This window comes from Deltaproteobacteria bacterium, from assembly GCA_035063765.1.
Taxonomy (GTDB): domain Bacteria; phylum Myxococcota_A; class UBA9160; order UBA9160; family PR03; genus CAADGG01.
This window is the reverse complement of the sequence record JAPSFT010000010.1, coordinates 115,344-158,646: the sequence shown is the minus strand read 5'-3', so window position 1 is coordinate 158,646 and position 43,303 is coordinate 115,344. Positions and strand designations below refer to the sequence as shown.

The window sequence follows — 43,303 nt, the reverse complement described above, 5'->3', positions numbered from 1 at the left end:
TGCGCGAGCACATCGCGAAGCTCGCCACCGAGGGCCAGCTCGAGGCCGAGATCGGCGCCGCCGGCCCGGCCGGCGACGGGCTCGGGGCGCGCCTGCGGGCGATCCGCGACGAGGCCCGCGAGGAGGCGGCCCGCCAGGAGCTGGACGAGATCCGCCAGCGCCTCCAGCCCACGCTCGCGGCCGACGTGCCGCTGACCGGTGAGGCGCTGCGCCGCGAGCCCGCCGCGCGCGAGGCCTGATCGCGCGGGCGGGCGCCGCGGCTACGATCCCTCCCCATGCCCTACGTCGAAGTCACGCGCCCCCGCCCGCACGTCGCGCTGATCACCCTGAACCGGCCCGAGCGGCTCAACGCCCTCTCCTTCGACACCGTCGTGCCGCTGCACGACGCGCTCGAGCAGGTGGCCGCCGACAACGACGTCTGGGTGGTGGTGCTGACCGGCGCCGGGCGCGGCTTCTGCTCGGGGCTCGACCTCGAGGACCACGGCGTGCCGCCCGGCATCGCGGGGCTGCCGATGTCGCGGATCGCGGTGCGCGCGATGGCGCTCTTCGCCGACCTCGTTCCGCGCCTGCGCTCGCTCCCCCAGCCCGTGATCGCGGCGGTGAACGGCGCCGCCTTCGGCGGTGGCCTGTGCCTCGCGGTGGGCACCGACATCCGGATCGCCGGCGCCTCGGCGCGCTTCTGCGGCGCCGGCGTGCGCAACGGCCTGACCAACACGGAGCTCGGCATCTCGTGGCTGCTGCCGCGCCTCGTCGGCGCCTCGCGCGCCTTCGAGCTGCTGCTCACGGGCCGCGAGATCGACGCCGCCGAGGCCGACCGCATCGGCCTGGTCTCGCGGGTGGTGCCCGACGGCGCGCTCCTCGACGAGGCGCTCGACACGGCGGCGCGCATCTGCGAGCTCTCGCCGCACGGCATCGCCATGACCAAGCGCGTGCTGTGGTCGAACCTCGAGACCGGGAGCCTCCACGCCGGCATGGACCTCGAGAACCGCAACCAGCTCCTGGTGCGGATGACCACCCAGAACCTCGACGAAGCGATCCGCGCCCGCCGCGAAGGCCGCAAGCCCAGCTTCGGCGACTGACCCCGCATCCGCGCTCCGTGGCGCAGGACCGGGGCGATCCCGGTGGTTCGGTATGACCACGGTCATACCGACGATCGGAGGTGCAGTGATAGAGGCCCGCGCATGAAGAGCCGACACCGGACGACCGTGAACCGCACGAGACACCTCGCCGCCGCGCTCGCCTTCGCGAGCGCCCTGCTCCCGGCCCTGGCCGCCCGCGCCGCCCTGGAGTGGGTGAGCTGCGACCCCATCGACGTTGCGACCTTCGAGAACCGCATCCACGTGCGCTGCTCCGCCTCGGTGGGCGGCGGGATCTTCTACTTCGCGCGGCCGGTCACGGATGGCGCCGAGACGCAGCGCTACCTGAGCACGCTGCTCGCCGCCCAGGTCGCCGGCCGCACGCTCTCGATCCTGACCGATCTCGCCGACACCAGCGGCGCGGCGTTCGGCTGCGGGGCCAGCGACTGCCGGCGCTTCGAGGCCGTGAGCTTCGGGAACTGATCCGTGCGCCGCGCCCTCGCCGCGGCAGGACTCGCGTCCGTGCTGGCGCTCGCCGCGGCACCCGCCGGCGCCGGCACCTACTGGGGGCACGGCACCCTGTCGAGCACTCCGAGCCTGTGCTTCGTCGGCCCGGCGCTCGCGAACGAGCCCGCCTGGGCGGCGCAGATCCTCGACGCGATCCGCGAGTTCGAGCGCGCCGCCAACATCCGCTTCGAGATCCTCGGCACCTGCCCGGCCCCGGTCCCGGTCCTCGGCCAGGACGTCTACGCGGGCGACGTCCGGATCGCCCTCTTCCCCGGCTCCGACATCCCCTGGTCGAGCCCGGTCCCCGGCGACGGCTGCCCGATCGGCTTCGTCGACAGCAGCTTCGCCCGCGAGCCGGACTTCCTCGCCGGCGATCGCGGCTGCGTCTACAACCTGAAGCTCGGCAAGGACGCGGACGCCCAGGGCGTGCCCTGGCGCAACCACGTGCTCCACGAGGTCGGCCACGCGCTCGGCCTCTCGCACGAGCACCAGCGCCCGGATGCGCTCGACCCGAGCACCTGCCAGCCGCTCGCACCCTCCTGCCCGACGCCCCCCCAGCCGGGCCCCACCGATCTCCTGTGCGTCACCCCCTACGACCGCGACTCGGTGATGAACTACGAGAACGAGACCTGCGGGATCGCCGGCAACTACGGGCACTCGGGGCTCTCGGCCTGGGACCGGCTCACGCTCCACGTGCTCTACCCCGAGCCGGTGCGCGTGGCGGAGGTGGTGGGGACGCGGGTCGTCCCGACGAGCGGGACGCTCTCGCTCGTCTCGGGCTGGCAGGCGCGCGGCGCCAACCTGGCGGCGGTGGCGCGCGCCTTCTCGTGGACGATCGGGGGGGCTCCCGTCGGCACGGGGCCTGTGCTCTCCTGGTCGCTCGGCGCCGGCTCCTACGCGCTCGGCTTCTCGTACGAGGACTTCCTCGGCCGCAGCTACAGCTATGCCACGACCGTCCGGGGCCTGCCGCCCCAGCAGTTCGCGAACGAGGTGGGCGCCCTGCCGGCCCTGCTGGTCCCCGAGCCGGGCGGCACCGCCGGCGCGCTGGCGGCGCTCGGCGCGCTCGCGGCGCTGGCGCCCGGGCGCCGGCGCGGGTGCGGGGAGGCCGCAGCCACCGGCGGCGCCGGCCGAGCGGCCCGCTGAGAAATTCCGGCTAGCCTGCCCGGCGGATGCGCGAGCCCGCCCCCGATCTCGCGACGCGCCTCGGCGCGCTCCTCGCGCTCGATCCCGCCCGGATCGAGGACGTCGTGCTCCGCCACGCGGGTCCCGGGCCGCGCTACACGAGCTACCCGACCGCCCCGGTCTGGACCGACGCCTACGGACCCGACGAGCTCCGCCGCGACCTCGCCGGCATCGCCGCCGGCAGCGAGATCTCGCTCTACGCGCACGTCCCCTTCTGCCGCAGCCTCTGCCACTTCTGCGCCTGCAACCGGGTGATCACCCGCTCGCCCGAGCTGCCGGCGCGCTTCCTCGACACCGTCGAGCGGGAGATCGCGCAGGTGCGCGAGGCGCTGCCGGGGCCGCCACGCGTCGTGCAGCACCACTGGGGCGGCGGTACGCCCACGCACCTCGAGCCGGCCCAGATCGCGCGCCTGCACCGTGCCCTCGAGGACGCCTTCCCGAGCGCCCCCGGCGCCGAGGTCTCGATCGAGGTCGACCCGCGGGTGACCGGCGCGGCGCACCTCGAGGTCCTGCGCGAGCGCGGCTTCAACCGCCTCTCGATGGGCGTCCAGGACTTCGACCCGCGCGTGCAGGAGGCGATCCACCGCGTGCAGGGCGTCGCGGACACGGCGGCGCTCGTGGAGCGCGCGCGCGCGATGGGCTTCGCGAGCGTCGGCTTCGACCTGATCTACGGCCTGCCCTTCCAGAGCGTCGCGTCGATCGAGCGCACCCTCGACCACGTGGTCGCGATCGGGCCCGATCGCATCGCTCTCTACGGCTACGCGCACGTGACCTGGGTGGCGAAGCAGCAGCGCGGCTTCGAGCGCCACGACCTGCCGGCGCCGCCCGAGCGGCTGCGCATCCAGCTCGCGGCGATCCGCAAGCTGCTGGCGGCCGGCTACGAGCCGGTCGGCATGGACCACTACGCGCGCCCGGGCGACGAGCTCGCGCGGGCCGCGCGCGAGCGCACCCTGCGGCGCAACTTCATGGGCTACACGACCCGCCCGGGTCTCGACCTGCTGGCGATCGGGCCGAGCGCGATCAGCGAGCTCGCGAACGCCTTCGCGCAGTCCCATCGCGAGCTCGGGGCCTGGCAGGACGCGGTGCAGGCCGGCCGGCTCGCCACCGTCCGGGGGCACGTGCTCAGCGACGACGATCGCACGCGGAAATGGGTGATCGCCGAGATCATGTGCCACCAGGAGGTGTCGGCAGAGGCCTTCCGTACGCGCTTCGGAGCCGAGCTCGCGACCCGCTTCGCGGCCGAGCGGGAGGCGCTCGAGCCGCTGGCCGAGGCGGGGCTCGTCGAGCTCGACGGCGACGGCAGCCTGCGCCTCACGGCGCTCGGCCACCTGGCCGCCCGCCCGGTGGCGATGGCCTTCGACGCCTACCTGGCGCGCCAGCTCGAGGCCGAGCGGCCGCTCTTCAGCCAGACGGTCTGAGGCGGCGCGCCGCCGGGCCCGGCGCCCTCAGGCCCCGGCCAGCTCCAACTCGCCGGCCCGGATGCGGCGCTCGATCTCCGCGTCGTGGTCGACGTCCGAGGTGCTGTTCGACTCGTACGCGAGGATGCCGAGCGCCTCGAAGCGGGCGCGCTGGCGGTCCGAGAGCAGCCCCAGGCTCTTCACGTTCGGGACGATCTTCGAGAACAGCCGGTAGCGGAACTGGCGGGCCAGCTCCGAGCCGTCGGCGAGCGCGATGCACTCGTCCGGGTCGAGGCCCATCGCCTCCCACACCTCGCGGTTCGTGATGCGGTCGCGCATCAGGACGCAGGCCTCGTAGACGAAGTCCTCGCGCTCGAAGCGGTCCTTCTCGGGAAGCTCCCGGCAGTACTCGCGCAGCGAGAGCACGCCGAAGGCCACGTGACGCGACTCGTCCTCCATCACCGCGGCGGTGAGATCGCGCAGCAGCGGGTTCGTCGCCGTGTCGCGGATCGTGCCGAAGGCGGCCAGCGCGAGGCCCTCGACCACGATCTGCATGCCCAGGAACTTGATGTCCCAGCGCGAGTCGCTGAGCACCTGGTCGAGCAGCGACTTGAGCGCCGGGTTCACCGGGTACTCGTGCTGGAGCTTCTCCTGCACGAAGCGCCGGTACACCTCGACGTGACGGGCCTCGTCCATCACCTGGGTGGCAGCGTACTGCTTGGCCTCGTACCAGGGCACCGCGTCCACGATCTGGGCGGTCACCAGGAGGGCGCCCTGCTCGCCGTGCAGGAACTGGCAGAGCTGCCAGGTGATCGCCTCGTGGCGGAGCTTCGCCTTCTCCTTCTCGGTGAGCTTGTCCCACAGCGGCGTGCCCCAGATCGCGATGCCGGGATCGGGCACCAGGCCCTTCTCCGGGTCGACGTCGAGGCTCCAGTCGAGGCGCGTCGAGGAGTTCCACTGGTCGCGCTTGGCGTTCTCGTACAGGCGCATGAGCCGGGTGCGGGTGGCGTCGTACTCCCAGTTGTAGGCGAGCGTCTGGGGGACGCGGAGGTGCTCGATCGGGGTGGCGGCGTGCAGGTGCTCGAGGGCGGGCATCGGGTCGGTGTCTCCTAGGGCTCGGTGGGTTCGGGGGTGCGGGCGCTCCGGGCGGTCACGCCCAGGTACGCGAGGAAGGCGCGGCTCAGCTCCGCGGCCAGCTCGTCGTCGGACAGGGTCAGGACCCGCGAGCGCAGCTCGCCGAAGAGCACCACGTTCTCGATGCTGCTCACCACCATCGCGAGGCCGAAGGCGGCGGCACGCGCCGGATCCGGATGGCGGATCTCGCCGGCGCGCGCGAGGAGCAGGCGCGAGAGGCTCGCGTTCACGTGGTGCGAGAGGCGCTCCTGGCGGGCGCGGAACTCCGGGTCGACGTGGTTGCGCAGCACGAACGCGCGGATCAGGCCCTGGCGCTCGCGGTGCACCGCCACCAGGAAGGGCACGACCGCGCGCAGGATCTCGGGGATCGGCGCGCCCTCCCAGCGCCCGGGATCGAGCGCGGCGTCGGCGGTCGCGACGGCCTGCTCGAGGTAGCGCTCGTAGAGCGCGTAGAGCAGGCCGTCCTTGTCGCGAAAGCGCGCGTAGAAGGCGCCGACCGAGGACCCCGCCCGCCGGACGAGCTCCGCGATCGTTGCGTCCGCGAAGCCCTTCTCGGCGACGAGCTGCTCGGCCGCGTCGAGGAGCCGCTCGAGGGTCTCCTGGCTGCGCGCCTGGCGCGGCGGGCGGACCCAGCGAAGCACGGGGCGTGAGGGGCTGGCCAGCAGATGCAGACCTCATCTAGATCAGAATCAGTGTTCTGGTTCTCTTTTATCCTGATCTGGTCCAGCCGTCAACGGATCGAAACGGAAGTCCTGGTTTTATTTGATCGTCCGGGCCATCCCGCGGGGTGCAGGGGGCTCCCTGCTGAAGAGGCGCTCCTCCCGGGTCTCGTGATCCCGGAGCGCGACCCCGAGGTCGGCGAAGCCGCGGGCGACGCCTTCGCGCGGCTCGCGACCCATCTGGCCCTCGAGCTCCCCCAGCCGGGCCTGGAGCGCGCGGTGCTCGAGCCGGAGCTCCTCGAGCTCCGGGCCACGCGCCGGCTCGAGCCCTTGCAGGGCCGGGAAGTGGACCTGCTCCTCGAGCGCGAAGTGCGCGCCGATGGCGCCGCGGAAGGCGTAGAGCGCCTCGCGCGCCTCGGCCGGCGTGTGGCGCGCGATCGCGCGCTGCGTCGTCGCCAGCAGTGCATCGAGGTACCCGTGCTGCGCGGCGAGGCGCCGGGTCGCGTGGGCGAGGCGCGGGCGCAGTCCCGGCTGCTCGTCGGCCATGCACGCACTGGATAGCATGGGCCCGCGTGCAGCTCCCCCTCGGAGGAACGATGGATCTCGCCGTCTGCGACCGGCTGCTCACCACCACCCGCTCGGTGCGCAAGCGCCTCGACTTCTCGCGCCCGGTGCCGCGCGAGGTCGTCGAGCGCTGCCTCGAGATCGCCCTCCAGGCGCCCACCGGCTCGAACGCGCAGGGCTGGCACTTCTACGTGGTCACGGACCCTGCGCAGAAGGAGGGCCTCGCAGCGCTCTACCGCCGGGCGTTCGAGCTGTACGCGAACAACCCGGCGCTCCAGCGGCCGTACGCCGCGGGCGACCCCCGCGCGCGCCAGCACCCGAAGGTGTACGCCTCGGCGAGCCATCTGGCCGAGCACCTGCACGAGGCGCCGCTCCTCGTGATCCCCTGCATCGAGGGCCGCGTCGAGAACGCCGGCGTGCTCGCGCAGGCCTCCGTCTACGGCTCGATCCTGCCCGCGGCCTGGTCCTTCATGCTGGCGCTGCGCGCGCGCGGGCTCGGGGCGGCCTGGACCACGCTCCACCTGATGTACGAGCAGGAGGCCGCGAAGCTCCTCGGCATCCCGGCGGCGCTCACCCAGTGCGCCCTGCTGCCGGTCGCCTACACGACGGGCTCCGACTTCCGGCCCGCCGAGCGCCTGCCCCTCGCGCGCGTGCTGCACTGGGATCGCTGGTAGCGGCCCGGCCGTGCGAGCGCCGCGAGCGCGAGCGCCGCAGCCGCGCCGAGCGCTCCCGGCCCGGGCTCCGGCACGAAGCTGCCGCGCCGGTACACCACGCTGTAGTCGGCGTCGGCGATCCACGGCACCGGCGCGCCCTGCGGGAGCGTGCGCCCGGAGACCGGCTGCGCCACCAGGGAGAAGGCGGTCTCGGTGCCGGCCGGGGCGGAGTAGACCACGCGCGTGTCGTCGCCGTTGTACCCCGGCACCGAGAAGCCGTCGAGGCCGGTCGCAATCGACGTCAGCGCTCCGGTCGAGAGGTCGCCGGCGAGGACGTTTCCGACCCCGCTCGCGACGTCCACCGCGTCGAAGACCAGGAAGCCGTCGCTGCGCTGCGCCAGCGCCGGATACCCGACGTCGATCCCCGCCTGCGGCGGCACGATCGCGAAGACGCCGCCGGTCGCGCGGTCGAGCGCATAGATGCTCCAGACCTCGACCGTGCCGCCCGAGGCGAGCTGGAGGATGTTGAGGGCGTCGTAGATCACGAGCTCCTCGCTGGCCGTGATCTCGAGCGCGTCGGCTAACTCGATCGTCGCCACCGAGAAGCTGCCGCCCGGACCCGGCACCGTGACGGGCGCGCCCAGCGTATAGGTACGCAGGTCGTCCGGCGGGCTCCGCCGGCGGTCGATGATCGTGATCTCGTTCAGCCGCTGCCCGGTGTCGGGATCACGAAGCACGAAGCCATGGACGTCACCGCCCGGCGACACCGCCACCGAAGCGATCTGGCCCTGGAGCGAGGCCTCCGGGTCGATGTCGTAGCTGCAGGTCTCCTGGGCCTCGCTGCCGTCGGTGGCGACGACGCACAGGTCGTCCAGGCTGTCGACGAACCAGGCCAGGCTCCCGTCGCCACGGACGGCCGGGCGCTTGCTCCCGACGTCGAAGGCGCTGAGCGGGGCGGGCGTGCCGCCATCGAGATCGGGCTCCAGGCGGTACAGGAAGTAGGTGCCCTGCGCGGCGCGCAGGAAGAGCGTCGCGTCGTCCCCCTCGGTGCCTGGGAAAGGGGGTGGCGGAGGGGTTTCGCTGCCGTCCAGGATCCCGACCCGGTCGAAGGCCTCGCGCACGCGCTGCTCCTGGTTCGAGCCCGCACCGAAGAGGTCCGCCGCCGCCTGCAAGCACGCCAGGCGCGCGTCCACGAAGCGGGCGTTGGCGGTCAGATAGACCGTGAGCGCGCGGTAGAAGATGCGCCCGGCGTCCGCGAGGCCGATGCCGTTGCCCGAGAGGCCCGCGGCGAGCTGGTAGAAGGCGTGGTTCACGATGCTGCTGTTCACGTGCACGCCGCCGCCGTCGAGCGCACCGAGATCCCGGTACTGCGAGTAGTGGGCGGGATAGGGGGCGCCGAACACCGTGAGCGAGCCGGGCGCCGCCATGTCGCGCAGGGGCGCCGCGAGCGCGGATCCGACGAGCCAGTCCGGAGCGCCCTCGACGCTCGCCTCGACCAGCTCCCCGAAGATGTCGGAGATCGCCTCGTTGAGCGCACCGGACTCGTCGCGGTAGATCAGGTTGGCGGTGTGGAAGGTGACACCGTGGGTCAGCTCGTGGCCCACGACGTCGAGCGCCGCGGCGTAGGGCTCGGCGTCGCCGAAGGCCATCAGGTTCTGCTCGGAGAGGAAGAAGGCGTTCTGGAAGCCCTGGCCGAGCCGGACGATGGCGAGGATCGAGCCGCCCTGCCCGTCCAGCGAGTCGCGCCCGTGCGTGGTCAGGTAGTAGTCGTAGACCGCCGAGAAGTGGAAGAGCGCGGAGACGCCGTCGCGGAGCCAGGAACCGTTCGCCGTCGCCGAGGTGACGTGGAAGAGCGTCGGGAGGAACTGCGGGTCGCTGGTCGGCGGCTGGTTCTGCGCGTCGAGGATCGAGATGACGCCGCGGGCCGTATCGGGGTCCGGCGGGTCGGAGGCCGGGTCGAACATCGGCTTGCTGGCGTCCACCAGGAAGTGGGTGCCGCCCTCGGCCCAGACGTGCAGCGGGCGCAGGATGTCGAGCAGGTCGACCCCGCTGCCGGTGACGTCGCCGTCCTGCGCGGTGTTCCACGAGTCGAGCAGCGCACCGCTCCCGGCGTCCAGCACCACGCGCCACTGCGCGGACACCGAGACGGGGACGAGGACCGACCAGGCGAGCCGCGCGGAACGATCGCCGGGCGCCCAGACGACGAGCTCCGGCGCCTGGATCGCCGCGTCGAGCGCACCCGCGACCTCGGCGCGCGCCTGCGCCACGGCGGCCTCGGCCGGGAGCCGGGGAGCCACCGCGAGCGCCGGCGTCGCCACCCACGAGCCGTTCACGACCTCGATGTCGCCGCGCGGGTCGAGGTGCACGAGCAGCTCGCCCGGGAGCACCGGCACGCCGCGGTGTCGCTGGCGGAAGCGTAGGTGGGTGCGGCCCTGGCCGTCGCGCTGCACGCGGGCGAGCTCGAGCTCGCGCTCCGGGTCGGCGAGCCCGAAGAGCGCGCGCCGCTCGCGGAGGAAGGCGCGGGCGGTGCGCTCCGCCCGGGTGCGGCCCGGGCCCGCATCCGTCGCGGGAGCGAGCCGGCCGCGCAGCATGCGCGGCAGGCCGCGCCGGGGATCCATCTGCACCTCGACCTCGCCGCGCGCGCGGCGCAGCCGCTCGAGGGCGGCCGCGAGCGCGCGCTGCCCGCGCGCGCCGCCGCGGGGTCCCGCGCCGCGGGCCGCGGCCGCGCGCTCGTGCATCCGGTCGAGCACCGCGCGCAGGCGCGCGCCGCGCGGATCCGCATGCGGCCCCGTGGCGGAGGGCGCGGCCAGCCGGGGCGCCCGGGGCAGGGGGAGCAGGGCCACGCGCGGCGGCTCGGTGGCGGGGGCGCTCGCGGCGACGAGCAGGCCGGCAGCCACGAGGAGCCCGGCGACCGCTCGTGCGCAGGCGGCAGCCCCGAGGAGCCCTGCGGCCGCTCGCACGCAGGCGGCGGCCGCGACGAGCGGGCGGCGCCGGGGAGCCGGCGGGGTGGGGGTCATCGCGGTGCCTGCGGGTCGACGGGCCGCGCGCCCGGGAGCGCCACCGGCACGCGCGCCAGGACGGCGCCGCTGCGCGCGTCGAGCCACAGCTCGTCGTGCAGCGCGCCGCGCGCCGGGCGCACGCGCCAGGCGAGGCGCGGCCCGCCCTCCACGGGCGCGATCACGAGCGTGGCCGGGCACGCGCCGCAGGAGCCGGGCGGGCGGCCGAGCGCGCGGGCCGCCCGCTCGCGCGCGGTCCCGGCGTCGAGTGCGGGCTCCACACCAAGATCGGTCGGGGTCGGGATCGTGGAACCGGTCACGACGACCACGCGGCCCGCCGCGTCGAGCTGCACCCGGAGCTCGGCACCCAGCACCGGGAGGCCGCGCCAGCGCTGCTCGAACACCACGATCCGCCGGCCCTCGCGGTCCGGGCGCAGCTCGCGCACGGCGAGCTCGTCGGCCGGCCGCTCGAGGCGGAAGGCCTCCGCGTGCGCCGCGACGAAGGCCCGCGCCATGCCGGCCGCGTCGCCGCGCGCGCGCGCCGCGCGGAAGTCCGGGTCGCTCGCGAGGCCCTGCGAGAGATCGGAGCCGGCGACGAAGCGGATCGCGCCCGTGGCGGGATCGCGCCGCAGCGTGGCGCCGGGGGGAAACCCGCGCTCGTGGCGCGAAGGCTTCGCCGGAGGGGCGCCGCCGCTGCCCGCCGCGGAGCAGGCCAGCGCGGCGATCGCCAGCGGCATCGCCCAGCGGCGTCCGCGGCCGGTTCCGCCCTGCCCCGCGCCCGAACGCACCGGTGCCCCCCGCATCCCCCTTTGCGCGTGCCACGATACGCGATTCAGTCCGGGCTTGCCTCCTGGCGCAGGCGCTCGGCCGCCACCGCCGCCATCGCCGCCTGCAGGTTGTAGGACGGCACGAAGCCGGCCATGGGCACGCGCAGCACCGCGTCGCAGCGCGCGAGCAGCCGGGGGTCGAGCCCCTCGCGCTCGCCGCCGATCACGAGCAGCACGCGCCCGCGCAGGTCCTGCTCCCACGGCGCGTGCAGGCCGACGTCCTCGACGGCGACGAGCCGCCGGCCCGCCGCGCGAGCGGCGTCGAGCACCTCACCGGCCGGCCGCCAGTGGACCGGGAAGAAGCGCTCGGCGTGCATCGACGCGCGCAGCGCGCGGCGCCGGCCCTCCGGGTCGAGCGCCGCGTCGAGGAAGATCGCGTCGGCGCCCGACACCTCGGCGGTTCGGATCGCGTAGCCCGCGTTGCCGGCGTAGGCGACACCGGCGAGCAGCCAGGCGGCGCCGCCCCCGGCGAGCGCGGCCGCGGGATCGGCGCTGGGGTCGGGGCCGACCAGAGCGAGCAGCCCTCCGGCCCCGGGTGAGCCGGGGCGCGCCATCCGGCGCAGGTCGTTCGCGCTCGCCGGGAGCACGCGCGCCCCGGCCGCGCGTGCGCGCTCGGCCAGCGCGCGCGCCGCGGCCGGTGCGTCCCGGGCGAGCAGGAGGACCCGCAGCGGAGCGCCCGTGGCCAGCGCCGCCTCCACCTCGTCGATCCCGGCGAGCTGGCGCCGCTTCAGGAGACGAGCCGCAGCGTGAGGGGATAGCGGTACCGCTCGCCGTGGCTCGCCGCGACCGACGCGAGCACCATGAACACGAGCTGCACGCCCACCACCACCACGATCAGCAGGAAGCCGATCAGCACCCACATCAGCGCCGTCGCCACGATCGCGTACAGGGTGATGCTGATCTGGAAGTTCAGCGCCTCGCGTCCGTGGTCATCGACGAAGGCCGACCGGTCGCGGCGCAGCAGCCAGAGCACGAGCGGGACCAGGACATGGCCGAGGCCCGGCAGCACCAGGCCGGCGAAGCCGCCGAGATGGCAGAACACGGCCCAGTTGCGCTCCCAGGTCTCGGGAAACCCGGGCGGGAGCTCGTCGTCGTCGTAGGAGGGCGGGATCGGCATCGTCATGGCTGCAAGGTACCGCCGCTCGCACCGGCCGCGATCCGGTTCGTGGCGCTCACCACGGCCTCGAGGCTCGCCGTCACGATGCTGCGATGGCGGGCCGCGCCCCAGGTCGTCGTGCCGCCGGGCCGGCGCAGCTCGACGTAGGCGGCGGCGAGCGCGTCCTCGCCCTCGCCGAGCGCGTGCTCGGCGTAGTCGGCCACGTGGACCTCCAGGCCGAGCTCCTTGCGCAGGGCCGTCACGAAGGCGTCGATCGGGCCGGCGCCCTCGCCGGCGATGCGGCGCAGGGCGCCCTGGAAGCGTACGGTCGCCTCCACGCGCACGCGCCCGTCTCCGTCCTCCGGGACGACACGGTGTTCGAGGAGCGCGAGCACCCCCTCGTCCAGGTACTCGCGCTCGAAGAGCGCCCACAGCCGCGCCGAGTCGATCTCCTCCTCGCTCGCGTCGGCGGCAGCCTGCACGGCGCGGCTGAACTCGACCTGGAGCCGGCGCGGCAGCCGCAGCCCGTGATCCGCCTCCAGAACCCAGGCGACGCCGCCCTTGCCCGACTGGCTGTTGATCCGGATCACGGCCTCGTAGCTGCGCCCGAGGTCGGCCGGGTCGATCGGGAGATAGGGGATCTCCCAGACCTCGGGCCCGAGCGCCGCGAAGCCCTTCTTGATCGCATCCTGGTGCGATCCGGAGAAGGCCGTGAAGACCAGCTCGCCGGCGTAGGGGTGGCGGGGGTGCACCGGCAGCCGGTTGCAGTGCTCGGCCACGGCGCGGATCGCGTCGATGTCCTCCAGCGCGAGCCCCGGGTCGATCCCCTGCGTGTAGAGATTGAGCGCGAGCGTCACCAGGTCGACGTTGCCGGTGCGCTCGCCGTTGCCGAAGAGGGTGCCCTCGACCCGGTCGGCGCCGGCCATGACGGCCAGCTCCGCAGCCGCGACGGCCGTGCCGCGGTCGTTGTGGGGGTGCACGGAGAGCACGACCGACGCGCGGTCGCGCACCTCGCGCCCGAACCACTCGATCTGGTCCGCGTACACGTTGGGCGTCGCCATCTCCACGGTCGAGGGCAGGTTCAGGATGATCTTCCGTTCGGGCGTCGGCTCCCAGACCGCCATCACGGCCTCGCAGATCTCGACCGCGAAGTCGAGCTCGGTGGCGGTGAAGCTCTCGGGCGAGTACTCGAGGATCACGTCGGTGTCGGGCACCGTGCGGCACAGCTCGCGGACGAGCGCGGCGCCGCGCACGGCGATCTCGACGATCCCGGCCCGGTCGAGCCCGAACACGACGCGGCGCTGGAGCGTGCTCGTCGAGTTGTAGAGGTGGACGATCGCCCGGCGCGTACCCCGGATCGACTCGAAGGTGCGCCGGATCAGGTCCTCGCGGGCCTGGGTGAGCACCTGGATCGTGACGTCCCGCGGGATGCGCCGCTCGGCGACGAGCTGGCGCACGAAGTCGAAGTCGGTGCCGGACGCGCTCGGGAAGCCCACCTCGATCTCGCGGAAGCCGATCGCGAGGAGCTGCTCCCACAGGCGCAGCTTGCGCTCCGGGCCCATCGGCTCGACGAGCGCCTGGTTGCCGTCGCGCAGGTCCACGCTGCACCAGACGGGCGGCGCCACGAGCGCGCGCCCGGGCCAGGTGCGGTCGGGCAGGTCGATGGTCGGGAACGGCCGGTACTTCGCGGCTCGCATCGGGGACATCGGACAGCTCCTTTCGTCGGTGCCGGGCGGCGCCGGAAGGGGCTGCGATTCGGGCCGATCGAGTGCGGGAAGCGTGAGCGGGGCCTGGAAGCGCGAAACCCTCTCCGACGGGCTCGGCGGGAGAGGGTTTCGGCGTCGTCGGTCGGGTCGATCGTGCGCGCGCTAGGCCTCTCCCGCCTCGCTAAGGAGGAGCAGGTCGAGGAGCAGCGCGCTGGCGATCGACCGGACCATGTGGCCCCAGGTTCTAGTCCAGCGCCCCGGATCGGTCAACCGGCCGGCCGCCTCAAGGGGCCACGCGGGCCGGCCGATGGCTCCGACGCGGGCCTCTGGAAGGCGAGGGCCCACCGGAGGCGGGATGGCCGAGCAGCGCATCGCGAGGCGGATCCGCCGCCGCATGGCCTGCGAGCTCAAGGCCGATGGCCGCCAGCAGCGGGCGATCGTGATCGACCTCTCGCACACCGGCCTGTTCGTGCAGACCTCGGCGCGCCTCTCGCCGGGCACCCAGGTCGAGCTGCTCCTCCAGTTCGAGGGTGACCGCGAGCCGCTCCTCCTGCGCGCCGCCGTCGCGCGCCAGAAGGCCGTTCCCTCGAACCTGACGAGTGTCGCCCAGGGTGGGATCGGGCTGCGGATCGTCGACGCGCCGCGCGCCTACTACGAGCTGGTCGGCGAGACGGCGGCGCCCGTGCCGGCGGCAGCTCCGACGATCCCGCCGGCTTCGAGCCCGCGCCCGCCGATGCCGGCTGCGGACCCCAAGACCGCTCCCGAAGCGCCGCCGTCCTCGCCCCCGCGCTTCCGCGTGCGCGTCAAGCAGAGCGACGGCCCGCGCTCGCGCATCCTCGACATCGCCGCCGAGACCGCCGAACGGGCCTCCGCGGCGGCGCTGGCGCAGGTGGGCGCCGGCTGGGAGGCGCTCGGCGCGGAGCGCGTATAGAGCCCGCGCGCCACGCCCGAGGACCGCCGGATCGGGCCCGCGGGTGCGCGGGCGCGCGAGGGGCTCGAAGCGGACGGCTCGGAAGCCCCCGCGTGACGGTTCCCGTCACCTCACCGACCCGTCGCGGCACTCCCTGGTGACCGGAACCGTCACCGGAGGCCGTGATGCGACTCCCCCTGCTCCTCACCCTCGCCCTGACGCTCGCCGCGCCCGCCGGCGCGGAGCCCGGATCGCCGGGAGGCGCCGGCTGGGACGACTCGCACATGCTGAGCAACTTCGCGCGCCAGCGTGGTCCCGCACCGCCGCGCCCGGCCGTCCAGGGCAGCGGCCGCTACCAGCAGATCCTCGAGCATCCCTCGCCGACGCCGCCCGCGGGCGTGCCGGAGACGACGCTGAAGCTGAGCCAGCACGAGTGGCGGCGCGGCGCACCGGCAGGGGTGGGGACCGGGGCGGCGCTGTTCGGCTCGTCGGGCGTGTCGGGCTCCTTCGGAGGCGGACGGCCGACGGTCTCCTCGGGTGTGCGCGCGCAGTCTTCCGCGCGCTCCGGCTCGTCGGGCCCCCGCTCGAGCTCGCTCGCCAGCCAGAGCCGGACGCGCCGCTAGGCCCACCGCCAGCTAGCGGGTGATCTTCTTGTACCGGATCCGGTGCGGCTGGTCCGCGTCGGCGCCGAGCCTGCGCTTGCGATCCGCCTCGTAGTCCTGGAAGTTGCCCTCGAACCACTCGACGTGGCTGTCACCCTCGAACGCCAGGATGTGGGTGGCGATCCGGTCGAGGAACCAGCGATCGTGGCTGATCACCACGACGCAGCCCGAGAAGCCGAGCAGCGCCTCCTCGAGGGCGCGCAGGGTGTCGACGTCGAGGTCGTTCGAGGGCTCGTCGAGCAGGAGCACGTTGCCGCCGCTCTTGAGCAGCTTGGCGAGGTGCAGGCGGTTGCGCTCGCCGCCCGAGAGCGAGCCCACGAGCTTCTGCTGTTCGCCGCCCTTGAAGCCGAAGGCCGAGACGTAGGCTCGCGAAGGTACCTCGCGCTTGCCGACCAGGATCACGTCGTCACCGCCCGAGATCTCCTGCCACACGGTCTTCGCGCCGTCGAGCGCGTCGCGGCTCTGGTCGACGTAGGCGAGCTTCACGGTGTCACCGAGCCGGAGCGTGCCGGCATCCGGCTTCTCCTCACCGACGATCATCCGGAACAACGTGGTCTTGCCGGCGCCGTTCGGCCCGATCACGCCGACGATGCCACCGGGCGGGAGCGCGAAGCTCAGATCGTCGATCAGCAGGCGCTCGCCGAAGCCCTTGACGAGGTGCTCGGCCTCGACCACCACCTCGCCGAGCCGCGGCCCGATCGGGATCGAGATCTCGACCGTCTCCGGCAGCCGCGCCTCCTCCTCGGCGCGCAGCTCCTCGTAGGCGCGCACGCGCGCCTTGCTCTTGGCCTGGCGCGCGCGCGGGGACATGCGCACCCATTCGAGCTCCCGTTCGAGGGTGCGGCGCCGGGCGCTCGCCTTCTTCTCGTCCTGCTCGAGGCGCTTCTGCTTCTGCTCGAGCCAGGAGGTGTAGTTGCCCTTGAAGGGGTAGTAGCCGCCGCGGTCGAGCTCGAGGATCCACTCCGCCACGTTGTCGAGGAAGTACCGGTCGTGGGTGACGGCGATGACCGTGCCCGGGTACTCCTGGAGGTGTCGCTCGAGCCAGGCCACCGACTCGGCGTCCAGATGGTTGGTGGGCTCGTCGAGCAGGAGCAGATCCGGCTTCGCGAGGAGCAGCCGGCAGAGCGCCACGCGCCGCCGCTCGCCGCCCGAGAGCGTATCCACCTTGGCGTCCGGCGGCGGGCAGCGCAGGGCGTCCATGGCGATCTCGAGCGTGCGCTCGAGCTCCCATCCGTTGGCGGCGTCGATCCGGTCCTGGAGCTTCCCCTGCTCCTCGACGAGCGCGTTCATCTCGTCCTCGGAGAGCTCCTCGCCGAAGCGCGCCGACACCGCCTCGAAGCGGCGCAGGAGGTCACGTAGCTCGGCCACGCCCTCCTCGACGTTGCCCTGCACGTCCTTGCTCGGGTCGAGCCGCGGCTCCTGCGGCAGGTAGCCGATGCGGATCCCGTCGGCCGGGCGCGCCTCGCCCAGGAAGTCCTGGTCCTCGCCCGCCAGGATGCGCAGCAGCGAGCTCTTGCCCGTACCGTTCGGGCCGACCACCCCGATCTTCGCGCCCGGGTAGAACGCCAGCGTGATGCCGTCGAGGATCACGCGATCCGTGCCGACGACCTTGCGCAGGTCGCGCAGCGTGTAGATGAACTCGGCCAACGGGGTCTTCCTCTCGTCCGCTCGTGCTCTCGGAGTCGCGGCTGTGCGCCGGCGAAGGGCCGGGCAGTCTAACCCTCGTCGAGCAGCAGGACGAGGCTCGAGGTGTCGAGCCGGCCGTGACCACGCGCCTGGAGCGCCGCGTAGCGGCGGTCGACGGCCTCGGTGATCGGCAGCGCAGCACCGTTGCGGCGCGCCTCGTCGAGCGCGATCCCGAGGTCCTTGCGCATCCAGTCGACCGCGAAGCCGAAATCGAAGCGGCGCTCGATCATGCTCGGCGTGCGCTGGCGCATCTGCCAGGAGCCGGCGGCGCCCTCGGCGAGCACCGCGAAGACAGCCCCCGGATCGAGCCCGGCACGCTCGGCGAAGCGCAGGCCCTCGGCGAGCGCCTCGACCAGACCGGCGATGCAGATCTGGTTCACCATCTTCGCGAGCTGGCCGGCACCCGTCGGGCCGAGCCGCACCGCCGTCCTCGCGTAGCAGGCGAGCAGCGGCTCGATCCGCGCGAAGGCCTCCGCCTCCCCGCCGGCCATCACGCTGAGCTGGCCCTTCCGGGCGCCCTCCTCGCCGCCCGAGACCGGCGCGTCGATCCAGGCGACCCCGCGCGCCGCCGCCACCGCCGCGAGCTCACGCGTCGCCTCGGCCGACACCGTCGTATGATCGACGAAGAGGCTCCCCGGTGCCATCGCCGCCAGGGCACCCTGCGGGCCCGCCGTGATCGCACGCAACGCGCCGTCGTCGCCGGTGCAGGCGAAGACCGCGGCGGCGCCCGTCGCGGCCGCGGCCGGGCTCGCGGCGACGCGGCCACCGTGCGTGGCTGCCCACGCGTGCGCCTTCGCCGGGGTCCGGTTCCACACCGCCACCGCGTGCCCGGCCCGCGCCAGGTGGCCCGCCATCGGTCCGCCCATCGCCCCCAGACACAGGAACGCGACGTGGGCCACTACAGCGCCTGGGCGTCGAGCGCCTCACCGAGCGCGAGGCCGGTCGTGGCGGCGAGCGCCTCGTCCTCGTCTCGCAGCAGGTCGACGCCGTGGGCGGCGAAGCGGCGCGCGGCGGCGGCCGAACGCGCGTCGCCCTCGCGCAGGAGGGCCCAGTCGGCGTGCTCGAGCAGGGCGGCGAGTGCGAAGCTGCGCCCGAGCGTGAGGGTGAAGCGCCGGAGCGCCGCCTCGTGGAGCGAGGCGCCGCGCGAGGCCGCGCGCGCCCACCAGGCCTCGATGTGGTCGGCAGCACGCAGGGCGCTCTCGGCCGGCGGCCGCAGGAGCGCCTGCTCCACGCCGCGCGCCCGCTCGCGGATCTCCTCGAGCGCCGGCGCGAGCGCGTCCGCGCGCAGCACGGCGCGCACCGCCTCGAGCGCGAGCACGTTCGTGGTGCCCTCCCAGATCGCCAGCACCTGGGCGTCGCGCAGCAGCTCGGGAAGACCCGTGTCCTCGAGGTAGCCGGCGCCGCCGAAGGCCTCGAGCGCCTCGCTGGCCCCCGCCACCGCCTGTTTCCCGGTCGTGAGCTTGGCGAGCGGGTGCAGGAGCCGCAGCAGTGCTTCGTTGCGCGCGCCGCCCGCGGCGGTCTCCTGCGCGCCGAGCCGCGCCACCATGTCGAAGGTGAGCGCGAAGGCAGCCTCCGCCTCGGCGGCCATCCCGGCCAGCGTGTCCAGGTGCAGCGGCTTCTCGGCAAGCGGCGCGCCGAAGGCCACGCGCCGGCGCGCGTAGTCGCGCGCCAGCGCGACGCCGCGGCGCAGGCTCGCGGTCGCGCATACCGCGTTCCAGGTGCGGGTCAGGTTCAGCATCGTGGCCATCTGGCGCACGCCGTCGGCGAGGCCGGCGACGGGCTCGGCCGGCGTTCCGTCGAGGCGCAGCTCGGCGGTGGGCAGGTTGCGGGTGCCGAGCTTGTCCTTGAGCCGCAGCACCTCGATGTTGCGCAGCCGCCCCGCGGCGTCGCGCACCTCGACGTAGAAGAGCGCGAGCCCCTTGCCGCCGGGGCCGTTGCCCTCGGGCCGTGCCAGCGTGAGCGCCATCTGCGAGCTCACGGCCGAGGTGAACCACTTGACGCCGTGCAGGAGCCAGCCGCCGTCGGCGCCGCGCAGCGCCACGGTCTCCGAGAGCCCGACGTCGGAGCCGCCGGCGCGCTCGGTCATCCACTGTCCGCTCGTCCAGGCGACGGCCGGATCGCGCGCCGTGAGCCGCGCCAGCGCGCGCTCGAAGAGCGGGTCGCGGCCCAGCGTCTCGAGCGTGCGCGCGGCGCCATCGCTCATCGCGAGCGGGCAGGTGTAGACCTGGCTCGAGGGATGGAACAGGTGGACCAGCGCGAACTGGTGCACGCGCGAGAAGCGGCCGTGGCGGCGCTCGTAGCCGGTCGCGACGAGCCCGCGCTCGGCGGCGACCCGGGCGTACTCCTCCCACGCCGGGTTGACCCGCACCTCGTCGACGCGCCGGCCCCAGGCGTCGTAGGGCACGTGGGTGGGCTCGTCGCCACGGTGCGCGAGGGCGAGCTCGTGGAGCCGCCCGGCCGCCAGCGCGCCCATCTCCGCGAGCTCGGGCTCGATCGCGCGGCGCGCATCGGCGTCGACGGTGCGCGCGAGCCAGCTGCGCAGCAGCGTGTCGTCGCGCCACTGGTCGGCGAGGCGGGGAGGATCCTGGAGGAAGCCGTCGTCGGACGGGAGCGTCATGGCGGCGATGGTAGCCCGCCCGTCGCCGCTCGCGCCCCGAAGCAGCCGGAACGGGCGCGACCCGGCGCCCGCGCAGCGGAACCGGTGCCCGGCGCTCAGAGCCCGAGCCGCGCCTCTGCCGCGCGCGCCTCGAGGCCCTCGGCGTCGACGGCGTCGTCCGGGAAGACGGCATGGCCGACCTCGAGCGGCGCGGACACGCCATGGCCGGCCAGCACCTCGCGCGCGCGGCGGCAGAGCTCGGCGAGCAGCGCCGGCGGCTCCTGCTCGGGCTCCGGCACCAGCGCGACGAAGCGCTCGGGCCCCATGCGCGCGAGCACGTCGAACGGCCGCAGCGCGCCGCGCAGCGCGCGGGCGAGCGCCCCGGCAGCGCGCTCGCTGCCGGCCGGCGCGCGCGCCTCGGACGCGAGGCCGGCGGCACGGAGCTCGAGCAGCGCCAGCCGGTGGCCGCGGAAGCGCGAGCGCGCGATCTCCTCCTCGAGCCGCTCACGCAGGAGCCGCGCGGTCGGGAGCCCGGTGGTCGCGTCGAGATCGGGCCGTTCCGGCTCGCGGAAAGCGGTGAGCGCCGCCTGCACGTGCTGGGTCAGGCGCTCGAGCACGGCCTCGTCGGCGGCGGTGAAGCGATCGCCGAGCAGCGGCTCCTCGGGCACCTTGCCGAGCACCGACAGGCTGCCCGCCGGCTGGCCCTCGCGTAGCAGCGGCGCGATCATCGCGGTCCCGACACCGACCGCGTGCTCCGCGAAGGCGGGATCGCTCGAGAGATCGGCCACCCGGACCAGCCTGCGCGCGCGCATCGCCTCGGTGGCGAGCCGGCGCTCGAGCTCGGCGAGGGGCGCACGCCGCCACTGCCCGATCCCGCTCCAGGCGACGATGCGGAAGCGGCCCGACTCGGGGTCGCGCAGGCGCAGCACGGCGTCCTGGGCCTCGAGCAGGTGGAGGGCCGACGAGGCGGCGAGGTCCCAGAGCGCGCGGGCGTCTTCGCACGCAGCCAGGGTGGCGGCAGCGGTGCCGAGCCGGTCGTTGCGGCGCGCGTCACGCTCGAGGCGCGCGGTGCGCAGCTGCGCGGCCAGCTCCTCGGCCAGACCGACGGCGGCGGCCGCGATCCGATCGGGCAGCTCGCCCGCCAGGTCGCCGGCGCCGCTCACCTCGAGCGCACCGAGCAGCTCGCCGCTGGGCGCCAGCAGCGGCAGGGCCGCACTACAGAAGTCGCTGTCGGGCGGCCGCCCCGCGAGCCAGAATGCGCGGCGCTCGGCCGCGGCGCGGCCCGCCAGGCCCTGGCCGGGCGCGAGGCGCTCGCGCCCTCCGAGCGGGTCCACGCGCGTCGACGACGCCTGCAGCGCCAGCTCCGGCGGGGCGGCCGCAGCGGTGCCCTCCCGGGCGGGCGCCGGCTCGGCCGGCTCGGCCGCCAGCCACAGGCGCACCAGGCCGCCGCGCAGCCCGTCGGCCAGCAGCGTGCAGGCGGCGGCGAGCCGCACCGGCAGCGGCTCGGCCCGGGACAGGACCCGGCGTAGCTGCGACTCGACGCGCAGCGAGGCCGATTCGCGCAGGATCCCGTGCAGCTCCTCGGCGCGGGCGAGGATGCGCGCGTCGAGCCGCGCCAGCTCCTCGACGAAGGCCAGGTCGTCCTCGGTGAACTGGTTCTGGTGTCGCGCGTGGGAGAGGTTGAGAACACCGAGCACGCGCCCCTGGTGCGCGAGCGGCGCCGAGATCGCGGACTCGACGTCGTCGCGCTCGCGCACGATCTGCCAGCGGGTGTGGTCGGCCTTGCCGTGCAGGAGCACGGCGCGCTCGGCAGCGAAGGCACGGCCGGCGATGCCCTCCCCTGCCCGCACCCGGATCTTCGCGATCAGCTCCTCCTCGATGCCGAGCGCCACGGCCACCCGCAGCACGCGCTCGTGCGGATCCCAGAGCATCAGCGAGCCGCGGTCGGCGCCGGTCGCGGTCACGGCCACCTGGAGCACGAGGTCGAGCACGCTGCGCCGGTCGCGGGTCAGGTCGGCGGAGTCCATGATCTCGCGCAGGGCGGCGAGCAGGTCCGGCTTCGAGAAGGCATCGGCGGGGCCGAAGGCGTAGAGCATGCGAGCCAGGGCTGGCGTGGTGACGGGGACGCCGCGCGCCGTCACGAGCCGCTCGCGCAGCGCGGGCGGTGCGTCGGCGTCGATCACCGCGGCGAGGCCCGGGATGGCGAGCGCGTGCTCGAGATCGGCGGTGATGCGCGGCGCGAGCCGCTGGGCGGACGCGGGGTCGATCGACTCGAGGACGGCGCGCGCGGCGGCCGGGTCGTCGGCGACGATCGCGCACACCTCGACCGCCGGGTTCGCCTCGAGCAGCGGCGCCAGCTCGAGCCCCTCCCGCGAGTGGCCGGCGATCACCAGGCGTTTGCGCAAGCGGCTCCCTTCCGACTCCACTCGATCGGGTAGCCCCGGCGGGGACTTGAAGCTCGCGGCCGGACGCGCGATCAGCTCGAACGCGGAGGGTCGGTCGCAGCAGCCGGGGGCCCGGCCGGGCGGGTCGGATCCGGCTTGCCGAGGGGGCGCCCCAACGCCTGGCCGAGGCGCGCCAGGGCGACGCGCTGGGAGGACAACTCCTCGATCCCCGCCTCCGTGCGGCGTTCGAGCCGATCGGCCCGCTCGGCGAGCGCAGCGAGCGCCTGCTCGGCGCCCGCCAGGCGATCGTCGAGGCGCTGGATCATCCCGAGCAGGTCTGCCGCGAGGGGGTCTCCCGCTTGCCAGGGCGCGAGCTGCAGCGGCGGGGGCTCGGCTGGCGCGTGCGGCTCCGGCTCGGGAGCATCCTCCACCACCTCCACCTCCATGGGAGCCATCGGAGGAAGCGAGCTCGCGGCCGGCCGCCGAGGGGCTACCGCCCGGCGCCGACTGCGCGCCAGGAGCCCGGCGCCGACCCCGAGCGCGAGGGCGGCACCGACACCGAGCAGGATCGAACGGCCGGGGACGCGCGGTGCCAGCGCCGCCGGCGGCGCCGCCGACACCGGCGGTGGCTCCACCCCGGTAGCCGGTGCAGGCGCGGCGCCCGGAGCCGGTACGGAGACGGGTGCCGGGACGGGCTGCGGGGCAGCCCCCGGAACCGGGGCGGCGACAGGCTCCGGAATGGGTGCCGGAACCGGTTCGGGAGCGGGTTCCGCAGGAGGAGCCGCCGTGACCGTTGGAGGAGCGGGTGCAGGCGGAGAAGCCGGCGGCTCGACGGGCTCCGCGGCCGCGAGCGGAGGCGGTTCGGCAGCGCCGGGCCGCAGGTCGAGGACGATCCGCGGCGGGTGGTCGAGGACCTGGCTCTCCACGCGTACCGGCGAGCGGGTGCGGATCCGGGCCAGCGTGGCGCCGCCGGGTAGCGGCTCGAGCGTCAGCTCGGCGCCAGCACCCGGCGGCAGCGAGAACGCCTCGGGGGCGCCGGCTCCGATCCGGACCCGGCTCTCGCCGGGCTCACCCGGCTCGACCACGAAGGCGGCCGGCGCGTCGGTTTCGAACACCACCCGCACGTACTCGGGGTGGCGCCCCACGCGCACGTCCACGAGCTGCGCGGCCCCGGCCGTACCGGCCGCCAGCACGGCGGCCGCCAGCCACCCGGCCAGGGCGACCGGGCCCGATCGGGCGATGGGTCCGAGCACGCGCGCTCCTCCGGGTCCCGAAGGGAGGGTGGCGCAGCCGGCCGGTGCGTGGCGATCGACTCCATTCGGTGTCTCCAGGGGCGCCGCGCCGCCAGCCGGCAGCCGGCCGGCAGGGGCAGGGGGAGCCCCCTGCGGCGCTTCGGGAACCGGCTCCGGGACCCCCTTCAAGAACCGGCCGGGGCCGGCCGATGCGCTACGCCGGGACGGTGCCCGGGTGAACACCTACCTGCTGCTGCCGCTGCTGGCCTGCGTCACGTCCGCGATGCTCGCGGTCGGCATGCTGGCCCGCGATGCGCGGCACCGCGCCAACCGGCTCGGGGCGGCGCTGATGCTGGGAGTCGGCGTCTGGGCCGCCTGCGAGGTGCTCTGGAACGCGGCCGACGATCCGGAGCAGGTCCTGTCGCTCGTCCGCCTCTCGGCCCTCGGCTGGGTGGCGATCGGCCCCACGGCGCTCCTGATCTTCGCCGAGCTGACCGGGACCCGGCGCCGGCGCGTGCGCCGCCTCGCTCCGCCGCTCTACGCCGTCTCGGGGGTCTTCCTGCTCCTCGCCCTGGCGACGCCCTGGATCCACGAGTCGGTGGTGCGCACGAGCTGGGGCTGGGGCTACCGCTACGGCTGGGCGTACCCGCTCTACTACGTCTTCACCCTCGCCTGCGTCGCCATGGCGCTCGCCATCGGCGCGCACGACATCCGCAACAACGAGGCTCCTGGCGAGCGCAGCCAGGCGCGCATCCTGATGCTCGGGATCGGCGTGCCGCTCGTGGTGGCCTCGCTCACCGACGGCCTCCTGCCGCTCCTCGGCTTCCAGCCGCCCCGGCTCGGGACGGCGTCGTTCACCGTGCTCGGCGCAGCGGTGGCATGGGGCGTGTACCGGCAGGGCTACTCGCTGCTGGTGCCGGGCGCCTTCGCCTCCGAGATCCTGGAGGCGCTGCCCGACGGCGTGGCACTGGTGCGGCTCGACGGCCGGATCCGCGCCGCCAACGGCGGCCTGGCCCGCCTGCTCGGCGCGCCGGTGCGCGAGCTCGAGCACCGCGCGATCGGCGAGTGGCTGCACGAGGTTCGGCTCGACCCCGCGCGCCCGCTCGCCGAGCGCGAAGCCTCCCTCTCGACACCCGAGGGAGTCATCCTGGTATCGGTCTCGACGGCGCTGCTCCGTGACAAGCGCGGCGACCCGATGGGACTCGTGCTGGTGCTGCGCGACCTGCGCGAGGTGGCCAGCCTGCGCAGCCGGCTGGTGACCTCGGGACGGCTCGCCGCGGTCGGCCAGCTCGCGGCCGGCATCGCCCACGAGATCAACAACCCGATCGCCTACGTGCACGCCAACCTGGGGGTGCTGCGCAGCGTGCTCGAGGACGTCGCCAAGCGCCCCGAAGCGGGCGGCGGCGCGCTTCGGGAGGCGCAGGAGCTGATCGAGGAGTCGCTCGACGGCGTGCAGCGCGTGGCGGCGATCGTGCGCGACGTGAAGAGCTTCTCGCATGCCGGCGGAGCCGAGCGCCAGCCGATCGAGCTCGCGCTCCTGCTCGACGGGGTGCTGCGCGTGGCGGCGCCCCAGCTTCGCTACGGCGGTCGCGTCGAACGTCGCTACGGAAACGACGTGCCCCTCGTGCTCGGTGACCCGCAGGAGCTCAAGCAGGTGTTCCTGAACCTCGTCATCAATGCCGGCCAGGCGGTGCGCGGCGACCAGGTGATCCGCGTCGTCACGCGCCGCGAGGGCGCCCGCGTGGTGGTGCTCGTCGAGGACGAGGGCTGCGGGATCGCGCCCGACGTGCTGGGCAGCATCTTCGACCCGTTCTTCACCACCAAGCGGGTCGGCGAAGGCACCGGCCTCGGGCTCTCGATCGCCTACCAGATCGTGCGCGCGCACGGCGGAGAGCTCTCGGTCGAGTCCGAGCGCGGCAAGGGAACGCGCGTCCGGGTGGAGCTGCCGGCAGCCGCCAGCGGGCCGCCCGGCGCGCGCGACAGCTAGGCGCTCCGCAGGCGGAGGTCGGCGGGGATCACGAGCTCGGCGGTGCCGGCCTCCTCGAGAGCGCGGCGAAGCGGCTCGGGGAGCTGGTCGGTGCGCAGCCGCAGCTCGATCGTGATCGTCGGCGAAGGCGCGGCGGCGGGGCCGAGATCCTGCACCGACGCCGCGCGCGACGAGCCGCGCGGCTGCGCCGTGGCGAGCTCCTTGCGTTCGTCGATCGAGGGCTCGGCGAAGGGCTCGTCGAGGACGTCGGGCGCCTCGAGCGGGTCCTCCTCGAGGGTGATGTTGGCGATCGTCGCCTCGTTGCGTCGCGCCGGCGCGTCGAGCGCACCCGCCGGCATCACCTCCTGCAGGATCGTCATCGCGAAGGTGTCGCGGGCGCCGTCGAGCATCGGCACGGTCGGCTTCGGCGGTGCGGGCTTCATCGCGCCCGTGATCGGCTCGCGGTCGAGCACGAAGGTGAGCTGGAAGCTCTCGATCGCGATCACGTCGCCCACCGCGAGGTCGTGACGCTCGGCGCGCTTGCCGTTCACGAGCGTGCCGTTCACGGAGCCCAGGTCGTGGACCTCGTAGCGGTCGCCGTGGCGAACGAAGCGGGCGTGGCGGCGCGAGACCTCGTCCTGCCCGAGCACGAGGTCGCACTCGGCGGAGCGGCCGACCGTGAAGGCGTCGCCCTCCCAGGGCACGACGCGCTCGATCTTCCCTTCGCGCTGCACGATCAGGCCCGCGTGGAGGGACGTGGCTGCGGCCGGAGCGAGCGCCTCGTCGACGTCCTCCTCGCCGAGCAGCACGGTGGCGGCCGGCACGTCGCCTTCCTCGCCGTCCCCGGCCGGCTCGAGGTCGGCGAGCTCCGCGGGCACCGACAGCTCGGCGCGCTCCTCGAGCGCTGCGAACTCCTCGACCTCCCCGGGCCTGGCGAGCTTCCCGGACGCGAAGTCGAGGGCGTCCCGGTCGAGGGCGTCGGTGAAACCCGCATCGGACATCGGTTCGAGCTCCTCGGACTCCCCGGGCATCGCGGCGATGGAGTCCTCGATGGAAGATCCGTCGACGATGGGCTCGCGCAGCGCGAGCGGCGGCGCCGCACCCGCCTGCTGCAGCTTCGCGCGCGTCTCGGGCCCGGCGAGATAGGTTTCGCGCGCGTCCCAGGGATCGCTGCGCAGATCGCCGTGTTGCAGAGACTCGGGCGGCGTGGTGGGCGCGTCGTCGAGCGACGGCTCGCCGATGTGGCGCGAGCGCACGCGGAGCTGGTGCTTGCCGATCACGATGCGGTCGCCCGGTGCGACCTCGACCCGGCCCCGCACGCGCTGGTCGTTCACCCAGCTGCCGTTTTCGCTGCCGCCGTCCTCGAGGAACACCCGGCCCGCCTCGAGCTGGAGCCGGGCGTGGAAACGGCTCACCGCGACGTTGTCGACCACGATGTCGTTCTCGCGCATGCGGCCGATGCGCAGCACCGGCCGGTCGAAGGACACGGTCCGGACCAGCTTGCCCTGGAAGAGCAGATCGACGACGAGCCCGCTCATGGGCGATCTCATCGGCCCGTCGCAGTCGAGGACTTGAACCCTGGGGGCCTGCGTCCGGTCGCGGTCTGCAGCCGGGCTTCCGAAGTCCCCGGCAAGCCACCGGAATCCCTGGCGTAACCACCCGTCGAGATGACAGCTTTGTCATTTCGCTCGAGAATCGGCATCCTAGGCCGCGTGGGGGTGAGGAGGCTCCTCGGAGATGGCGCTTCGCTACCAGACCGACCGCTACGGAATGATCTCGTCGTTCGACATCGTGGACGCGCTCCGCCGCGCCGAGCTGCGCCGGCAGGCGCGCGAGCTCCGCGAGCGCGAGCGCCTGGCCCGTGCCGCCGGCCGGCTCGGCCTGCTCGCGCGCCTGCGCGGGCTGCTCTCGACGCCGCGTCGCCAGGCCGCCTGATCGCGGCCCCGGCGGGCGGGGGATGGGTTCCATCCGAGTCGCCCGCGCGACACTCGCGCACGCCGCAGGCCTCACCGCCCTGGCACTGGTCGCTGCCTGTGCGCGAGCGACGGGGCCCGGCGAGCACGTCGATCCGCGCCCGACCCACGGCGTCGCGGTCGGCGCAGCGGGCGCCCGGCGCGCCGTGGTCTGGTCGCGCACGGACCGGCCCGCGCGCCTGCACCTGGTCGTCGAACGCCTGGACCGCGAGACGCCCGTCGTCGTCCACGAGGCCCAGATCCCCGTAGACGCCGAGAGCGACTTCGCAGGCCGGATCGTGGTCGACGGCCTGCAGCCCGGGACGGCGTACCGGGCCATCGTGCGCTTCCGCGATGCGCAGGAGCAGGTCGGCTCGCCGGCCGCCGCGTCGTTCCGCACCGCACCGGCGCCGGACGAGCCGAGGCCGGTGCGCGTCGCCTGGAGCGGCGACCTCGGTGGACAGGGCGCCTGCCGCGACGCCCGCGCGGGCTACCCGATCCTCGCCCACGTGTTCGCCGAGCGCCCCGATCTCTTCGTCGCGCTCGGCGACATGATCTACGCCGACGACGTCTGCCACGCGATCGGCCTCTACGGCAATCCCCAGGTGCCGGGCGAGTTCGGGCCGGCGGTGGACCTCGACGGCTTCCGTGCCCACTGGCGCTACAACCGCGAGGACCCGGGCCTGCGCGTCCTGCTCGCGACGACGCCCAGCGTCGCCGTCTGGGACGATCACGAGATCGTGAACGACGCCGGCCCCCATCACGACGCCCGCTCCGAGCCGCCCTACCGCGCCGGCGTACCGCTGCTGCCGCTCGCGCGCCGGGCCTTCGTCGAGTGGAACCCGCTCGACGACACCGAGCGGCTGCAGCGGCGGCTGCGCTGGGGCCGCCACCTCGAGCTCTTCGTGCTCGACACGCGTTCGTACCGGGACCCGAACGGCATGCCCGACACCGGAGCGGTTCCGAAGACCCTGCTCGGTACCAGGCAGCGCCGCTGGCTCGAACACGCCCTGCCCGGCTCCGACGCCACCTGGAAGGTCGTGGTATCGAGTGTCCCGCTCGCGATCCCGACCGGCTCGATCGAGAGCGGCCGCGACGGCTGGGCCGACCAGGGCACCGACGGCGGCTTCGAGCGCGAGCTGATCGCGATCCTCCGCTGGTTCGAGCGCGCCGGCGTCCGCAACCTGCTCTGGCTCAGCGCCGGCACGCACTTCGCCGCCGCCTTCCGCTACGCGCCCTTCGCCGACGCACCCGGCTTCCGCTTCTACGAGCTCGCCGCCGGGCCGCTCCATGCGGGTCTCTTCCCGACTCCCACCGTCGATCCGACGCTCCGTCCCGAGCGCCTGCTCTACTACGCGCCCGCCGACGCGGGCGCCGTCACCACGCTGGCCGAGGCCGAACGCTGGTTCAGCTTCGGAGTGCTCGACGTGGCGGCCGACGGTGCGCTCACGGCGCGGGTCGTGAACGGGCGCGGGGAAGAGGTGTTCCGGTTGACGCTCCCGGCGGAGTAGCCGCGCGCGTAGCGCCTACGCCGCGGTGCGACGCAGCGCGGCGATGCGCTCCTCGAGCGGCGGATGGCTCGCGAAGAGCCGCATCCACCCGGGCCGGCGCCCGCCCCGGATCCCGAACGCGCGCAGCGAGTCGGGCATCGTCTCGGGGCCGCCCGCGACCGCGCGCAGGCGCTCGAGCGCGGCGATCATGCTGGGCGCGCCCGCCAGGCGCGCGCCACCCGCGTCGGCTCGGAACTCGCGGCGCCGCGAGAACCAGAACACCACGATGCTGGCGAGGATCCCGAGCAGCAGCTGGGCGACGATCGTGACGATCCAGAAGCCGGGACCGTGGCCCTCCTCGGTCCGGAAGACCGCCCGGTCGACGACGTGGCCGATCACGCGCGAGAGGAACAGCACGAAGGTGTTCACGACGCCCTGGATCAGGGCGAGCGTGACCATGTCGCCGTTGGCGACGTGGCTGACCTCGTGGCCGAGGACGGCCTCGACCTCGGCGCGGTCCATGCGCTCGAGCAGGCCCGTGCTGACCGCGACCAGCGCCGCGTCGCGGCGGGCCCCCGTCGCGAAGGCGTTGGGCTCGGCGGCCGGGAAGATCGCCACCTCCGGCATGCCGATGCCGGCGGCCTGCGCCTGCTGGCGGACGGTCTCGACGAGCCACTGCTCGGCGGGACTCCGCGGATCGGTGATCACCTGCGCGCCGGTCGCGCGCTTGGCGATCCATTTCGACATCGCGAGCGAGACGAACGAACCGCCCATCCCGAAGACGGCCGCGAAGAGCAGCAGCTGGGGCAGCGCCAGGTCGACCCCGTTCTGGGCGAGGAAGCCCTCGAAGCCGAGCAGTCGGAGGGTGAGCGAGAGCACCAGCAGGACGGCGATGTTGGTGAGCAGGAAGAGCAGGACGCGCTTCATCGCGGGGACTCCCTTCGGGGTCGAGGAACCACCGGGAAGCTGCCCTCCGCGAGACCGGAAGTCCAGGGTTCCCGCCGGGGGTCGATCCGCCGGCGCCGACGCGATCGCCGGCCCGAAGGCCCGGGCGGGCCGGCGCCTGGACGCCGCACCTGCCGCACGCAGCCGGCGTGCAGGTGTCACCCCCGTCATCCCCCGCGCCACCCACGGAGGGTGAGGGGGAGGTCTCCGACGATGCTCCACGAGATTCCGAACGCGTTCCTGATCCGCGCGCTCGCGCGCAGCGAGTCCCCGCACTGCGAGGGCTGCGGCAGCAGGATGTTCGTGCCCACCCGGACCGGGAAGTGCCCCTACTGCTACGCCGGCTACCCGCCGCGGGTGGTCCATCGCAGCAGCAGCGAGCCGGCGCATCTGCCCTTCGCGCCCCGGCTCGGCGAGCGCGTCGTGGTGGACGGCTGGCTCGCGCGCCTGCTCTCCGGGATCCTGGCGGGCCTGTCGCGCTGGTCGCGCCGCCCGGCGCGCCATCCGCTCGGCCTGCGCGCCGGCGAAGCGACGGTCCACCCGCACGCCAGCGCCGGCTGACCGACCCACTCGCGGAGACCTAGCGGCCCGTGGCCGGGATGCCCAGGATCTCGCGCGCGCGGCCGAGCGCCGCGTCGATGTCGGGGTGCGCGTTCTCGGCCCCGATCCGCGCGAGCAGGCCGCTGCGCTCGAGCGCCACCAACGGCTGTGCGTGGACGCCCGAGAGCACGAGCGCCGTGCCCTTGCGCCGGCATTCGTCGAGCAGCACCTCGACCGCCCGCAGGCCGGTGGCGTCGACGCTGAGCACGTGGCGCAGGCGCAGGATCAGGACCCGCGGCGACGCCTCGACGGAGCCGAGCGCGTCGCGGAACTTCGTGGCCGCGCCGAAGAAGAGCGCCCCCTTGACCTCGAAGACCTCGACCCCGGGCGGCACCTCGCGGCGCGAGATCGCGAGCGGGTCCTCGGGGTCCTCGGTCTCGGCGAGCGAGCCCGTCACGTAGCCGGCCTCGCTCGTGGTGGCCATCCGGCGCAGGAAGAGCAGGGCCGCCAGCACGATGCCCGCCTGCAGGGCCACGGTGAGGTCCACGAGCACGGTGAGCAGGAAGGTGGTGAGCAGCACCGCCACGTCGCTGCGCGGGCTGCGGAACAGGTGCAGGAAGTGCTCCCACTCGCCCATGTTCCAGGCCACGACCAGCAGGATGCCGGCGAGCGACGCCATCGGGATGCGCGCGGCCTGCTCGCCGAAGAAGAGCAGGATCGCGAGCAGCACGAGCGCGTGGACCATGCCCGCCACCGGCGTGCGCCCGCCCGCCTTCACGTTGGTGGCGGTGCGCGCGATCGCGCCGGTGGCCGGGATCCCGCCGAAGAGCGGCGAGGCCAGGTTCGCGATCCCCTGCGCCACCAGCTCCATGTTCGGGCGGTGGCGCGTCTCGAGCATGCCGTCGGCGACGACGGCCGAGAGCAGCGACTCGATCGCGGCCAGCAGCGCGATCGCGATCGCCGGCTGCACCAGTTCGCGCAGCTCGCTCCACTCGACGAGCGGCATGCGCGGGGCCGGCAGGGTGGTCGGGACGCTGCCGAAGCGGCTGCCGATCGTCTCCACGGGCAGGTCCAGCAGCGCTACCGCGGCGGTGGCGGCCAGCAGCGCGACGAGCGGGCCCGGGACGCGCAGCGAGATGCGCGGCCACCACCAGATGACCGCCGCGCTGCCGAGCCCGATCGCCAGGGCCCATGGATTCCAGGTGGCGGCGTGGGCGGCGAAGGCCGCGATCTTCTCGAGGAAGCCGGCCGGCACGGAGGCCATGCGCAGCCCCAGCAGGTCGCGTCCCTGGGACATCGCGATGAGCAGCGCGATCCCCGACGTGAATCCCACCGTCACCGGGTACGGCACGAACTGGATCACCGTCCCCAGCCGCGCAAAGCCCATCGCCACCAGGATCAGCCCCGCCATCAGGGTCGCGATCGCGAGGCCCTCGTAGCCGTGGTTCTGCACGATCTGGTAGACGAGCACGATGAAGGCGCCGGTCGGCCCTCCGATCTGGACCCGCGAGCCGCCGAGCGCCGAGATCAGGAAGCCGGCCACGATCGCGGTGTAGAGCCCCTGCTCGGGCTTCACGCCCGAAGCGATCCCGAACGCGATCGCGAGCGGGAGCGCGACGACGCCGACCACCACGCCGGCCACCACGTCGCGCCCGAAGCGCTCGAGCGGGTAGCCCTCGCGGAGCGCCGTCACGAGCTTGGGCTCGAGGCGCGAGACGTGCCCGGGCGCGTAGCGGATCGCCAAGCGGAGCGCCCCGGAGCGGCGTCAGCCGGCCGGCGGGCGCGCGCCCGCCACCCGCTCGAGCGCGGCGCGCACCTGCTTCGGATCGTGGCCCTCGAGCCCGACGAAGCGCTCGACGATGCGTCCCTCGCCGTCGATCAGGAAGGTGACGACCAGGTGGCCGATCGTGCCGTCGGGCTGGCGGGCCGAGCCGACCCCGTAGGCCTTCAGCACGGCCTCTACCTCCCCCTGCGTGCCGGTCAGGAACGACCAGTTGGCGGTGTCGGCGCCGCGCTTGCGCGCGTACTCGCGCAGGACGGCGGGCGTGTCGCGGAGCGGGTCGAGCGAGATCGAGACGAGCCGCACGCGATCGCGCAGGGCCGGCGCGAGCGCCCGTTGCACCTCGACGTGCAGGCCCGTCAGGATCGGACACGGACCGGGGCAGCTCGTGTAGATGAAATCGAGCAGCACGGCCTTGCCGCGCAGGTCGGAGAGCGCGAGCGGGTTGCCGTCCTGGTCGGTGAGCCGGAAGGGAGGCGCCGGGTCTCCCTGCGGCGTGACGTCGTCGAGCGACGCGGCGTCGTGCCCCGTGTCCGGAGCGGTGCCGCGCGGCGTCACCGCCACCACGTTGTAGGCCTTGCCCGTGAACTCGAGCTGGAAGTCCACGACCTGGCGCGGCTCGAGCAGCTCGAGCAGGGCCCGGTCCGGCACGTCGAAGCTCATCGTCATCTCGGGCATCAGGCCCGGGATGTCGTCGTGGTGGATCACGACCTGGCCGTACTCGTGGTCGACCGACTCCACGACGCCATGGGCGTCGTAGACGCCCGGGCCGCCCTGCTCGCGGCGGCAGCCGGCGGCACCCGTCGCAAGCGATAGACACAGCATCGCGACGGGGAGGCGGCGCGCGGCGGGGAGCGCCGGCCTCGGGTCGTGGAGCTTCACGTCGTCCTCCAGATCCGGATCCAGGAGGACGGAGAACATAGAGCAGGTGCTCAGCTCAGAGCAGGCCCCAGGTGTAGAGCTTGGCGGCGATCTTGGCGGCGTCGCGCAGCAGCGCGAGCATCTTGCGCAGATCCTCGCCTGCCGGCTTGTCCGCGTACTGGGGGCAGAGCCGGGCGCGCCGGTCGGAGAGCCGACTGATGTGCTCGAGCGTGTGCTCCTCCCACAGATCGTCGTCGCGATCGCGGGCCATGTCGGCGACGTCCGCGTAGTGCGCGATCTGGCGGGTGAGCCGGCGGCAGTCCCGATGCGGCTGGTGCGCGCCCGGCGGCAGCGGGTCCGCCGCCGCCGGCGGGGCCAGCGGCACGAGCCCGACGAGCCCGAACGTGAACAGACAGGCAAGCAGCAGCGCAGGTCGCATCGGAAACCTCGCGGTCCAAGGCGGGTCCGGTCCGAGGTTCCTATCGGCCGGCGGGAGCGCGCGGTGAAGTCCCGAGGAGAATCTGGATGACCCCGCGGGGATTCAGATCCGTGCCGCCAGGGCGAGCGCCGAACGCCGCGCGAGCGCCATCCCGGTGAACATCGGGTTCACCGCCGGCGAGCCGGGGAACACCCCCGTGTCGACCACGTAGAGGTTGTCGAGGTCGTGCGCCTTCAGGTCCTCGTCGACGACGCCGCGGGCGGGGTCGCCGTGCATGCGCGTGGTCCCGAAGGCATGGGTCGACGCCACCACCAGGTCGGCGGCCCGCGGCGGCTGGCGCTCGAGCACGCGCGCCGCCTCGAGCGACCCGAGCTCGTCGGGCAGGCCTGCGACGCCGGGCAGGATGCGCTCGGCGCCGGCGGCGAAGAAGATCTGCGCGAGCGCCCACACGGCGCGGCCGAGCGTGCGCGCGTCGTCGGGATGGAAGCGCCAGTGGACGGCGGGCTGGAGCGAGCGCCCCCGCTCGCGCACCCGCCCGCGCGAGCGCTTGCAGCTCGCGATGCAGTCCCAGACCGCCGCGCGCCGCATGTCGAGGAGCTTCTGCTCGAGCTCGAGCCCGCTCCCCGGCAGGCGCACCGCCAGCACGCCCGGCGGCGCCCACAGCGTCTCGAGCTTGAAGCCCTCGCGCAGGAAGTGCAGCGACTGGTAGCCCTGGGTCGCCCCGAAGACGGGCTCCACGGGCTCCGGGAAGACGCCCATCACCGAAGTCCCGGGATGGAACTGGAGGTTCTCGCCGACCTGCTTCGAGCGGTTCGCGAGGTCCCCGCTGCGCCGCAGCAGGAGCGGCGTCGCGAGCACGCCCGCCGCCAGCACCACCGCCTTCGCCTCGATGCGGAACGACGGTCCGGGCGCGCCGGTGAAGGGCGCGGCCACGCGGCCCTCGACGCCGCCGGCGCGGCGGCCCGCCGCGAGCACGCGCTGCACCTGCACGGAGGTGTAGACGCGCGCCCCGGCCCGGATCGCCGCCGGCACGTAGGAGATGTCCATCGACTGCTTGGCGCGCGCGCGGCAGCCGGTGAAGCACTCGCCGCTGCCGCGGCAGCCGACCACGTTGCGCGCGCACGGCTCGTTGTCCCAGCCGAGCGCCTGGCAGCCGTCCCGGAACAGCAGGTTGCGCCGCCCCTGCACCTCGTCCGGCGTCGGCGCGATGCCGAGGAAGGCCGCAATCGCGTCGTAGTGGGGGTCGAGATCGCTGCGCGCCGTGCGCTCGAGCGCCGCCGCCTCGGCCCACTCGGCGAGCCGGAAGTCGGGGCAGCGCCCGCAGATCGCGGAGTTCACGAGCGAGCCCCCACCCAGCGCGATCGCCTGCATGGTCGGCATCACGTAGCCGGAGGTGAAGCGCAGGCCGCCCTCGCGCATGGTCCGCGCCATCGAGCGCGCGCCGTCGAGCTCGAAGTCGGCGGGCGTGAAGGGAGGGCCCTCCTCGAGCAGCACCACGTCGCGGCCGGCGGCGGCCAGCTCGTAGGCGGCGACCGCGCCGCAGGGCCCGGAGCCCACGACCACCACGTCGCAGCGATCGGCCACGGGACCCGTGTAGTCGGCGAAGACGCGCACGGCTCCGCTCATCCGCGTGCCCCGGCGCCGGCGCTCTCCCCGGCGCGGGCCCTCTCCCCGGTGCTGGCACCTTCCTCTGTGTAGTCTGGATGGAGCGGCCCGTGCGGGTCGAGCGGAGCGTGCAGCGGCGGGCGGGAGAGGTCCTCGCGGCGCCAGCGGATCGCGTCGCGCGCCTGGCCCACCGGCGGGTACAGGAGGTCCGCCTCGACCACCGGCGTCGCGAAGGCGAGCGGCGCGAGCCCCGTGGCGCGCAGGACGGCAGGGCTCGCGAAGTAGGACGAGGTCAGGAGCATGCGCAGGCTCGCGAACACGAGCCGGCGCAGGCGCAGGCGGCTGCCGCTCCAGGCCTCGAAGACCGCGACGCGCTGCTCGGGCGCGAGCGCCGTGAAGCGGCGGCGGCCGCCCCGGCCCGGCGCCGGGAGCACCCAGGTGGCGTACTCGAAGAAGACGATGAGCAGGCGGATCAGCGTGCGGTTGCGCCGCGGCAGGAGCTCGAGCCAGCCATCGAGGTGCGCCACGACGCCCGCCTCGGTACCGGAGGGCAGCGGCGGGCCGTCTCGCGTGGTGCCGTGCGGAAACGCGGCGTCGGCGGCCGCCGCGAAGAAGCGCGCCTCGCGGGCGGAGAGCTGGCGGAGCGGGAGCGGGATCGACGACACGGCGGCGGAGCATAACCGGGAGGGCGGGAGCGGACAGGCAGGCCTAGCCCGTCACGGGCTCCCAGATGCGCCGCTCGGCCCCGTCCGGGTCCCACGCGAGCGCACTCTCGCGCCCGAGCACCATGGTCGCGCGCTTGGCGTCGTCCCAGGCGGGCCAGCCCGGGTCGCCGTCGCGGGCGAAGGCGAGCCAGGCGTCCATCATGCGCTCGGACAGGCGCCGCGCCTCGGGGCCTGCGCCGACGAGCGGCGCGGCGCGCGGACCGTCGACCCGGCCGAAGACGAACGGCACCTCGAGCGCGTGACAGGCGCCGAGCCTGCCGTCGAGCGCGGGCGAGGCCCACGTGAAGAGATACGCGAAGGACTGCGGCTCGTGCGGGCGCTGCGCTGCCAGCAGGCGGAGCGCCGGGATCCGGAAGACGCGGTCGGTCTGGAAGGCGAGCCAGAGCTCGCGGGGCGGCGCCTCGGGGCGCGCCGCGCGATAGCCCGCGAGCGCGCGCCGGGCGAAGGCGTGCGGATCGCCGACGCCGCGCGGCGGTGCGCGCAGGACGCGGCGCACGAAGGCCCCGTCGTCGAGCCCGGCGAGCTTGGGGTCCGCGAGCGCGAAGAGCCTCCACTCGTCGCGGTTGGTGCCGGCGAGGACCGCCACGCCGGCCGCCGCGCCGCCGGCGACCGCGGCGAGCGGCGGGCGGGGGAGCACCGCGGCCGCCGCGCCCTCCTCGCAGACCGGCTGGAAGGCGAGGCCTTCGACGTGGCGCCAGCTCTCGTCGGCGGCGCGCTGCTGCGCGCCGAGGATCGCCTCGGCCGGCAGCGCGCGCAGGGCGGCGAGATCCCGGGGGCCCCCACCGAGTGCGGCGCGGAAGCTCGCGGCGACGCGCTCGGCGCCCGCGCGCGGGGTCACGTTGTCGGCCGCGCCGCTCTGGAGGACCGCGCGCGCGAAGAGCCCTCGCGCAGCGGGCGCGCCGAGCAGGGCACCGATCGACATCGCGCCGGCCGACTCCCCGAACACCGTGACGCGCTCGGGGTCACCGCCCAGGCGCTCGGCGTGCTCGCGCACCCAGCCGAGCGCCGCGATCTGGTCGAGCAGCCCGAAGTTCGCGCCGGCCTCACCCGCATCGAGCAGCTCCGGGAGCACGAGCCAGCCGAGCGCGCCGAGCCGGTACTGGATCGTCACCACGACCACGTCGCCGCGGCGCGCGAGCGCGCCGCCGTCGTAGACCGGCAGCGCGCAGCCTCCCCCCGTGAAGGCGCCCCCGTGGAGCCACACCAGAACCGGGCGGCGCCCGCCGTCCAGCCCCTCCTCGACCCGCGCCGGGGTCCAGACGCAGAGCGTGAGGCAATCCTCGTCGTGCCCGGGACCGCCCTCCATCCCGAGCATGCGCATCAGCACGCTCGGGCGCTGCGGTGCGCTCGGACCGAAGGCCAGCGCCTCGCGCACGCCGCGCCAGGCGGCCTCGCGTGCGGGTGGCGCCCAGCGCAGCGCGCCGAGCGGCGGGCGCGCGTAGGGCACGCCGCGGAAGACGCGCAGCGCTCGGCCGCCCGCGGCCTCCGGCTCCTCGATCGCGCCTTCGATCCAGCCGCTCCGCGTCTCGAGCCGTGCGCCGGCGCGCATCGCATCCTCCCGCTCGGATCGGTAGCGCGGCGCTCGACCCCGCGCAGGCACGCCGCTAGCCTCGCGGCCCTCCGGAGGTCCCCCGATGGCGAGCGCCGCCGACACGCGCAGCGATGCCCCCGCCCGCCCGCTCTGGAAGAGCTGGGCCGAGGTGCTGCGGACCCAGAACCTGGCGGCGATGCGCGCCGGCGGGCGCCCCGACCTCGTCTCGCGCTGGCTCCTGATCACGCGCGCGAGTGTCTTCCCGATGACGATCACCTCGGCCGTGCTCGGTGGCCTGCTGGCCGTCGCGGGCCCCACGCCGGTGGACGCGAACGGGGGCTTCTTCGCGCTCGCCCTGCTCGGCCTCGTGCTCGCCCACGCCGCCAACAACATGATCAACGACTGGTTCGACCTCTCGGGCGGGGTGGACTCCGAGAGCTACGTGCGCGGCCAGTACGCGCCGCACCCGATCCTCTCCGGGTTGATCTCGAAGCCGGGCCTGGTCACGGCGATCGCGGTCACGAACCTGCTCGACCTCGCGATCCTCGTCTACCTCTACGCGCAGCGCGGCTGGCCGGTGATCGCCTTCGCGCTCGCGGGCCTCTTCATCAGCGTCTTCTACGTGGCGCCGCCGCTCAAGCTCAAGCACCACGGGCTCGGCGAGCCGGGCGTGTTCCTGGTCTGGGGACCGCTGATGATCGGCGGCACCTACTTCGTCACCACCGGACAGATCCCGGCCTGGGTGATCGCGGCGAGCCTCCCCTACGCGCTGCTGGTCACGGTCGTGCTGTTCGGCAAGCACATCGACAAGCTCGAGGCCGACTCCGCCAAGGGCATCCACACGCTGCCGGTGCTGCTCGGCGAGAGCCAGGCGCGCTGGGTGGCGCAGGCGCTGATCGTCGCGTACTTCGCCGTGGTCGGCGTGCTGGTCCTCGCCGGAACGCTCGGCCTCTGGACGCTCGCCACCTTCGCGGCCCTGCCGCGCGCGCGGCAGGTGATCCGGACGATCGGCGCGCCCCGCCCGGCGGCGGCGCCGCCCGGGTATCCCCTCTGGCCGCTCTGGTACGTGGCCTGGGCCTTCCTGCTGACGCGGCTCGCCGGCCTGCTGCTGGCCCTGGGCCTCCTCGTGAACGCGGTCCATCCGGTCTTCCTGTAGGTGCTACGCGCGGAAGGGGCGCTCCTTCCACCACGGGAAGAACGCCGGCATGTCGCGGGAGGCCTTCATCGAGAAGCGCGCCGGGCGCTTCTCGAGGAAGCTCTGCACGCCCTCGTAGGCGTCGGGCGAGCGGCCCATCGCGAAGATCGCCTGCGAGTCGACGCGGTGCGCCTCCATCGGATGGTCGGCGCCGAGCATCCGCCACAGCATCTGCCGGGCCAGCGCCACCGACACCGCGCTCGTGTGGTCGGCGATCTCGCGCGCGATCCCGTGCGCCACGGGCAGCAGCTCGCCGGGCGCGACCACCCGCGACACCAGGCCGCCGGCGAGCGCCTCCTGGGCCGGGAAGACGCGCCCGGTCGCCACCCACTCCATCGCCCGCGAGATGCCGACCACGCGCGGCAGGAACCACGAGCTCGCCGCCTCGGGCACGATGCCGCGCCGGCAGAACACGAATCCGAAGCGCGCCGCCTCGCTCGCGATGCGCACGTCCATCGGCAGGGTCATGGTCGCGCCGACACCCACCGCCGGTCCGTTGATCGCGGCGATCACCGGCTTGCGGCACTCGAAGATGCGCAGGGCGACGCGCCCGCCGCCGTCGCGCGGCACCTCGGCCGTCGCGGCCGTGCCCGCGTCGAAGGTGCCGCCGCCCCCACCGAGGTCGGCGCCCGCGCAGAAGCCGCGCCCCGCGCCCGTCACCACCACGGCGCGCACCTCGTCGTCGGCGTCGACGGCGTCGAAGAGCTGCAGCAGGTCGTGCATCATCTGCCTCGTGAAGGCGTTCAGGCGCTCCGGGCGGTTCAAGGTGACGGTCAGCACGCCCTCGTCCTTCGCGGTCCGCAACGTCTCGTAGCTCACGGATCCTCCTCCAGGCGCACGCCCTCGACGGGCGCGGGCCGATAGAGCGCAGCGGCGCCCGCCGCGCGCAGCGCGCGCTCGAGCGGAGCGGGATCGCGATCCGGCCACAGCACGGCGACCGTCCCGCCACCGCCGGCGCCGGCCAGCTTGGCGCCCGCTGCGCCCGCGCGCAGGGCGGCCCCGATCAGGCGCTCGACGGCCTCCGCCGACCCGCCGAGCGAGCGGGTCAGTGCGTGGTTCTCCTCGAAGAGGGCGCCGAGCGCCGGCCAGTCTCCGTGAAGGAGCGCGCTCTTGCCCTCGCGCGCGATCGCGCCCATGCGCCGATAGGCCTGCACGACGGCGACCTCGCCGCGCTCCCAGCGCGCGCGGATCGGCGCGTGCACGGAGCCCGAGTGGTGGGCGACGCCGGTGAAGGCGAGCAGGAAGGGGAGATCCGGCACGTGCGGCGCCAGGTCCTCGACGGTCGCATAGGGGCAGCCGGGCGGTGCGTCGTCGCGCTCCTTGCCCCGCAGGTCCACGTAGCGGAGCCCCCCGAAGCTGCACAGGTAGTGGTCGACCCAACCGCAGGCGACCCCGAGCAGCCCGCGTTCGGTGGCACGCGAGCGCTCCGCGAGCGCGTAAGGGGACGGCGCCTCGCCGCGCCACGCGGCCAGCGCCCGCAGGAGGGCGAGCAGCAGCGCCGTCGAGCCCGCGATGCCGCTGCCGAAGGGGATCTCCGTCGTCAAGTCGATCCGCACGTCCGGCAGCACGCCGGTCTGGGCGTGCTCGGCGCGCAGCGCGGCGCGCGCGACGTCGAAGCGATCGCCGCGCAGGCCGAGGTCGGCGATCCCGGTGACCCGCGCGCTCGCGCCACCACTCGCGATCTCGAGCCCACCGGCCGGCTCGAGCGCGACGCGCGCCCGCAACGGCACCGCGCAGCCGAGCACCGCGCCGCCGTAGAGATCGGAGGGATTGCCGATCAGGTTGGCGCGCGCGGGCGCGCTTGCGACCACGCGCCGCCCGCCGCTCATCCCGCCGTCACCTCGACCGCCTGGCGGCCCGCCGGGCCGATCGCGAGGGCGACGCTCCATCGGGCGCTCGCGCCGTCCCAGTCGACGGCGAGCGCCCGCGCCCCGGCTCGCGCCGCTCGCGGGCGCCGCTGCGCCCAGCCCGTGATGCGGACCTGCTCCCCCGCGGCACCGATGGCGTCGAAGGCCACGCCCTCCGGCGTGGCCCGGACCTGGGTCAGGCGGCGATCCCCTGCCGTGGCGTAGCGGCCGGCGTCGCCGATCACGGCGAGGCCCGCCGGCAGCAGCGGGCAGAGCACCCGGTAGTCCCAGTCGAGCGGGGCGAGCCCGAGCTCGAAGCCGCCGCCGGGAGGGACCACCTCGGCGTGCTGCCGCCGCCAGTCCCAGGCGAGCACCGGCGCGGCCGGCGCGAGCGTGCCGAGGTCGGCGAGCGGCAGGCGGAAGCGCAGCGGCTCCCCTCCGCGCCAGGCGTTCACCGCCACCAGGTAGTGCCAGCGGCCCGCGGGATGCGTGCTGTGGGCCTCACCGACCAGCGGGTTCGGCTCGAGCACCGCGTGCCCGCGCCAGCATCGGTCGAGCGCCGCCACCGGCACGTCGGGCTTCAGCAGCACGCCGTCCTCGCGGCAGGTGCGCAGGATCAGCGCGCGGTCGCTGCGTCCCACCCGGTCGCCGATCCCGACCGGCCCGCCCGAGAGCGCCGCGAGCAGCGCCTCGAGCTCCGCATGGGGATCGCCGTCGCGCGGGCCGCCGCCGTCGCGACGCGAGAGGAACACGTCCTTGAAGGGCCACAGGCCGAGCGCGCGGGCCAGCGCATTGCCGTGCAGGAACCAGGTCCAGAGCGCCGCAGGGCCGATCAGGTAGCGGTAGTCGCCGCTGGTCCGGATCGAGGTGACGCGCTCGAGCGTCACCGTCTGGAGGAAGTCGGCCGGCGAGGCCATGCACCACTGGAGCGTGAGGCCGAGCTCCGCCGCCGCCCGGTCGAGTCCCTCCTGCCAGGCGCGCGCCCGCCCGGGCGCCGCGCGCAGCCCGCGCACGCCGAGGAAGCACTCGATCAGCCAGTCGTGCTCGAAGGTCTCGACGCCCCAGCCGGCGGCCCGCTGCAGCAGCTCCTCGTAGAGGGCGGGCCCCGTCGGGTGCGCGCGGTCGCCGTCGCGCCAGGCCTCGTGCGTCTCGAAGTACGGCGACGCCGACGAGAAGTGCCGGCAGTGGGCGGCGAGCGGTGGATCGCCGAGCGCGCGGCGCAACGCGGGGATGCCCTCGGGCAGGACGTCGGCGCGCGCGTCCCAGGTGAGGAGTCCCGTGGGCGGCACCGAGGCGTCCGGGTCGTCGAAGGGGCGCGGCGTCTCCTGCGGGTAGAACCAGGAGTCGAGCTGGAAGACGCCGAAGGGGATCGCCTGCTCGCGCAGTCCGCCTGCCGCCGCGGCGAGCGTCCCGGCGACGCCGCCCGCTCCCGGCTCCGTGCGATACCAGTACGCCGCGCCGTTGTCGGTCCAGTAGGAGAGCCGGCTGCCGAGCGTGTCGGCGTAGCGGTCCGGACGCCGCGTCCCGGCGCGCGCGCGCAGCACGGCCGCGTGGGCGTCCAGCGCCGCGCGCGGGCCCGGCGCGGCCCACAGCGCGAGCTCGCTCGCGAAGCCGGCCGGCGCCGCGTCGAGATCGCCGTGCCAGCCGCAGCGCAGCCCGGAGGCCGCCGCCTCGGGGTCGCGCGGGACCGCGATCACCTGCTCGTGGAAGGCGTCGAGCGGCGCCAGCAGGAGCGCGTCTCCGCCCGGCGCCACGAGCCAGAGCGGGAAGACGACGGCCGGCCGGAAGGGCAGCAGGAAGAAGCTCGCGCAGGAGGGATCGGACTGGGTCGGCAGCGCGAACTCGGTGTAGGCGTGGCCGAAGGCGCGCGTGCCTTCGGGGAGCCCGCCGACCCGGCGCTCGCCCGGCCGGCACCAGGGCCAGGCCAGCGAGGGCTCGTCGAAGCGGCCGGTCGCGAAGCGGCGCAGCGTCTCCGCCGCCTCGAGACGGAAGACCAGGAGGGGCCGCTCGCGGTAGGCGCGCACGGTGCTGCGCACGGCGAGCGGCGCGGCCGGCTCCCAGTCGAGCGCGAGCGCGTCGAAGCCACCGAGATCGTCCTCGCCGGCGAAGCGCTGCGCGCCGGCGATGCGGGAGGCGCGTGCCACGGCGCCCGCCTGCGCGCGCAGGGCGATCGGACCGAGGGCATCGGCCGCCTCCCCCCAACGCACCCGCGCGCTCCCGTCCCCCTCCACCACGAAGACGAGACCCTCGCGGGCCCCGATCTGGACGCTTTCGCTCTCGGACACGGCGCTCCCCGGAGAGGGCGGCGGAGCGTAGCGTCACTCCGGGGCCGCTGCGGAGACGAGCCACTGCACGCTGAACCACCCGCGCGGATCGCTCCAGACGCGGCGCACGGCGAGGCCTGCGCCGGCCGCGAGCCTGGCGAAGCCCGGCAGCGTGTACTTGTAGGAGTTCTCGGTGTGGATGGTCTCACCGGCCGCGAGGGCGAAGCGGCGGCCGGCCACCGTCACGACGCACGGGTCGAGCGAGACCAGGTGCATCTCGATCCGGCCGTCGACGTCGTTCCACAGCGCGCGATGTCGAAACCGCTCGACCGGGAAGTCGGCGCCCAGCTCGCGGTTCGCCCGCACCAGCAGGTTGCGGTCGAAGGCGGCTGTCACGCCGGCGGCGTCGTCGTAGGCGGCCTCCAGGATCGCCCGGTCCTTCCGCAGGTCCGCTCCGATCAGGATCCCGCCGCCGGGGCCGGCCGCGCGCGCCATCCGGGCCAGGAAGCGCTGCGCCTCGGGGGGCGTGAAGTTCCCGATCGTGGAGCCCGGGAAGAACACCGCGCGGCGCTCGGCCGGCCGGCGCGGGCGGGGCAGCTCGATCGGGTCCGCGTAGTCGGCGCAGACCGGGAGCACCTCGAGGGCGGGGTAGGCCTCGCGGAGCGCCTGCGCCGAGGCGGCGAGCGCTGCGCGCGAGATGTCGATCGGGACGTAGCCGGCCGGCGCGACGAGCCGGTCCAGCAGGAGGCGCGTCTTGCGGCTGCTGCCGCTCCCGTACTCGACGAGCAGGCAGCGCGCGCCGAGCCGCTCGGCCATCTCGCCCGCGTGGGCCGCGAGGATCGCGAGTTCGGTGCGCGTCGGGTAGTACTCGGGCAGCTCGCAGATTCGCTCGAAGA

The 43,303-nt window shown here is 74.8% G+C and carries 38 protein-coding genes (1 of these 38 running past the window's edge); 13 read left to right on the top strand and 25 right to left on the bottom strand.

Going from position 1 to position 43,303, the window contains the following annotated elements:
• The 5 genes from OZ948_10205 to hemN all read left to right on the top strand — a co-directional run.
• On the top strand, nt 1-239 hold a 239-nt coding region (locus OZ948_10205), incomplete at its 5' end, for a hypothetical protein (GenBank protein MEB2345106.1).
• 36 nt (nt 240-275) lie between these two features.
• A complete protein-coding gene (locus OZ948_10200; protein MEB2345105.1) occupies nt 276-1,079 on the top strand; it encodes an enoyl-CoA hydratase in 804 nt (267 codons plus the stop codon).
• A gap of 102 nt (nt 1,080-1,181) precedes the next feature.
• Nucleotides 1,182-1,559 (top strand): hypothetical protein, encoded by a 378-nt coding sequence (locus tag OZ948_10195; GenBank protein ID MEB2345104.1) that lies wholly within the window; start codon nt 1,182-1,184, stop codon nt 1,557-1,559.
• A 3-nt stretch (nt 1,560-1,562) separates the two neighbouring features.
• Entirely contained in the window at nt 1,563-2,726 is a 1,164-nt protein-coding gene (locus OZ948_10190; GenBank protein MEB2345103.1) for a hypothetical protein, read from the top strand.
• 26 nt (nt 2,727-2,752) lie between these two features.
• A complete protein-coding gene (hemN, locus tag OZ948_10185; GenBank protein MEB2345102.1) occupies nt 2,753-4,183 on the top strand; it encodes an oxygen-independent coproporphyrinogen III oxidase in 1,431 nt (476 codons plus the stop codon).
• 27 nt (nt 4,184-4,210) lie between these two features.
• Here the strand turns inward: hemN and OZ948_10180 are convergent, their stop codons facing one another.
• The 3 genes from OZ948_10180 to OZ948_10170 all read right to left on the bottom strand — a co-directional run bounded on the left by OZ948_10180 (nt 4,211) and on the right by OZ948_10170 (nt 6,501).
• Complete coding sequence (locus tag OZ948_10180; protein MEB2345101.1) at nt 4,211-5,257, bottom strand: ferritin-like domain-containing protein; 1,047 nt, start codon at nt 5,255-5,257, stop codon at nt 4,211-4,213.
• A 14-nt stretch (nt 5,258-5,271) separates the two neighbouring features.
• The gene (locus tag OZ948_10175; protein ID MEB2345100.1) at nt 5,272-5,937 is read right to left on the bottom strand and encodes a TetR/AcrR family transcriptional regulator; all 666 of its coding nucleotides are present in this window, start codon (nt 5,935-5,937) and stop codon (nt 5,272-5,274) included.
• A gap of 117 nt (nt 5,938-6,054) precedes the next feature.
• On the bottom strand, nt 6,055-6,501 hold the full coding sequence (locus OZ948_10170) for a hemerythrin domain-containing protein (GenBank protein MEB2345099.1): 447 nt from the start codon (nt 6,499-6,501) through the stop codon (nt 6,055-6,057).
• 50 nt (nt 6,502-6,551) lie between these two features.
• Here OZ948_10170 and OZ948_10165 point away from each other — a divergent pair, with 50 nt between their 5' ends.
• Nucleotides 6,552-7,193, top strand: coding sequence for a nitroreductase family protein (locus OZ948_10165; protein ID MEB2345098.1), 642 nt, complete (start codon nt 6,552-6,554; stop codon nt 7,191-7,193).
• Here the strand turns inward: OZ948_10165 and OZ948_10160 are convergent.
• The 5 genes from OZ948_10160 to leuA all read right to left on the bottom strand — a co-directional run bounded on the left by OZ948_10160 (nt 7,118) and on the right by leuA (nt 13,797).
• Entirely contained in the window at nt 7,118-10,189 is a 3,072-nt protein-coding gene (locus OZ948_10160; protein ID MEB2345097.1) for a M4 family metallopeptidase, read from the bottom strand. The genes OZ948_10165 and OZ948_10160 overlap by 76 nt on opposite strands.
• On the bottom strand, nt 10,186-10,905 hold the full coding sequence (locus OZ948_10155; GenBank protein ID MEB2345096.1) for a hypothetical protein: 720 nt from the start codon (nt 10,903-10,905) through the stop codon (nt 10,186-10,188). The genes OZ948_10160 and OZ948_10155 overlap by 4 nt, the downstream gene beginning before the upstream one ends.
• Nucleotides 10,906-11,000: 95 nt before the next feature.
• Entirely contained in the window at nt 11,001-11,693 is a 693-nt protein-coding gene (locus OZ948_10150; protein ID MEB2345095.1) for a hypothetical protein, read from the bottom strand.
• A 29-nt stretch (nt 11,694-11,722) separates the two neighbouring features.
• A complete protein-coding gene (locus OZ948_10145; protein MEB2345094.1) occupies nt 11,723-12,118 on the bottom strand; it encodes a DUF4870 domain-containing protein in 396 nt (131 codons plus the stop codon).
• Nucleotides 12,115-13,797 (bottom strand): 2-isopropylmalate synthase, encoded by a 1,683-nt coding sequence (gene leuA / locus OZ948_10140; protein ID MEB2345093.1) that lies wholly within the window; start codon nt 13,795-13,797, stop codon nt 12,115-12,117. The genes OZ948_10145 and leuA overlap by 4 nt, the downstream gene beginning before the upstream one ends.
• Before the next feature lie 355 nt (nt 13,798-14,152).
• Here leuA and OZ948_10135 point away from each other — a divergent pair, with 355 nt between their 5' ends.
• Together OZ948_10135 and OZ948_10130 are read left to right on the top strand one after the other, a co-directional pair.
• Nucleotides 14,153-14,728, top strand: a complete 576-nt coding sequence (locus tag OZ948_10135) for a PilZ domain-containing protein (protein MEB2345092.1) — start codon at nt 14,153-14,155, stop codon at nt 14,726-14,728.
• A gap of 164 nt (nt 14,729-14,892) precedes the next feature.
• Nucleotides 14,893-15,330: a hypothetical protein gene (locus tag OZ948_10130; GenBank protein ID MEB2345091.1), complete on the top strand. Its 438-nt coding sequence runs from the start codon at nt 14,893-14,895 to the stop codon at nt 15,328-15,330.
• A gap of 12 nt (nt 15,331-15,342) precedes the next feature.
• Here the strand turns inward: OZ948_10130 and ettA are convergent, their stop codons facing one another.
• The 5 genes from ettA to OZ948_10105 all read right to left on the bottom strand — a co-directional run bounded on the left by ettA (nt 15,343) and on the right by OZ948_10105 (nt 23,288).
• Nucleotides 15,343-17,016: an energy-dependent translational throttle protein EttA gene (gene ettA, locus OZ948_10125; protein MEB2345090.1), complete on the bottom strand. Its 1,674-nt coding sequence runs from the start codon at nt 17,014-17,016 to the stop codon at nt 15,343-15,345.
• Between the two features lie 68 nt (nt 17,017-17,084).
• Complete coding sequence (locus tag OZ948_10120; GenBank protein ID MEB2345089.1) at nt 17,085-17,954, bottom strand: NAD(P)-dependent oxidoreductase; 870 nt, start codon at nt 17,952-17,954, stop codon at nt 17,085-17,087.
• Nucleotides 17,954-19,672: an acyl-CoA dehydrogenase family protein gene (locus tag OZ948_10115; protein MEB2345088.1), complete on the bottom strand. Its 1,719-nt coding sequence runs from the start codon at nt 19,670-19,672 to the stop codon at nt 17,954-17,956. Before OZ948_10115 ends, OZ948_10120 begins: the two co-directional genes overlap by 1 nt.
• Nucleotides 19,673-19,767: 95 nt before the next feature.
• The gene (locus OZ948_10110) at nt 19,768-22,056 is read right to left on the bottom strand and encodes a GAF domain-containing protein (protein ID MEB2345087.1); all 2,289 of its coding nucleotides are present in this window, start codon (nt 22,054-22,056) and stop codon (nt 19,768-19,770) included.
• Nucleotides 22,057-22,127: 71 nt separating this feature from the next.
• Nucleotides 22,128-23,288 (bottom strand): hypothetical protein, encoded by a 1,161-nt coding sequence (locus tag OZ948_10105; GenBank protein MEB2345086.1) that lies wholly within the window; start codon nt 23,286-23,288, stop codon nt 22,128-22,130.
• A gap of 214 nt (nt 23,289-23,502) precedes the next feature.
• Between OZ948_10105 and OZ948_10100 the strand changes: the two genes are divergently transcribed.
• On the top strand, nt 23,503-25,254 hold the full coding sequence (locus tag OZ948_10100; GenBank protein ID MEB2345085.1) for an ATP-binding protein: 1,752 nt from the start codon (nt 23,503-23,505) through the stop codon (nt 25,252-25,254).
• On the opposite strand, the gene OZ948_10095 is transcribed toward OZ948_10100, so the two are convergent.
• A complete protein-coding gene (locus tag OZ948_10095; GenBank protein MEB2345084.1) occupies nt 25,251-26,771 on the bottom strand; it encodes an FHA domain-containing protein in 1,521 nt (506 codons plus the stop codon). The two genes, OZ948_10100 and OZ948_10095, sit on opposite strands and share 4 nt — an antisense overlap.
• A 199-nt stretch (nt 26,772-26,970) precedes the next feature.
• On the opposite strand from OZ948_10095, the gene OZ948_10090 reads away from it, so the two are divergent.
• Together OZ948_10090 and OZ948_10085 are read left to right on the top strand one after the other, a co-directional pair.
• A complete protein-coding gene (locus OZ948_10090; protein MEB2345083.1) occupies nt 26,971-27,168 on the top strand; it encodes a hypothetical protein in 198 nt (65 codons plus the stop codon).
• Nucleotides 27,169-27,190: 22 nt separating this feature from the next.
• A complete protein-coding gene (locus OZ948_10085) occupies nt 27,191-28,696 on the top strand; it encodes an alkaline phosphatase D family protein (GenBank protein ID MEB2345082.1) in 1,506 nt (501 codons plus the stop codon).
• Nucleotides 28,697-28,711: 15 nt separating this feature from the next.
• Here the strand turns inward: OZ948_10085 and htpX are convergent, their stop codons facing one another.
• A complete protein-coding gene (htpX, locus tag OZ948_10080) occupies nt 28,712-29,602 on the bottom strand; it encodes a protease HtpX (GenBank protein MEB2345081.1) in 891 nt (296 codons plus the stop codon).
• A 231-nt stretch (nt 29,603-29,833) separates the two neighbouring features.
• Between htpX and OZ948_10075 the strand changes: the two genes are divergently transcribed.
• Nucleotides 29,834-30,181, top strand: coding sequence for a hypothetical protein (locus tag OZ948_10075; GenBank protein ID MEB2345080.1), 348 nt, complete (start codon nt 29,834-29,836; stop codon nt 30,179-30,181).
• Between the two features lie 19 nt (nt 30,182-30,200).
• Here the strand turns inward: OZ948_10075 and sulP are convergent, their stop codons facing one another.
• The 6 genes from sulP to OZ948_10045 form a co-directional block, all read right to left on the bottom strand.
• Nucleotides 30,201-31,904, bottom strand: a complete 1,704-nt coding sequence (sulP, locus tag OZ948_10070; protein MEB2345079.1) for a sulfate permease — start codon at nt 31,902-31,904, stop codon at nt 30,201-30,203.
• 21 nt (nt 31,905-31,925) lie between these two features.
• Entirely contained in the window at nt 31,926-32,861 is a 936-nt protein-coding gene (locus OZ948_10065; GenBank protein ID MEB2345078.1) for an SCO family protein, read from the bottom strand.
• Between the two features lie 16 nt (nt 32,862-32,877).
• On the bottom strand, nt 32,878-33,240 hold the full coding sequence (locus tag OZ948_10060) for a hypothetical protein (protein ID MEB2345077.1): 363 nt from the start codon (nt 33,238-33,240) through the stop codon (nt 32,878-32,880).
• A gap of 102 nt (nt 33,241-33,342) precedes the next feature.
• The gene (locus tag OZ948_10055; GenBank protein MEB2345076.1) at nt 33,343-34,854 is read right to left on the bottom strand and encodes a GMC family oxidoreductase; all 1,512 of its coding nucleotides are present in this window, start codon (nt 34,852-34,854) and stop codon (nt 33,343-33,345) included.
• 8 nt (nt 34,855-34,862) lie between these two features.
• The gene (locus OZ948_10050; protein MEB2345075.1) at nt 34,863-35,510 is read right to left on the bottom strand and encodes a hypothetical protein; all 648 of its coding nucleotides are present in this window, start codon (nt 35,508-35,510) and stop codon (nt 34,863-34,865) included.
• Nucleotides 35,511-35,553: 43 nt separating this feature from the next.
• Nucleotides 35,554-37,119, bottom strand: coding sequence for a carboxylesterase family protein (locus OZ948_10045; GenBank protein ID MEB2345074.1), 1,566 nt, complete (start codon nt 37,117-37,119; stop codon nt 35,554-35,556).
• An 85-nt stretch (nt 37,120-37,204) separates the two neighbouring features.
• On the opposite strand from OZ948_10045, the gene OZ948_10040 reads away from it, so the two are divergent.
• Nucleotides 37,205-38,257: a prenyltransferase gene (locus tag OZ948_10040; GenBank protein MEB2345073.1), complete on the top strand. Its 1,053-nt coding sequence runs from the start codon at nt 37,205-37,207 to the stop codon at nt 38,255-38,257.
• Between the two features lie 3 nt (nt 38,258-38,260).
• On the opposite strand, the gene OZ948_10035 is transcribed toward OZ948_10040, so the two are convergent.
• The 4 genes in view from OZ948_10035 to egtD are tightly spaced (at most 33 nt apart) and all read right to left on the bottom strand, a layout consistent with a single transcriptional unit that may run on beyond the window.
• Nucleotides 38,261-39,115, bottom strand: a complete 855-nt coding sequence (locus OZ948_10035; protein MEB2345072.1) for a crotonase/enoyl-CoA hydratase family protein — start codon at nt 39,113-39,115, stop codon at nt 38,261-38,263.
• Nucleotides 39,112-40,125 carry a hypothetical protein gene (locus OZ948_10030; GenBank protein MEB2345071.1) on the bottom strand — a complete coding sequence of 338 codons (1,014 nt, stop codon included), beginning with the start codon at nt 40,123-40,125 and terminating at the stop codon, nt 39,112-39,114. Before OZ948_10030 ends, OZ948_10035 begins: the two co-directional genes overlap by 4 nt.
• A complete protein-coding gene (locus OZ948_10025; GenBank protein MEB2345070.1) occupies nt 40,122-42,428 on the bottom strand; it encodes a hypothetical protein in 2,307 nt (768 codons plus the stop codon). Before OZ948_10025 ends, OZ948_10030 begins: the two co-directional genes overlap by 4 nt.
• Nucleotides 42,429-42,461: 33 nt before the next feature.
• Nucleotides 42,462-43,303, bottom strand: partial view of an L-histidine N(alpha)-methyltransferase gene (gene egtD, locus OZ948_10020; protein MEB2345069.1) — the 3' portion only. It continues 166 nt past the right edge of the window; the window shows 842 of its 1,008 coding nt (coding positions 167-1,008); the start codon falls outside the window, past its right edge; its stop codon occupies nt 42,462-42,464.

Excerpts from the sequence above, each read along its gene's own strand:
- OZ948_10090 (MEB2345083.1), top strand. The coding sequence starts at position 26,971 with ATGGCGCTTCGCTACCAGACCGACCGCTACGGAATGATCTCGTCGTTC.
- OZ948_10145 (MEB2345094.1), bottom strand. The coding sequence starts at position 12,118 with ATGACGATGCCGATCCCGCCCTCCTACGACGACGACGAGCTCCCGCCC.
- OZ948_10180 (MEB2345101.1), bottom strand. The coding sequence starts at position 5,257 with ATGCCCGCCCTCGAGCACCTGCACGCCGCCACCCCGATCGAGCACCTC.
- OZ948_10115 (MEB2345088.1), bottom strand. The coding sequence starts at position 19,672 with ATGACGCTCCCGTCCGACGACGGCTTCCTCCAGGATCCTCCCCGCCTC.
- OZ948_10155 (MEB2345096.1), bottom strand. The coding sequence starts at position 10,905 with ATGCCGCTGGCGATCGCCGCGCTGGCCTGCTCCGCGGCGGGCAGCGGC.
- OZ948_10060 (MEB2345077.1), bottom strand. The coding sequence starts at position 33,240 with ATGCGACCTGCGCTGCTGCTTGCCTGTCTGTTCACGTTCGGGCTCGTC.
- OZ948_10065 (MEB2345078.1), bottom strand. The coding sequence starts at position 32,861 with ATGTTCTCCGTCCTCCTGGATCCGGATCTGGAGGACGACGTGAAGCTC.
- OZ948_10165 (MEB2345098.1), top strand. The coding sequence starts at position 6,552 with ATGGATCTCGCCGTCTGCGACCGGCTGCTCACCACCACCCGCTCGGTG.
- OZ948_10075 (MEB2345080.1), top strand. The coding sequence starts at position 29,834 with ATGCTCCACGAGATTCCGAACGCGTTCCTGATCCGCGCGCTCGCGCGC.
- OZ948_10170 (MEB2345099.1), bottom strand. The coding sequence starts at position 6,501 with ATGGCCGACGAGCAGCCGGGACTGCGCCCGCGCCTCGCCCACGCGACC.
- OZ948_10135 (MEB2345092.1), top strand. The coding sequence starts at position 14,153 with ATGGCCGAGCAGCGCATCGCGAGGCGGATCCGCCGCCGCATGGCCTGC.
- OZ948_10200 (MEB2345105.1), top strand. The coding sequence starts at position 276 with ATGCCCTACGTCGAAGTCACGCGCCCCCGCCCGCACGTCGCGCTGATC.
- OZ948_10160 (MEB2345097.1), bottom strand. The coding sequence starts at position 10,189 with ATGACCCCCACCCCGCCGGCTCCCCGGCGCCGCCCGCTCGTCGCGGCC.
- OZ948_10095 (MEB2345084.1), bottom strand. The coding sequence starts at position 26,771 with ATGAGCGGGCTCGTCGTCGATCTGCTCTTCCAGGGCAAGCTGGTCCGG.
- OZ948_10040 (MEB2345073.1), top strand. The coding sequence starts at position 37,205 with ATGGCGAGCGCCGCCGACACGCGCAGCGATGCCCCCGCCCGCCCGCTC.
- leuA (MEB2345093.1), bottom strand. The coding sequence starts at position 13,797 with ATGTCCCCGATGCGAGCCGCGAAGTACCGGCCGTTCCCGACCATCGAC.
- htpX (MEB2345081.1), bottom strand. The coding sequence starts at position 29,602 with ATGAAGCGCGTCCTGCTCTTCCTGCTCACCAACATCGCCGTCCTGCTG.
- hemN (MEB2345102.1), top strand. The coding sequence starts at position 2,753 with ATGCGCGAGCCCGCCCCCGATCTCGCGACGCGCCTCGGCGCGCTCCTC.
- OZ948_10085 (MEB2345082.1), top strand. The coding sequence starts at position 27,191 with ATGGGTTCCATCCGAGTCGCCCGCGCGACACTCGCGCACGCCGCAGGC.
- OZ948_10030 (MEB2345071.1), bottom strand. The coding sequence starts at position 40,125 with ATGAGCGGCGGGCGGCGCGTGGTCGCAAGCGCGCCCGCGCGCGCCAAC.
- OZ948_10045 (MEB2345074.1), bottom strand. The coding sequence starts at position 37,119 with ATGCGCGCCGGCGCACGGCTCGAGACGCGGAGCGGCTGGATCGAAGGC.
- OZ948_10195 (MEB2345104.1), top strand. The coding sequence starts at position 1,182 with ATGAAGAGCCGACACCGGACGACCGTGAACCGCACGAGACACCTCGCC.
- OZ948_10130 (MEB2345091.1), top strand. The coding sequence starts at position 14,893 with ATGCGACTCCCCCTGCTCCTCACCCTCGCCCTGACGCTCGCCGCGCCC.